Origin of the sequence: Brevundimonas diminuta (assembly GCF_022654015.1) — a bacterium.
In the GTDB taxonomy this organism is placed as follows: domain Bacteria; phylum Pseudomonadota; class Alphaproteobacteria; order Caulobacterales; family Caulobacteraceae; genus Brevundimonas; species Brevundimonas diminuta_C.
In genome coordinates this window covers 2859500-2915398 of the sequence record NZ_CP073063.1, presented here as the reverse complement: position 1 = coordinate 2915398, position 55899 = coordinate 2859500, and the positions used below count along the sequence as shown (strand labels likewise).

The window sequence follows — 55899 nt, the reverse complement described above, 5'->3', positions numbered from 1 at the left end:
AGGGTGTCGTCGGCATCGAGGCCGACAGTGGTGATGCTCATGCCGCGCCCCTATCATGGGATGAACGCGGAAGGGAGACGCGATGAACGGATCGGCGGTGGTGATCGGGGCGACAGGCGGCATCGGCCGGGCGATGGTCGAGCGGATCGTGGCGGACGGCGCGTTCGATACGGTGTGGGCCGTGTCGCGGTCCGGAGCGGACGTGGCGGGCGCGCTAGGGTTGGCGGCCGATCTGGAGGATGAGGCCAGTCTGGCGTCCGCCGCCGACCGGATCGGCCAGGGGCCGGCGCCGACCTTGGTCGTCGTGGCGAGCGGGGTGCTGCACGACGGACTTCAGCCGGAGCGGTCGTTTCGCCAATTGGATGCGGAACACTTATTGCGGGACTACCGTGTCAATGCGGTGGGGCCCGCGCTGGCAGCGAAACATCTGCTGCCGCTGATGCCGGGCGATCGGCGGGCGGTGTTCGCGGCCCTGTCGGCGCGGGTGGGGTCGATCGCCGACAACCGACTGGGCGGCTGGCACGCCTATCGCGCATCCAAGGCGGCGCTGAACATGATCCTGCGCAATCTGTCGGTTGAGATGGCGCGCAGCCGTCCGCAGGCGGTGATCGCCGGTCTGCATCCCGGCACGGTGGCGACGGACCTGAGCGCGCCGTTCCAGAAGGGGGTGGCGGAGGGCAAGCTGTTCACGGCGGACTATTCCGCCGAGCGGCTGCTGGCCGTGCTCTCGAACCTGACCCCGGCCGACAGCGGCGGCGTGTTCGCCTGGGACGGGGCGAGGGTGCCGGAATAGCGCGCAGTCGTGACTTGAGCGAGACGGGCGACTGGCGTCAGATGGTGGTCATGCGTCAGAGCGTTTCCGCCCGGCTTTTCAGCCTCTTGTTGTTCGGCCTGCCGTTGAGCGTTCCGGCCATGGCCCAACCGGTCGCTTCGCCGGTTGTCGGTCCCGTGGTCGCCGCGGCGCCCTCGCGTGACCGCGTGAGGCTGAATCAGCGCGTGTTCGATCGGGTGTGGAGCGAGGTGCGGCGGGGCTATTACGATCCGACCCTGCACGGCGTGGACTGGACCACCGCGCGGGCGACGTTCCGGCCCCAGGCCCTGGCGGCGAGCGACGAGCGGGGGCTGTACCGCGTCATCAATGCGATGCTGGATCTGCTGGACGACGGTCATGCGGCGGCCAGTCCGCCGGCGGCAGTGCGACGTCAGGAGGCGCAGTTCGCCCGGCGCGCCGTGATGGGCCTGACCCTGATGCGGGGCGAGACGCCGGACGACTGGACCGTCGAACGTGTCCGGCCGGGTTCGCCGGCCGAGGCGGCGGGGGTGCAGATGGGCTGGGCCCTGAATTCGGTCGACGGGAAGCCCTGGGGACCGGATGTCGAGACCTATGACGGGATTCCGGTGCAACTGGTCCTGACCGACGATGCGGGGCAGAGGCGTGAGATCGCCCTGACGCCGCGGGTGATGGAGGCCATCGAGCCGTTCACCGCTGACAAGTCGCGGCCGGGGGTGCTGGTGCTGCGCGTAGAGCAGTTCGACAAGGGGCTAGGCGCCTGGATGGGCAGCGAACTGGAAGGGTTGCCGCCCGATGTCGATGTGGTGCTGGACCTGCGCGGCAATCCCGGCGGGCGGCTGATGGAGGCGGAATCGGTCCTGACCTGTTTCCTGCCGCGCGATCAGGTCTGGGCGACCCGAACGGGACGCAGCGGCCGGCCGGTGGTGCTGAGGGCGGCGGGCGACTGCGGCGACCGGCGCGATCCCCTGGCCAATGATGTGGCGGTTCTGGTGGATCAGGGCAGCCGCAGCGCCGCTGAACTGACGCCGGCCGCCTTGCAGGAGGCGCGGCGCGGCATCGTGGTGGGCGAGAAGACCGGCGGATCGGTGCTGATCGCCCAAGAGACCAATCTGCCGGACGGCGGGCGGCTGACGCTCAGCCGGGCGGACTTCGTGACTTCGGGCGGGATTCGGCTCGAGAAGCGGGGCGTGACCCCGGACATCGCCGCGCCGCGCACCGTGGCCCAGCGCCGCGCGGGCGACGACCCGACGCTGGAGGCGGCAATCGCCGCCCTTCGGGCGGAGGAGCGGGCGAGGGCTTCGACCCCCGCCAGCAGTTTCTAGATCAGCAGCACTTGAACCCGCCGGCGCCGCCGAAGCGGCGCTGCTCGTGCAGGCGGAAGAAGGCGGTCTTGTCCAGCGGCGGCTGGTCGGGATGGGTCGCCGTCGCGTGATCGATATAGGCCTGATAATCCGGCTGACCGATCATGGCGCCGGCCGTGCGCCGGACGCCGCGACCCCACCGCAGGGCGGTGTCGCGGCACAGGCACAGCAGGTCATCCTGAACGTCAGGCACAGGCCGCATCCGCCGCCTCGTCGGCCGCCGTCAGTTGGTGGCTTTCCGGATATTCGCGGACCGTCGGGCGGTTGTTCGCATAGGCCTTGCGGCACGCCAGGACGCCATAGACGACCATGGTGACGACCACGAACAGGAAGCCCGCTGTCAGGGTCGAGTTGACGTAGTCGTTGACCACGATGCGGTGCATGTCGCCGATGCTCTTGGCCGGGGCGATCAGTTCGCCGGCGCCCAGCGCCTCCTGATATTTGCGGGCGTGGGAAAGGAAGCCGATGCGGACGTCCGGGTGGAACAGCTTCTGGAAGCCCGCCGTCAGGGTGCAGATCAGCAGCCAGGTCGCGGGAACGACCATGACCCAGGCGAACTTCTCGCGCTTCATCTTGAACAGAACGACGGTGCCCAGGATCAGGGCGACGGCGGCCAGCATCTGGTTGGCGATGCCGAACAGGGGCCACAGGCTGTTGATGCCGCCCAGCGGATCGACCACGCCGGTATAGAGGAAATAGCCCCACAGACCGACCGTCAGGGCCGTGGCGACGACATTGGCGCCCCACGACTTGGTTTCGCGCATCCTGGGCACGGCGACGCCCAGCAGGTCCTGGATCATGAAGCGGCAGACGCGGGTGCCGGCGTCCACGGTGGTCAGGATGAACAGGGCCTCGAACAGGATGGCGAAGTGATACCAGAAGGCCATCATGGCCTTGCCGCCGATCACGCCGGACAGGATGTGCGCCATGCCGACCGCCAAGGTCGGGGCGCCGCCTGCGCGCGACAGGATCGAATGCTCGCCCACGTCGCGCGCCAGCTGTTCCAGCTCTCCGGGCGTGATGTGGAAGCCCCACTGGGCCACGGCGGCCGCGGCGGAGGCTGCATCCTTGCCGATGACGGCGACCGGGCTGTTCATGGCGAAATAGACGGCCGGGTCCAGAACCGTGGCGGCGATCAGGGCCATGACGGCGACGAAGCTTTCGCACAGCATGGCACCGTAGCCGATCATCGGGATCTGGGCTTCGTTCTCCAGCAGTTTGGGCGTGGTGCCCGAGGATATCAGGGCGTGGAAGCCCGACACCGCGCCGCAGGCGATGGTGATGAACAGGAAGGGGAACAGGGCGCCGGCGAAGACCGGGCCGGTGCCGTCGATGAAGGGGGTGATGGCCGGCATCTGCAGGTGCGGACGCACGATGAGGATGCCCACGGCCAGGGCCACGATCGCGCCGATCTTCAGGAAGGTCGACAGATAGTCGCGCGGCGCCAGGAGCAGCCACACGGGGATGACCGAGGCGATGAAGCCATAGACCATCATCAGGATCGCCAGGGTCGGGCCGGTCAGGGTGAAGGCCGGGCCCCAGAACGAATCCGCCGCGATATGGCCGCCGCCGATGATGGCCAGGATCAGCATGACCACGCCGATCACCGAGACCTCGCCCACCCGGCCGGGCCGCAGGAAGCGGGTGTACAGGCCCATGAAAATGGCGATGGGGATGGTGGCGGCGACCGTGAAGGTGCCCCACGGGCTTTCGGCCAGAGCCTTGACCACGACCAGGGCCAGAACCGCCAGGATGATGACCATGATCATCAGGACGCCGACCTGGGCGATGATGCCGGGGATGTTGCCCATTTCGGTGCGGATCATGTCGCCCAGCGACTTGCCGTCGCGGCGCGTGGACATGAACAGGACCATCATGTCCTGAACCGCCCCGGCCAGCACGGCGCCGACCAGGATCCACAGGACGCCCGGCAGATAGCCCATCTGGGCCGCCAGCACCGGCCCGACCAGCGGGCCTGCGCCGGCGATGGCGGCGAAGTGGTGGCCGAACAGCACGTTCCTGGGCGTCGGCACATAGTCCAGCCCGTCGTTTCGGCGCATGGCCGGGGTCAAGCGCGCGGGATCCAGCTGCATGACCTTGTTGGCCAAGTAGCGGCTGTAGAACCGATAGGCGATCGCATAGGTGCAGACGGCGGCGACCACCATCCAGACCGCGCTGATGCTTTCACCCTGATGCAGGGCGATGATGCCGAGGGACACCGCCCCCAGGATGGCGATGGCGCCGAAGATTATGGGTGTGCTGAGTTTGCCCACGACAGATCCCTCCCGGCCGGCTGACTGCGACCCTCGCCCTTGGTTTGCACCACAATCCGGGACAAGGCCAATCGACTAAAGTCGTAGAAATGAACGAGGATCGGGCGTCTCCTCCCCTTTATGGGGAGGTGGCTCGAAGCGCAGCGGAGAGACGGAGGGAGTCTTCACCGCATCGCGGGCGCCTGCGGGGATTCCAGAACCCCTCCACCGCTTCGCGGTCCCCCTCCCCACAGGTGGGGAGGAGACGGTGGTGTCAGCCCCGAACCACCTTCACACAGCCTGCGGCTTCACGCGCGCGGTCGCGGGCCTGGTCGACGTCGGCGCCGCGCGCGACAGCCACGCCCATGCGGCGGCGCTCGAAGGCCTCGGGCTTGCCGAACAGACGCAGGTCGGCGGTCGGGACCGCCAAAGCCTCCGCGACGCCCTCGAAGGCGATGCCTTGCGCGTCCATGCCGCCGTATATGACGGCGCTGGCGGCGGGCTCGCGCTGGGTCACGTCGACGGGCAGACCCAAGATGGCGCGGGCGTGAAGTGCAAACTCGCTCATCGTCTGGCTGGCCAGGGTGACCAGACCGGTGTCGTGCGGGCGTGGCGAGACCTCGGAGAACCAGACCTGGTCGCCCTTGACGAACAGTTCGACGCCGAAGACGCCGTAACCGCCCAAGGCCTCTGTGACCTTCGCGGCGATGTCCTGGGAGGCGGCCAGCGCAGCGGGCGTCATGGCCTGCGGCTGCCAGCTTTCGACATAGTCGCCCTTGACCTGGCGGTGGCCGATGGGTGCACAGAAGTCCGTGCGGGTCGTGCCGTCGGCGTCACGCGAGCGGACGGTCAGCAGCGTGATCTCGAAGTCGAAGTCGATGCGTCCCTCGACGATGACGCGGGCGCCGGCGACCCGGCCGCTGTCCTGCGCATAGGTCCAGGCGTCGGCGATTTCATCGGCGCTTTCGACGAAGGATTGCCCTTTGCCCGATGAGGACATGACCGGCTTGACGAAGTTGGGATGGCCGACGGCCTGCGCGCCCGCCGCCAGTTCCTCGGCCGAGCCGGCGAAGGCGTAGGGGCTGGTGGGCAGGCCCAGTTCTTCGGCGGCCAGTTTACGGATCCCCTCGCGGTTCATCGTCAGCTGCACGGCGCGAGCCGTCGGGATCACCGTCGCCATGCCGGCGGCCTCGATATCGGCCAGGACTTCGGTGGCGATGGCCTCGATCTCGGGCACGATGAAGTGCGGGGCCTCGGCCAGGATGACGCCGTTCAGCACCTGGGCGTCGGTCATGGGGATGACGTGGCTGCGGTGCGCCACCTGCATGGCCGGGGCGTTGGGATAGCGATCGACGGCGATGACCTCGACGCCGAGCCGCTGAAGCTCGATGGCGACCTCCTTGCCTAGTTCGCCCGAGCCCAGCAGCATCACGCGCACGGCGGTGTCGGAAAGCGGGGTGCCGAGTTTCATGGGCGTCAGGCTCCGATAGCGGGTTCGATCAGGTCCCAGGCGTTGCCGTAGAGGTCTTCAAAGACCACCACCTTGCCATAGGTCTCATGTCGCGGGGTTTCGCGGAAGTGGACGCCGGCGGCAAGCCAGGTGGAGTGGTCCCGCATCAGGTCGTCGGTCTCAAGAAACAGCCAAACCCGGCCGCCGGCCTGGTTGCCGACCTGGGCCTTTTGGGCGTCGGTCGTGGCGCGCGCCAGCAGCAGGCTGGTCTCGCCGCCTTTGGGGGTGACGCGCACCCAGCGTTTGCCCCCGCCCATGTCGGTGTCTTCGCTAAGATCGAAACCCAGCTTTCCGACATAGAAGGCGATGGCCGCGTCATAGTCGTGAACAAGCAGGCTGATCGCGCCGATGCGGCTCATGGCTTCTGCTTTCAAAAAATCTCCCCCGTGAAGCGTCGCGCACGGGGGAGTGATCCGGGTTTTACAGCCGCGCCTTGACCGCCGCGACGATGGCGTCCGAGGTGATGCCGAACTTGTCGTAGAGGACTTCGGCCGGGGCCGAGGCGCCGAAGCCGGTCATGCCGATGAAGGCGCCGTCTTCGCCGATGAAGCGTTCCCAACCTTGATTGATCGCGGCTTCCACGGCGACGCGGACCGTGCCGCGACCGATCACAGAGGCCTGGTAGGCGGCGTCCTGCTGTTCGAACAGTTCGAACGATGGGACCGAGACGACGCGGGTCGCCACGCCTTCGGCCTCCAGCGTCTCGGCGGCCTTCAGCGCCAGGGCCAATTCCGTGCCGGTGCCGAACAGGGTGGCCTTGGCCTCGCCATTGGCGGCCTTGATCTCATAGGCGCCTTTCGCCGACAGGTTTTCGGTCGCGGCGACGGTGCGGACGGCCGGGGTTTTCTGGCGTGACAGGGCCAGGGCCGACGGCGCGGTCTTGGTCTGCAGGGCGATCTGCCAGCATTCCATGGCCTCGATGGTGTCGGCGGGACGGAAGACGAGCAGGTTCGGAATGGCGCGCAGCGCCGCCAGATGTTCGACCGGCTGGTGCGTCGGGCCGTCTTCGCCCAGGCCGATCGAGTCGTGCGTCAGGACGTGGATGGCGCGCACCCCCATCAGGGCGCCCAGGCGGATGGCCGGGCGGCTGTAGTCCGAAAACACCATGAAGGTGCCGCCGTAGGGGATGACCCCGCCGTGCAAGGCCAGGCCGTTCATGGCCGCGGCCATGCCGAACTCGCGGATGCCCCAGTTGACGTAGCGACCTTCATAGGTCGGCGCATCCAGGATCGGCGTGCCCTTGACGAAGGTGTTGTTCGAGCCGGTCAGGTCGGCCGAGCCGCCGACCAGTTCGGGAATGGCGGCGAACAGTTCGTCCAGCGCCGCGCCCGACGCCTGGCGCGTCGCCTGGGCGGGCTGGGTCTCGACCAGTTCGGCGATCTTGGCGTTCAGGGCGTCGAAGGCGGCCTCGGGCAGGTCGCCCTTCATGGCGCGGGTGAAGTCGGCGGCCTGGGCCGAGGCGGCGAGGCGGGCCTCCCACTTCTTGCGGTCCTTGGCGCCGCGACGGCCGACCTTCTTCCAGGCGTCGGCGATGGTCTGGGGCATTTCGAAGGGATCGTGATCCCAGGCCAGGCCGAGGCGCGTGGCGGCGATCTCGGCGGCGCCCAGGGCCGCGCCGTGGGTCTTGTGGCTGCCTTCCATTGTGGCGGCGCCCTTGCCGATCTTGGTCTTGCAGGCGATCAGGGTCGGCTTGTCCTGACGCATGGCCCACTTCATCGCGCCCTTGATGGCGTTCATGTCGTGACCGTCGATGGCCTTGACCGCCCAGCCCGCGGCCTTGAAGCGGGCCTTCTGGTCGGTTGCATCCGACAGCGAGACCTTGCCGTCGATGGTGATTTCATTGTCGTCCCAAAGGACGTGCAGCTTGTTCAGCTTGTAGCGGCCGGCGAGCGCGATGGCTTCCTGCGACACGCCTTCCATCAGGCAGCCGTCGCCGGCGATGACCCAGGTGCGGTGATCAACCAGATCATCGCCATACTTCGCCGCCAGATGGCGCTCGGCCATGGCGAAACCGACCGACGTGGCCAGGCCTTGGCCCAACGGGCCGGTGGTGACCTCGACGCCCGGCATATGGCCGTATTCCGGGTGGCCGGCGGTCTTGGAGCCCCACTGGCGGAAGTTGGACAGTTCTTCCTTGGTCGCGGCCTTGTAGCCGGTCAGGTGCAGCAGGGCGTAGATCAGCATCGAGCCGTGGCCGGCCGACAGGATGAAGCGGTCGCGGTCGGCCCAGTCGGGGCGCGAGGCGTCGAACTTCAGGAAGCGTGAAAACAGCACCGTGGCGACGTCGGCCATGCCCATCGGCATGCCGGGGTGGCCGGACTTGGCCTTCTCGACGCCGTCCATGGCGAGGACGCGAATGGCGTTCGCCATCTGCTCGGGCGTGGCCTTTGGTGCGGTTTTGGCGTCGGTCACTGTGGAGACCTCTGTTGGGAAGGCGGAAAAAGGGGGGCGCGCCCCTTTACCCCGGCGCGTCCTCGGCTTCTATACGGAATCTAAAGGAGCGACCGATGGCAGACGCCACCACGGCCGCACGGGCGCGTATCGACCGCGCCCTGGCCGATTTGGAACGCAAGATTCTGGAGCTGAAGGCGCGGCCCGCCTCGGCGCCCGCGATCGCGGACGACGACCTGTTCGCCCCGCGGGCCACAGATCAGCGCGTGGCCGAACTGGAGGCCGCCGGGCGCGAGGCGTCCGAGGCGCTGGGCCGCGCCGTTCAGGCCGTGCGCGAGGCCCTGGCCGAAAGCGAGGCCTGCTGATGGCGACGGTGACGGTCGAGGTCAACGGCCGCCCTTATGCGGTGGGGTGCGCCGACGGACAGGAAGAGCGGGTCCGAATCCTGGCCAAACAGTTCGACAACCAGGTGCGCCAAGTCGCAGGCGACGTGGGCCATGTCGGCGATCTGCGGCTGTTTCTGATGTCCGCGCTGATCCTGGCCGACGAACTGCATGAGGCGCGGCTGAACGCCGGCAAGCCGGGGCCTTCGTCAGCGACAGCCCCGGCTCCGGCCTCGACGGACGGGGTCGCCGAGGCGCTGAACGCCGTCGCCGCTCGAATCGAAAAGATCGCCCAGAACCTCTAGTCGATTATTCCGCTACGGATGCTGGCGTCCGGGCCGGCGAAGGCCTATCTTGATCGACGGCGGGTCATGCTGCGGCTCACGTCGAAGACAACATATCCTTCTGACCTTAATTCACTCTACGGGATCTGTCCCTGTCCGGGCTCGAGGGCTTGGGCATACGGAGCCCACCTGGCTACCCAGGTCGAGAGGATTTAAACGTTCTTCACGGTTCGCGCGGCGCCGCCACCTTCCTCTCCTTTGTGATGTGCTATCGCTCGCCGCGCGGCGGCTCGCTGGATGAGCACGCGTAGGGGCGGTTCGATGATCCAGGACAAGCATGAACTTCGATCGGCCGCCCGCGCCTTGCGCAAGCGTTTGACCGAAGCCGATCCACTGGCCGCGAGCCGGGCGGCGGACCATGCCGATGCGCTTCCCACCGCTCGGATCGTCGCGCTCTATCGCGCCATGGGGTCAGAGCTGGATACCGACGCCCTGGCCGCAGCGCTGGAGGCGGTGGGCCGCCGCCTGTCTCTGCCCGTCGTGGTCCAGCGCGACGCCCCGATGGAGTTCCGCGCCTGGTCGCCCGGCGAGCCGCTGGAGATGGACGCCGCCGGATGTCCTGCCCCCTTGCCGCTGGCGGAGGTCGTCACGCCGGACCTGGTCCTGACGCCGCTGCTGGCCTTTGATGATCGGGGCGGACGCCTGGGGCAGGGCGGCGGCTATTATGACCGCACCTTCGTCGCCCAACCCGACGCCATCCGCATCGGTTTCGCCTATGCCGGCCAAAGGGTCGAACGGCTGGCGTTGAAGCCTCACGACATTCGACTGCATGGCGTTCTGACCGAGACCGGCTATACGGCTTTCGAATGAGACTTTTTGCATGAGACTGGCATTTTTCGGCGACGTCATCGGCAAGTCCGGTCGTGACGGCATCAGCGATCATCTTCCGGGCCTGAAGCGGGACCTTAAACTCGACTTCGTGGTCGTGAATGCAGAGAACGCCGCGGGCGGCTTCGGCATCACCGAGAACACGGCGCGCGAGCTGTTCATGGCGGGCGCCGACTGCCTGACGCTGGGCAACCACAGCTGGGACCAGCGTGAGGCCCTGACCTATATCGTGCGTGAGCCGCGCCTGATCCGGCCGGCCAACTATCCACGCCTGATGGATGCCCCGGGCGCCGGGGCCAATCTGTTCGAAACCCATTCGGGCCGGACGGTCCTGGTCATGAACGTGCTGGGCCGGGTGCACATGGACCCGATGGACGATCCGTTCGGGGCGGTGGAGCGCGAACTGGCGGCGGCGCCGCTGGGCGCGGTGGCCGACGCCGTCATAGTGGACATGCATGCCGAGGTCACGTCCGAGAAGATGGCCATGGGCCATTTCTGCGACGGCCGTGCGTCGCTGGTGGTCGGCACCCACACCCATGTGCCCACCGCCGACTGCCAGATCTTGCCGGGCGGCACGGCCTATCAGACCGACGCCGGCGGCTGCTGCGACTACGACAGTGTGATCGGCAACGAGAAGGAAGAGCCGTTGCGGCGCTTCACCACCCGGATTTCTGGCGGTCGTTACATGCCGGCGTCCGGGCCAGCGACCGTGTGCGGGGTCTTCGTCGAGACGGACGACCGGACGGGTCTGGCCAAGCGGGTAGAGCCGATCCGCGTCGGCGGGCGGTTGTCTCAGGCGATCCCGGTCGTCTGACGCGCCCGGCGTCGGTCGATCACGGTCTGGCGCACGGCCATCAGCTCGGCCGCGCGGCGCTCGGGCGTATGGATCGCCAGCACATAGGCCTGGGCGGATCGCGCCAGCGCCAATCGTCCGTCGGGCACCGTGATCAGCCGTTCCATCGCCGCCGCCAATGTCTTCGGGGTCACCGCATCGACATAGAGGGCGTGCGGCCCGCTGGCTTCGCGCAGACCCCCACGGCCGGACGAGATCAGGGCTGCGCCCGCCGCATGGGCCTCGATCGCCGTCAGGCCGAACGGCTCGTCCCAGACGGAGGGCGTCAAGGCGATGGCGGCCGTCTGCATCCGCCGGCGCACCTCGCCCAAAGGCGCGGATTTCAGCACCTCTACCCGGTCGCCATACTTTCGCAGCGGCGCGACATGCCGGGCCGCCCAGCGCGCATGATCGTCCCAGTCGTTCAGCATCAGCACGGCGCGCCAGTCGGGGTGGGCGTCCAGCACACCGGGCAGGGCGGCGCACAGAACATCGACGCCCTTTTCCGGCATGGCGCGCCCGGCGAAGGCGATCACCGGCTGTCGATCCTCAGGCGAGGCCAGCCAGGCGCCGGCGTCGATGGGGTTGGGCACCGCGAACGCCCGGTCGTGCAGATCAGGGAAGGTGCGCACGAAGGCGTCCCGCTCCGCCAAGCTGACGAAGACCAGGCCGTCCAGCCGCTCATAACGCGCCCGATAACGCCAGCGGTCGATGGGGTGGCGCGGCGGGCGCAGGGCGTTGTGGCGATAGAGTACGTGAGGCGTCTCGGGCAGAGCCTTTTGGACCGCCAGCGCCTGTTTCACCTGCTGATGATGTTCGATGATATCGGGCCTAAAGGCGCGCAGCCGCTCGATAAGTGTCGGCATGCGGATGCGCCCCGCCGGCAGTGCATCGACGGCCGTCGAAACGCCGTCGTCCGCGCCCTGACAACAGAAGATGCGAGTCTCGCCGCCCTGATCGACGCCCGCCATCGTCCGCACCACCGTCTCCATTGAGTTCGGCTGGGCTTCGGAAAACAGGCATCCCGGAGGGAGCAGGATGGCGGTGCGCAAAGGTCGCCTCCAAGGGAAAGGATGGCGCGACCTATAGACGGTTCGTGGCGGAACGGCGACGGGGCCGCTTGGTCAGCCCTTGCGCCGCGCCCTCAGCCTCAACCGCATCGGCTCGCGGCTGCGCAGGGTGATCTGGTGAACTGGGCGAGGTTCCACCGTCGTCAGAGCCTCGACATCGGCGACGCGAAGGATGGCGGCGAGCGCGATCATCGCCTCCTGCAGGGCGAAGGCGGCGCCGATGCAGACGCGGGGTCCGGCGCTGAAGGGGATGTAGGCGTAGCGATCGATGGCCTTTCGGTTCTCCGGAAGAAAACGTTCGGGCCGGAAGGCGTCGGGGTCGTCCCACAGCAGCTGGTGGCGCTGGAGGATCCACGGCGAGATGATGACGGTGGCGCCGGCCTTGATCGTCTGTCCGCCGATCTCGTCGTCGGCCAGGGCCTTGCGGGCCATGGTCGGGGCGGGCGGAAACAGACGCATCGTCTCCTCCAGCACGGCGCGGGTCCAGGGCAAGGCCTCGGCCCATTTGGGATCGGAGACGTCGAAGGCGTCGGCCTCGGCCTGGAGCCGGGCCAGATACTCGGGCTGGCGCGACAGCAGATGCAGGGTCCAGCCCAGGGCGCGGGCCGTGGTCTCGTGTCCCGCCAGGATGAAGGTCAGGATGTTGGCCGCGACCTCTTCGTCGCTCAGGCCCGGACCGCCGTGTTCGTCGCGGGCCAGCAGAAGCGCGCTGAGCAGGTCGTCGGGCGGCGCGTCGCCGCTCTCGATCTTGGCGCGGCGGGCCTCGACCAGCTTCGTCACGCGCTGCTCGAAGAAGCGGGCCGAGCGGAAGCTGGCCAGGCGGCCCAGGCGCGGGGCCCAGTCCGGTGCGCCCAGCACGTCAAGCGGATCGATGCGCGCGCCGTTGGCCAGAAACTGGTTCAGCGCCCGCTCGAACCCGCGGGCCTCGCCGCCCAGCTCGTCCGAGAACATGGTCGCCGACAGAATGTCGAAGGTCAGGCCCGACATCTCGCTGTCGATATCCAGCACCCGCCCGCGCGCCGACAGCGACCAGGCAGCCACACGCGCGTGACAGACCTCGGCCATCCTTGCGTTCAAGGTCGCCATCTTGGCGGGGGTGAACAGGGGCGCGAGGATGCGCCGGGCGCGACGCCAGACCTCGCCCTCGGTCAGCAGCAGGCCCTCCGCCAGCATCGGTCCCAGCACACGCCGTTGCAGATCGCCCTTCACATAGTTGGCGGCGTTCTCGGTCAGGACGTGCCGCACGCCCTCGGGATGACTGACCACGAGGATTTCGCCAAAGGCCGAGGATCCATGCAGTTGCGGTTCGGTGAAATGCCGCTCGGACCACATCTGGATCGGATCGCGCCAGCTGATCCACAGGAAGGGCAGCAGCGACAGCGGCTTGCCCGCGCGCCGGGGCGGTATCGCAGGGCGGAAGACAGTGTCGGCGTTCGTCGCGTCCATCAGACGCTCCCTGTTCAAGTCGCCGGTTCAGCCAGGCGCATTGGTCCTGAAACGCGCGATCCGGCGCCTGCGTTCATGCAGGATCAATGCGACGTCAGCGCGACGGGCGCGCCCTGCCGATCGCGGCGAGCAACCGCGTCATGTCTTCAGCTGCCAGGTCTTTCGCGCGCTGGCTGGAGACGGCGGGTTTCGAAACCGTCGCTGCGGGGGGAGCGGCTTGAGCCGCTCTCTTCTTTTCGCGCCGTTCGAAAAGGAAGCGTTGAAGACCCCAGACGAGGTGAGGCGTCCACGGCTGGCCGCAGGCGGTGCTCTTGCCCGCCTTGTTCAGTAGGCCGGCGACCTCGTTGGGACGGGTGAAGCCGCTCTTGAAACAGGCGCGTAGCAGGGGATTCAACTCATCCAGAAACGCCTCCTTCGAGCGATTACGAAAGGCGAAATGCTTCAGCTCGTCTCTGGTGATCTGCGAAGGCTTGGAAGACGGCCGCCCAGCCGACGCGGCCTTGGTGCGGGTGGGCCCCGCTGGCTTTCCGCCGCCGCGATAGGGTCCCTTGGCCAATCTCAGTTCGCCGGAGAGGCGGTCGGCGCCCAGGCCTTCATCTCGGCGATCTCGCGCGTCTGCGTATCGACGACGCTCTGGGCCATGCGGCGGATTTCCGGGTCGCGGCTGTCACGCAGGGCGACCTTGGCCATGGCGACGGCGCCTTCGTGGTGGGCGATCATCTTGGCGACATAGGCCTGGTCGATCGTCTGACCCGAGGCGGCGGCCATCTTCCGGTGCATCTCGGCCTCGGAGGCGGCGAAGGCCCGATCTCCAAGGGTGACGCCGGGCGTGGGGCCGCCCATGTCGTGACCGGCGTGACCGGCGGCTTCCATCTGTTCGGTCGTGCGCGCCGCCGCGGCCTGGTTGGCGGCGGAGGTATCGCGCAGCGCCTGCTGCACCGGATCGCCGCCGCCGTCGCAGGCGCTGAGCAAGCCCAGCAAGGCGAGCGGCGTCAGGACGCGGATCATGCGGCGTCGCCCAGCCAACCCGGCATCCAGCCTTCGTGCCATTCGCGCAGGTGAGAGACAGGGATGCTGAACAGTTCGCCCTTTTCTCCCTTGGAGGCGAAGGCGGTTCCGCCCGCATGACCGACGACCGAAGCATGCAGACCGGCCTCGCGCGCCTTGGCGATGATGGCGTCGGCGTCGGGCACGGCGACCAGGTAACGGGCCTGGTCCTCGGCGAACAGGAAGATGTGGGCGTGGGCCGCGCTGGAGGCGTCCAGGGTCACGCCGACGTATGAGGCCAGCACCAGATCGGCGGCGGCGCCGATCAGGCCGCCGTCCGAAAGGTCGTGGACCACGGTCAGGTCGCCGGCCTCGATCCGGTCGCGAACGAAGTCGCCGGTCTTCTTTTCCAGCTTCAGATCGACGGGCGGGGGGGCGCCGTCCTCGCGGCCCAGGACCTCGCGCAGATAGATGGAGGCGCCCAGTTCGCCCTGGGTCTGGCCGATCAGGACCAGAGCGTCGCCCTCGGCCATGGTCGAGAATCCGGTCACCACGTCGTAGTTGGGCAGCAGGCCGACGGCGCCCACGGTCGGGGTCGGCGGAATGGCAACCCCGTTGGTCTCGTTATACAGCGACACGTTTCCGCTCACGACCGGGAACACCAGTTCGCGGCAGGCCTCGGCCATGCCGTCGATGGCGCGAACGATCTGGCCCATGATCTCCGGGCGCTGCGGGTTGCCGAAGTTCAGGTTGTCGGTGATGGCGATCGGACGGCTGCCCACAGCAGTCAGGTTGCGCCAGGCCTCGGCCACGGCCTGTTTGCCGCCCTCATAGGGGTCGTTCTGGACGTAGCGGGGGGTGCAGTCCGAGGTGACAGCTAGACCCTTGTCCGTGCCATGCACGCGCACCACGCCGGCGTCGGCGCCGGTCGAGGAATCCTGCAGCGTGTCGGCCATGACGTGGCGGTCGTACTGTTCCCAGATCCAGCGCTTGGAGGCCATGTCGGGGCAGGCGACGACCTTCATCACCGCATCGGCCCAGTTTTCGGGCGCGGGAATGTCCGAGTGGTTCAGTTTCGGTTGAAGCTCCGGCTGGACCCACGGGCGGTCATACAGGGGCGCGTCGTCGAACAGGGGCGCCAGCGGCACGTCGCAGACGGTTTCGCCGTGATGCTTCAGCACCAGATGGCCGGTGTCGGTGGTCATGCCGATGATGGCGAAGTCCAGGCCCCACTTCTGGAAGATGCGATAGCCGACGTCTTCATAGCCGGGCTTCAGCACCGCCAGCATCCGCTCCTGGCTTTCCGACAGCATCATCTCATAGGCCGTCATGCCGGTTTCGCGCTGGGGCACCTTGTCGAGGTTCAGTTCGATGCCGACGCCGCCCTTGCCCGCCATTTCGACGGAGGAGGAGGTCAGGCCCGCCGCGCCCATGTCCTGAATGGCGGCGACGGCGCCGGACGCCATCAGCTCAAGCGTGGCCTCGATCAGCAGCTTTTCGGCGAAGGGGTCGCCGACCTGGACCGTGGGGCGTTTGGCCTCCGACTCGTCGTCGAACTCGGTCGAGGACATGGTGGCGCCGTGGATGCCGTCGCGGCCGGTCTTGGAGCCGAAATAGACCACGTCATGGCCAGCCTCGGGCGCGGCCGAATAATAGATCTCGTCGGCGCGAGCCAGGCCCACGCACATGGCGTTGACCAGGATGTTGCCGTTGTAACCCTTGTGGAAGTTGGTCTCGCCCGCGACCGTTGGCACGCCGACGCAGTTGCCATAGCCGCCGATGCCGGAGACCACGCCCTTGACCAGTCGCTTGGTCTTCTCGTGCGACGGATCGCCGAAGCGCAGGGCGTTCAGCAGGGCCACCGGGCGGGCGCCCATGGTGAAGACGTCGCGCATGATGCCGCCCACGCCCGTCGCCGCACCTTGGTAGGGTTCGATGTAGGACGGGTGGTTGTGGCTTTCCATCTTGAAGATGCAGGCGTCGCCGTCGTCGATGTCGATCACCCCGGCGTTCTCGCCCGGCCCGCAGATGACGCGCTCGCCGGTCGTGGGGAACTTGCCCAGGTGAATCTTGGACGACTTGTAGGAGCAGTGCTCGGACCACATGACCGAGAAGACGCCCAGCTCGACATGGTTGGGCTCGCGCCCCAGCCGGTCGAGGACGACCTGATATTCATTGGGGGCCAGGCCGTATTCGGCGGCCAATTCAGCCATGGTCTTTTGCGGAGCGCTCATGGGCGGCGCTTCTAGCCGCAGATGGGCCGAATGTCAGCCCGCGCGGCGCAACATCGGGGAACATCGTCCATCGCAGGTGGTTGATCCCGGCGACAGCCAAAGGAGCCGCCATGACCGACACGCCTATCGACCCCGCCGCCACCCCCGAAGACGAAGACCTGCCGGAGATCGCCGCCGACGACGCCGGCGCCTCCGCCCTGGCCGAACGGGCTCAGAAACAGGCCGATGACGCCGAGGAGGACGAGGCGTGAGCAAACCGCACACCGACCGCATCGTCCCGGCCTCGGGCCAACAGATGGATCGGTCCAACGATCCTGAAACAACCGCAGAGATGGACGCCGCAGCGCCTGAAGCCGCGCTTGCCAGCCGTCGTCAGCGGCTGACCGGCTCGGCTGTCGGGGTCGGCAGCGTCGGCTTCGACGAGACCGGCGCCTTCGACGTGGGCGCCGATGACCACGCGCTTCAGGACGACGCGGTCACCGACAAACCCTGAGGCTTAGCGAGCGCGTTCGACGCCGGGTCGCAGGCGGAAGGTCAGCAGCAGGCCGCCGATCAGCAGGACGATCGCGCCGGCCAGGGCCGTGAAGGCGACGGTCGGCTTGTCCGCCTGTTCGGCGACGAACGCGCCCAGAAGACCCCAGGCGGTCGGCAGCGGATAGGCGAGGGTGCGCAGCACAGCGGTCACCGCCAGGGCGACGACCGTGACGGCCACGATGGCGACGATGGCCCACAGGTCAGGCGACAGGGCGGCGGGCAGGGCGTTGAACGCGGTCGCCGTCGTGATCAGGTTCAACGGCGCAGCCACCGTCAGCCAGCCCGCCAGGGCCGCCAGGGGCCAGACCAGCAGGATGCGCTCGCGATCAAACATCCGCAGCGCGCGGATATGGCCGGATACGGCCAGCATCGGCAGCAACAGCGCGATCAGCGAGGCGAAGATCACGCCCACGCTGGCGGCCTTCAGGTTCAGGGCCGCGACGATGATCCAGAAGCCGATGCCGAAGAAGGCGACGGCGGACGGCAGGCCCATCCGGCCCAGCAGCGGGCTTTCACCCGTCTGCGGCAGGGCCTGACGGATCGCATAGGCCAGAATGCCGATATAGATCAGGCCCCAGATCGAGAAGGCGTAGCCCGCAACGCGCAGGGTGCTGTTGCCGTCTGCGGCGAACTCGGCCTGGTTCAGGCCCAGGCCCGCCAGGTTCTGAACCAGGGGCACGATGATGGCGAAGAGCGCGGCGGCCAGGACGACCAGACGACGGGTGCGTTGGCGGGGCGTGGGACGGATTATGGAGGACATTCGATTTCCAGTGCGACGCGTGTTCCCGCCTTTACGCCTCGCCACGCCAGAAGGTTCACCGCGAGCGGCAGAAAAGTGAAGCTTGCATTGGCGGCTGGCGGCCTCATCCTGACCGACATGACGCTCAAAGCCTCCCTGCCGGCTCTGTTGATCGCGATAATCGTGGCAGCGGGCCAGGCGTCCGCCCAGACGAGCGGAGCGCCGCTGCCCACCTCGGTCCAGACTGCCTGGTCACGTGTTCGCGCGGGCCTGACGCCCCAGCAGCAGGCCAATGAGGTGCGGGGTTTCCTGTCGGCGCTCGCCAACGAGAACGGGCGGCCGACGATGCCGGCGCTGGATGCGCGCGATATCGCCTCAGGTCGCGCCGTGTCGCTCGATGATCCCGCGCTGCTGCAGCGACCTCAGGCGCATGAGGTCACGGTGACGGTGGACGGTCAGTTCCTGATCTTCCGCCCGCTGTCGCGCGCCAGTCTGGAGCCGTTTTTCGGCCGTTAGGAACAATCGGCCCGACCGCGTGGTTGTGAGGGGCAATCCACACTCAGGAGTCCATCATGGCCGATACCGACAACACCCAGCCCTCGCTCGAAGACGAAGTCGCCGCCAACCGCGCTATCGAACAAGGCCTAGGCGTCGGCGCCCGCGAACTGGCCGCCCAGCGCGAACCGGGAGAAAGGGCTTTCGATGACGAAAGCGGAGAAGACGATCAGACAGTGGACCTGTCCGACGGTCGCTCTCAAGTTAAGGACGCCTGACCGGATCTAGGGCTCAACCTTGAAGTTGACTGAGAAGCGGACCATCCGGTCAGCCAATGTCAAACCCGCTGCCGACGCCTCATCCGATAGCTTGAGCCGTGCCCGCGGCAACGACCGCTCAACCGCCTTCCACAAATCATATCCTGCTGGCTGCTCGCTTTCGGGCTGGCACTCAGTCAACTGGCCCGAGGCAGTTACGACGCAAGACAGCACAACGTAACCCTCAAGAGGAGATCTGTCCCTGACGGGATTTGGGAAGGCCGGTCGTGGCATTGTTTGCCATTGAACCGTATTCGGCAGTCCGTCTTGACCATTGCCGTCAACTTCGGCTGCTCGGGTTTCGCGCGGATCAACCATCGGCCGGCCACAAGCCGTCAAGGTTTGTTCGATAGCAGTGCTCGACGGATCAAGCTCCATCACATAACGCGTGCGCGGCGCGCCGTTGTTTCCAGGCACAATAACCTGCAGTTTGCCGCCTTTCGCCAAATCGCGGGCGACCACGGCAGGGAGGCGACTGAAAGCCATGCTGCGTTGCGTGCCCACAGTCCACACGGACGTGTAGGGCTGTTCTTGATCGCCGGCCTGGATCCCGAGTTCCCGCGACGTTGAACCTCTCGTGGCCTCAGGCAATCCGGTGATCAGCACGTCGTACGCATTATCAACGCAACGTGCTGCGATCGTCAGGCCTGAGGTGAAGTCGATTGTGGCCAGCACCGCCTTGCGTTCAGGGGCAGAAGTGAGAGTCCAGTCTTCACTCTGAGGCGTGATCTCCTGCGCGAAGGCAGCGGTGGTGGTGGTGGCGACCGCCACGAGATAGGCGGAAAGTGATAGAAGGCTGCGCATACGCTCAATGCGCACCAACTTGCGATTGCCGTCAAGCGGCAGCGTAGATGCTCTGGAAAAGGGTCGCGCCGTCGGCGGAGCCGAGTTCGGCTTCGAAGGCACGGTCCGGGTGGGGCATCATGCCCAGGACATTGCCGCGCGCGTTCTGGATGCCGGCGATGTCGTTGACCGAGCCGTTGGGGTTGTCGACGTAGCGGAAGACGACCTGACCCTCGCCCTCGATCCGGGCCAGGGTCTCAGCGTCGGCGAAGAAGTTTCCGTCGCCGTTGCCTTGGGTCATCGTCACTTCGCGCTGGCCCTGATAGCCGGCGGTGAAGCGGGTCTGGCCGTTGGCGACGGTCAGGGCGATGGGCTTGCAGACGTATTTCAGTCCCTTGTTGCGCAGCAGGGCGCCGGGCAGCATTCCGGCTTCACACAGGATCTGGAAGCCGTTGCAGATGCCGACCACGGCGACGCCGTCGTCCGCGGCCTTCTTGACCGCCTGCATCACCGGCGACTGGGCCGCCATGGCGCCGCAGCGCAGATAGTCGCCGTAGGAGAAGCCGCCGGGAATGACGATCAGGTCCAAACCCTGGGGCAGTTCGGTCTCGGCGTGCCACACCATCGAGACCGGCTCGCCGGTGGAGCGTTCGACGGCGACCTTGCAGTCGCGATCACAGTTGGAACCGGGGAAGACGATGACGGCTGCGCTCATGGCGCGGGCCTTTAGCAGGCTTCTTTCACCTTGTCAGGCCGTCGCGCGCGCGCGACCCGTCAGCCAGGCGATCAGGAAGATGACGAAGCCGCCCAGCGACAAGCCCATGCCGACCCAGCCGGTCGAGGCCCAACCGTAGCCGGCCGCGATCGCCATTCCGCCCAAGAGCGGGCCGATGGCGTTGGCCGTGTTGAACGCCGAATGGTTGAGCGCCGCCGCCAGGGTCTGGGCGTCGCCGGCGACGTCCATCAGCCGCGTCTGCAGGATCGACCCCAGGCCGCCTCCGCCGCCGATCAGGAAGACCACGACCATCACGGCCCACAGGTGGGGCGCCGCCAGCGGATAGAGGGCCAGAGCCGCTGCACTCCATAGCAACAGGCCGCCCGCCGCCTTGAACCCCAGATGATCCGCCGCCCAAGCGCCCAGGATATTGCCCAGGAACATGCCGACCCCGAACACGGCGAAGACCCAAGGCAGCACGCCGGAGCTGGCGCCCGTCACCGCCTCAAGCGTCGAGGCCAGATAGGCGTAAACCGCAAACATGCCGCCAAAGCCGATGGCGCCGACACCCAGCGTCAGCCAGACCTGGCTGCGCTTCAGGGCGCCCAGCTCGCGCCAGGGGCTGGCGTCGGGGTGGGCCGGATCGCGCGGCGCGAACAGGGCGACCAGCGCCATCGTGAGAACGGCCAGTACGCCGACGATGGCGAAGGTCCAGCGCCAGCCGTGGGCATGGCTGATGATGTTGACGACGGGAACGCCCAGCACGGTGCCGACCGTCAGTCCCATCAGGATGGTCGACACCGCCCGCGTGCGAAAATGCAGGGGCACGATCGAGGCCGCGACCAGGGCCGCCACGCCGAAATAGGCCCCGTGCGGCAGGCCGCTGAGGAAGCGGAAGACCAGCATCCAGTGATAGGTCGGGGCCAGGGCGCTGGCCACATTGCCGATGGCGAACAGGGCCATGAAGGCGATCAATAGCAGCCAGCGCGGGTAGCGCGCGCCTAAGACCGCCAGGATCGGCGCGCCGACCACGACGCCGGCGGCATAGGCGCTGATGACGTGGCCGGCGGTCGGCGCATCGACGCCGAGCCCGGCGGCGAAGTCTGGCAGGATGCTCATGGCCGCGAACTCGGTCACACCGATCGCGAACCCGCCCATGGCTAGGGCGATCAGCACGAGGGCCACCGCCCCGCGCGAGCGGGCGGGAAGGGGAGTGTCGAGGGCGGCGTCGGTCATGTTGCGCTGCAAACTAATCAGCGTTCATGACGCCACAAGGGCGACGCCGCCCGGCGCCGATCACGCTTTGTTTTCGTAGGTCGCCGTGATCGACGCCTTGGCCAGGGTGTGGAAATGCAGGTTGAAGCCGAACACGGCGCCGGAGTTGTCGGCCGTCACGTCCAAGCTCTCAACATCCACGGCGAAGACGGTGAAGATGTAGCGGTGCGGGCCGTGGCCAGGCGGCGGGGCGGCGCCGCCGAAACCGGGCTGACCATAGTCGGTGCGGCCCTGGATGGCGCTGTGGGGCAGATGCCCGCCCGGCGAGCCGGCGCCGGCCGGCAGCTCTGTCACATCCGCGGGAATATTGGCCACCGTCCAATGCCAGAAGCCCGAACCAGTCGGCGCATCGGGATCATAGCAGGTGATCGTATAGCTCTTGGTGCCCTCCGGCGCACCGGACCATGACAGTTGGGGCGATTGATTGCCCTTGGCGTGAACCTGGGCGTCCGGCAGCACGCCGCCGTCCTGGATATCGGTGGAGGTAAGCGTGAAGGTCATGGGCGCTCCGTCAATTAAGCCGTCTGCTAAACTGGCGTCGATGCCGAAGGATGCAACCGTCTCCTTCCCGCGACATGGGAGAGGAGCAGCAGGCTTTACGCCGCCTCGATGCGGTAGCTTTCGATCACCGTGTTGGCGAGAAGCTGCTCGCACATCTTCTTGGCTTCGCCTTGCGGGTCTTCTGCGCCGGCGAGGTCGAATTCGATCAGCTTGCCGACGCGGGCGTTGGAGACGCCCGACCAACCCAGACCCTGCAGGGCGCCTTCGACGGCCTTGCCCTGAACGTCCAAGACGCCGGGCTTGAGGAAGACGTGAACTTTCACCTTGCTTGAAGCGGTTGGGGCCATCAGTGCAGTCCTCCCTGGATCACCGTCGGCATGCCCTTCATGATGCCCAGGCGACGCGCGACTTCGGTATAGCTTTCAATGACGTTGCCCAGGTCTCGGCGGAAACGGTCCTTGTCCAGCTTCTCGCCGGTCGAGGCGTCCCACAGGCGGCAGCTGTCGGGGCTGATCTCGTCGGCCAGCAGGACGCGGCTGAAGTCGTTTTCCCACACCCGGCCGAACTCGATCTTGAAGTCCACTAGGGTGATGCCGACGGCGCTGAACAGGCCTGACAGATAGTCGTTCACCCGCACCGTCATCGCCAGCATGTCGTCCAGCTCCTGGGTCGAGGCCCAGTTGAAGGCGGTGATGTGCTCTTCGGTGACCATCGGGTCGTTGAGCTCGTCCTTCTTGTAGTAGAATTCGATGATCGAGCGGGGCAGGGGCGTGCCTTCCTCGATGCCCAGGCGCTGGCTCATCGAGCCGGCGACGATGTTGCGGCACACGACTTCCAGCGGAATGATCTCGACTTCGCGGATCAGCTGCTCGCGCAGGTTCAGACGCTTGATGAAGTGGTTGGTCACGCCGATGCCGTTCAGGCGTGACATGATGAACTCGCTGATCTGGTTGTTCACCACGCCCTTGCCTTCGAGAACGGCCTTTTTCTGCGCGTTGAAGGCGGTGGCGTCGTCCTTGAAATACTGGATCAGGGTGCCGGGCTCGGGTCCTTCGTAAAGGATCTTGGCCTTGCCTTCGTAGATCTTCTTGCGCTTGCTGTTCATGGTCCGGTCCCGGCTTACGGGCGCCCTCCAGAAACAAAAATCGCGCGGCCATATGTGGAGGGGGAAGCCCCGGTCCTGGCGGCGCGTTTCGGAATCGTTCGGGCAGTCAATCTCGTTCGGGGTCTCCTTAGCCGAAGGCGGCCCTCGATACAAATGAGGATGGCCGGCGGCGCATTCATTGGGGACAGGATGTCCATGCGACGCAAGTCAGGTTGCGTTCGCGGGCGGGCGGTCTATAGACGGCGCTTGCCCCGACGTTAGCGGGGTGGACGGAGCTTTGCTGAGCGAAATGACGACCTTCGACGATCGGGAAAAGGCCTTCGAAGCCAAATACGCCCTCGATCAGGAGCAGGAGTTCAAGGCCATCGCCCGGCGCAACCGGATGCTGGGCCTTTGGGCTGCGGAAAAGATGGGCCTGTCAAGCGAAAGCGCGGACCAGTACGCCGCCGCCGTGGTGCGCGCCGATTTCGAGCAGCCGGGAGACGAGGACGTGTTCCGCAAGGTCGCCGGCGACTTCAAGGCCTCGGGCCTGTCGGTCTCGGAGGGCGAGATTCGCTCCAAGATCGACGAGCTGGCCTCGATCGCCCGCGAGCAGATCCGCGCCGGCGAGTAATCGCCTCGGTCTTCGAACTGATCTGAGAATTCGAAAGGGCCGCACCCGGGGGAAAGTGCGGCCCTTTCTTCTTGCCGGGGACGTTGGGGGATGTTTCACCCGGCGTACTGTGCGTCTCGCGCCCCTGAAGAACACCAGGGCCGAGATTTGGTTTCAGGCGTCGCCGCCCGAAACCAAATATTTTTTACGGCATCAGAACCGTGTCGACGACGTGGACGACGCCGTTCGATTGGCCCACGTCGGCCTGTGTGATCGTGGACTTGCCGCCCTTGGCGTCGGTGATGACCCAGGTGTTATTCGGGCCGGCCGAAACCTTCAGTTCTTCACCCTGAACCGTCTTCAGCGTGGCGGTGCCGCCGTTGGCCTCGGCCTGGGCGGCGATATCGGCGGCCGTCAAACGACCGGCGACCACGTGGTAGGTCAGGATCTTGGTCAGATCAGCCTTCATCGCCGGCTGCATCAGGCTGGTGCGCGTCGCCTCGGGGATCTTTTCGAAGGCGGCGTTGTCAGGGGCGAAGACCGTGAACGGACCCGCGCCTTGCAGGGTGTCGACCAGGCCGGCGGCCTTCACGGCGGCGACCAGGGTGGTCAGATTGGAGGCTTTGGAGGCGTTGGCGACGATCGTCTCGTTCGGGCTCATGGCAGCGCCGCCCACCATCGGGTCAGTCGCGGGGGCCATGGCGGCGCCGTCGGCCGGGGCCATGGCGGTCGATTCCGCCGGCGTCGTGGCGGCCGGCTCGTTGTTGCCGCAGGCGCCGAGCGCCATCAGCGCGCCGCCGGAGACAGCGACGAGCATAAGATTGCGAAGTTTGGTCATGTGTTTCGTTCCCTTTGGGCCGCTCTCAAGGCGGTAACGGGAACGTTACGCGTGACACCTCACAATGGATGCATTCCGCGCGACAAGATATCGCAGCTTCGCCATTGAGTTTTCACTCGCAATTCTATGCTGCGTTGCAGCAAGAGACCTATCGTTCAATAAGATCAGTCAATGAATTCCAGCTGTTCGCTTTGCCTGCCAGTGGAATCGCATGAGCTGGGCTGGATGAAGGCAGGTCGATAAGGCGAACCCCTGCGACGTCGCCGATAATGCGCCGTCCCAGCTTGGCCGCCAGCTTTCCGTTGAAGGCGACCGCCCTCAGCCGGGGCAAGCCCCCGATCAGTCCGCGCAGATCGGCTGCCTCCGGCGAGCGGATCGCCGCATCGAGACTGCCCGACCGTTCTGCCGAAGCAATCACATCCCACAGTCCCACGCCGCGCGCTTTCAAGCGTTCGATGCGCTTCTCATACGGTTGTCCCGCCAAGTCCTCGCCCAACACACCGCCGATCAGGGGCCAAAAGGCGTTGCGCGGATGGGCGTAGTACTGCGCCGCCTTCAACGAGGCGTCGCCGGGCAAACTGCCCAGGATCAGCAACCGGGTTTCCGTATCGACGACGGGTGCAAACCCCAGCCGGCGATCGCCCGTGTCGTCCGTCACTTGACCGGCGGGTCGTCGCGCAGCCAGCCGGTGATCGAGCGGCGCTTGCCGCCGGCGTAGGCGGCGACTGGTGCGACAGAATGCTGGCGGGGCGTCTTGAACACCGTCCAGACATTGAAACCCGGCTTGAAGCCGCGCTCGACATCGCCGTTGGCGTCGTGAAACAGCAACTGGCCGCCCCAATCCGGCCGCCAATCGCGCGACAGCCCCAACGTATAGGCCGCCCGCCGCTCGCCGACGCCTGTGTCGTCGTGCTGGGTCAGGAAGTCGCCGGGCCGGAACCAGGTGGCTTGCGCGTCGATCTTGGTCACGCTCGCTTCGCCGGTCACGGCTTTGGCGAATGTGGTGAAAGGCGTGTCGTTGAAAAACTGCACCAGGGCGTGCGTCGCATGGCCTTCGTCCTTGCCGGTCAGCAAGGTCGTGATGATCGGATAAGCCAGATAGATGAAAGAGAAGCCGTCGCGACCCTCCGCCAGCGCGCGCTGTATCTGGGCGCCGATCGCATCGCGGCCCATGGCCTGCATGTCTTGCGGCGACAGCAGCTTGCCGCCCTCCGCCGTCTTCAATGACAAATGCCAAGCCGTGTCGTGTTCGAGAGCGAGCTCAAGCCAATCAGCGCTGGCCGCGTCCAGCAGGTCGGGAACCTGCACCATGCCGTCGCGTGCATAGGCCGCCGCATAGTCGCGGGGATCGAGCCGGGGATTGAGCCGGATCGTGCGCTCGCTCATGACGTCAGTCTCCGAACACCCGCTTAAACACCACGTCCACGTTCTTGGTGTGGTAGCCGAGGTCGAACAGGGCTTCGAGCTGGTCGGCGGGCAGGGTGACGCGGTCGTCGGCCTTCAGGAAATCCAGGAAGGCGCCCTCGCCGCGCCAGACCTTCATGGCGTTCTCCTGCACGGCGGCATAGGCGTCTTCGCGCGACACGCCGGCCTGGGTCAGGGCCAGCATCACCCGCTGAGAGTGCACCAGACCGCCCAGGCGGTCGATGTTCTTCTGCATGTTCTCAGGGTACACGTTCAGCCGCTCGACCACATTGGCCAGACGGTGCAGGGCGAAGTCCAGGTGGATGGTGGCGTCGGGGCCGATGCCGCGCTCGACCGAGGAGTGGCTGATGTCCCGCTCATGCCACAGGGCGACGTTCTCCATGGCGGGCGTCACGGCCGAACGGACCAGACGCGCCAGGCCGGTCAGGTTCTCGGTCAGGATCGGGTTGCGCTTGTGCGGCATGGCCGACGAGCCCTTCTGACCCTTGTCGAAGAACTCCTCGGCTTCGAGGACTTCGGTGCGTTGCAGGTGGCGGATTTCGACGGCGAGACGTTCGACCGAGCTGGCGACCACGCCAAGCGCGGCGAAAAATGCGGCGTGACGGTCGCGCGGGATGACCTGGGTCGAGACCGGCTCGACGGTCAGGCCCATCTGGTCGGCGACATATTGTTCGACCGCCGGATCGACATTGGCGAAGGTGCCGACGGCGCCCGAGATGGCGCAGGTGGCGATCTCTTCCTTGGCGGTGATCAGGCGGCGTTTGGCGCGTTGGAACTCGGCGTGATAGCCGGCCAGCTTCAGGCCAAAGGTCACCGGCTCGGCGTGGATGCCGTGCGAACGGCCCACGGTCGGAGTGTATTTATGCTCCTTAGCGCGGGTTTCCAGCGCGGCCAGAACCCGGTCGACCCCCTCGATCAGCAGGTCCGACGAGCGCGCCAGCTGAACCGCGAAACAGGTGTCCAGCACATCCGAAGACGTCATGCCCTGGTGCAGGAAGCGCGCTTCCTCGCCGACGATCTCGGCGACGTGCGTCAGGAAGGCGATGACGTCGTGTTTTGTGGTGCGTTCGATCTCGTCGATGCGGTCGGCGTCGAAGGTCGCATCCTTGCCCTTGGCCCAGATGGCGTCGGCCGATTCCTTGGGGATCACGCCCAGTTCGGCCATCTTCGTGGCGGCGTGGGCCTCGATCTCGAACCAGATCTTGTACTTGGTTTCCTGGGACCAGATAGCGGCGGCGACGGGGCGGGAGTAGCGCGTGATCATGGGCGGGTCGTGTCGGTCGTGGGGGGCGCGGAGTCAAGGTTTGCGGGGCGGCGAGGTTGACTTTGCCGGCTGTTGTCCCAGATTCAGCGCGCTTTCAGGAGGACGACCTCCCCCACATGGGACCAACGCCGGGACGACCCGACGCCATGCAGGGAGAATGTCATGGCCTGGGTATTCCTTCTTTTCGCCGGTCTGCTCGAAGTCGTCTGGGCGTTCCTGATGAAGGCGTCGGCCGGTTTCACCAAGCCTTGGCCGACTGTGGGCATGATCGTCTTCATGATCGGCTCTTTCGGTCTGCTGTCGCTGGCGATGAAGACCCTGCCTCTGGGCACGGCCTACGTCATCTGGACCGGCATCGGCGCAGTCGGCGCCTTTGTGGTGGGCGCGGTCTTTCTGGGCGAGCCGCTGACGCCGCTCAGGATCGCGGGCGTCGCCCTGGTCGCATCGGGCCTGGTTGTGCTGAAGCTGGCGGAGAGCCATTGATGGCGGCGACAGGAGACGCGTGATGGAACTGGTGATCGGCGACAAGGCCTATTCGACGTGGTCGCTGCGGCCGTGGCTGGTGCTGAAACATTGCGGCGCGACCTTTGACGAGATCCTCGTGCCACTGAACCAGCCCGACACCGATCAGCGCATCCGCGAGCATTCGCCGTCCGGTCTCGTCCCGGTGCTGAAGGTCGAGGGCGAGGTGATCTGGGATTCGATGGCCATCGCCGTCTGGGCGGCCGAACGCTATCCGGAAGCCCGCCTGTGGCCGTCGGACGCCCATGCGCGCTGGCTGGCGCGTTCGGCGGCGTGCGAGATGCATGGCGGCTTCACCGCCTTGCGCACGGCCTGTTCCACCGGCCCGGATCACTGGATGGTCGGCCCCAGCCGGGCGCTCGCGCCGGACCATCCGGGACTGGCCAAGGATTTGCGCCGGATCGTCGAACTGTGGCGGAGCCTGCGTGAGCGGTTCGGCGCGGGCGGCCCCTATCTGTTCGGCGACTGGTCCGTGCCGGACGCCTTCTTCACGCCGGTCGCCGCCCGCATCCGCCATTTCCAGCTGGACCTCGCCGCCCACGGAGACGACGGCGCGGCCCAGGCCTATGCCGAGACCTTGCTGACTCATCCGCATTTTCTTGAATGGGAAGCCGACGCGCTGGGCTTAACGCACGACAACCATCCCGGCTGACGCCGCGTTAAGCGGACGCTGTTATTTCGATGGGGATGACGCGCCCGGTCCTGCCCAGCCCTTCGACCCAAGCCGCTGCGCGTGGCCTCAATCCCGTCATGGCCTATGGGCTTGCGGCCCTGGTCGGGGCGGCGTTCTGGGCCAGCCTGCTGTTCGCGGTCTTCTAAGAGTCAGCGCGCGCCGGCGATGGGCGTCGTCTCGGCGATCAGGACTGGCTCGGCCTGCGGCGGCGGGGCCACGTAATCCAGCGCCATCGGCACGGCGCGCGCGCCCGACGCCACGGCGTCCAGCGTCTTCAGCGGTCCGCCGAACAGCCGCTGATAGATCCAGTAGCTGGCCATGACCTTTTCGACGTAGTCGCGCGCCTGGGGCACGTCGATCGTCTCGATCAGCAGCAGGGGATCGGCGTCCGCGCCCAGCTTCCTGACCGCCGCCAGCATCGGCCCAGGGCCGGCGTTGTAGGAGGCCACGGCCCGCAGCAGATCGCCCTGGAAAGCCGGCAGGGCCAGCATCTTGTTGATGTAGGCCTGGCCCAGACGCATGTTGACCGCCGGAACCAGCAGCTTGGTCGGGTCCGAGACGAAGGTGCGATCGCCGGTCATCTCGGCTGCCGTCGTCGGCATGACCTGCATCAGCCCATAGGCGCCGACGCTGGAGCGGGCGTTGGGATTGAAGTCGGTTTCCTTGCGCGCCAGGGCGTAGACCAGCGCCCGCTCAATGACGAATCCGCCTTCGGGCGTTAGGTCTGGGATGGGATAGCGCGTCGCGTCGATGCGCGTGGCGTCGCCGTTGTTGACCGGCAGGATGGCGCGCGCCAGGGCCGTCCACATCTTGGCCGCATCGCCGACGGCGGTGCGCAGCCCGGACCGCAGTTCCGTCTCGGCATCGGCGTTGCGCCCGACCTCATAGAAGGCGACGGTGCGTTTGGCGCGGGCGTCGGCCTGAACGAAGGCTTCCAGGGCGGTCGGTTCGACGGCGGCGCTCTGGGGCACATAGGCGGCGCGACGCAGGCGGGGCTCGGCCTCATAGGGGCGAGGGCCCATGTTCTCGATCGTCGGCTCTTCTCCGAGCTGACGCAGGGCGATCTGGCCATAGAAGGTGGCCGGCCACTGGGCCGACAGACGTAGATAGTCGGTGACGCGGTCCTGACGCCCCGACTGGGCGGCGGCGCGCGCGGTCCAGAAGGCGGCGCCGGCGCGCACCCAGGCATCCTCGGTCGGATCGTTGGCGACGCGTTCGAAGGCGGCGAAGGATTCGTGGAACTGGCCCAGACGCCATTCCGCCAAGCCGACCGTCCACCAATCGCCGATCTGGCGCCCCAGGGCCGACGCCCCGGTCAGGTCGTCGTTGTTGTAGGCGACGCGCGCCGCCTTGGCCGGATCGATGACGCCGCCGTCGCCGGACACGGCGCTGACCAGGCTGTTCCAGGTGCGGCCCAGCACGCCGCCAGGGCGTACCGGCTCGGGCGCGCCGTCGGGGCGACGACGCAGCGCCAGCGTATAAACGCGGTCCGCGCACGGCAGATCCGAATAGGTCTCAAGCCAAGCCGTCAGCTCTTCGTAGGTGGCGACATGATCGGGATGGAACAGGCTTTCGAACTCGACCTGACCCAGCAGCACGCGGTCCTGCGCCTGACGGGCCGCCGTGCGGGCCGTCTCGATGTCGCCGCGTCGCAGGGCGTCGAAGGCGGTGGTGTAGGAGATTCTGTCGGCCGAACTCAGCGCGGTGGGGCGCCCGGAACCGGCTCCGGCCTCGGCGGTTGATCCGTAGGGCGTCTCGGCGGTCGCGGCCGTCGTGGCGGCGCAGAACGCAAGGACAAGCGTCGACGCGAGGATCGCGCGGCGGAACAGAAACATAAGCGGCGGCCCCCTCGTTGGCGACGCGCGTAAGATACAGGCGCGTGTATGGCGATCGGTCGTCAGCATGCGAACATGCCGCGATTAGCCTTGTTCTTCAACCGAGTCCGTTTCAAGGCGAACGGCCAGCGAAAGCAGATCAGCCCACACCTGCCGCTTGGCTTGCGGCTGACGCAGCAAAAAGGCGGGATGCAGGGTCGGCATGACGGGCGCCGACACCGCCCCCTCCAGCAGGCGCCATTCCTTCCAGACGCCGCGCAGTTTCATGATGCCTTCCTCGGCGCCGAGCACCGACTTGGCCGAGGCTGCGCCCAGCAGCAGCACGGCCCTGGGCTTCAGCAGGGCGAAGGCGCGCTCGACGAAGGGCGCGCACACCGCCTGTTCCTGCGGGCTGGGGGTGCGGTTGCCGGGCGGGCGCCAGAAGACCGTGTTGGTGATGAAGACCTTGTCGGTCAGGCCCGCCGCCGCCAGCATCCGGTCCAGCAGCTGCCCGGCCTTGCCGACGAAGGGCTGGCCTGCCCGATCCTCATCCCCGCCGGGCCCTTCGCCGATAATCAGGACCGAGGCGTTGGGGTTGCCGCGTCCGAACACCGACTGCGTCGCACCCATGCCGCGCAGCGGACAGCCCTCGAACGCCGCGACCGCCGCCGCCAGATCTTGAAGCGTCGCGGCGCCGGCGGCCAGCCGCCGCGCCTCGGCGAGGGCGTCATCGGCGTTGACGCCGGCCAGGGGCATGACAACCGAGGCCGTCGCCCTCTGCACCGCCTTGACGGCTGGCGGCGGGGCGATGTGGGTGTGATCGACGGGCGCATCGCCATAGCAGGCGTCGACCCCCGCATCCCGCCAGAAGGCGAGCAGGCTTTCGACTGCAGCGATGTCATGGGGTTGCGCGTTCATGTCTCGAACCACCGATAAGCCTTGACCGCCCTCGCGTCACCTTCCGATAAGCGGCATAACCACACAGATAACCGGGATTCAGGGGAAACCATGGCCGAAGACGCCATCGAAGGCGGCGCGGAAAACGCCCGTCAGGACGCCATCATCGACAATCTGCCGCCGCTGGAGGCGCTGAACGGCGTCGAGCGCGAGATCATGGAATATGACGTCGTGATCGTCGGCGGCGGCCCGGCCGGCCTGTCGGCGGCCATCCGCCTGAAGCAGCGCGCGGAAAAGGACGGCAAGGAAATCACCGTCGCCGTTCTGGAAAAGGCGGCCGAGGTCGGCGGTCATATCCTGTCGGGCGCGGTCATCGATCCCAAGGCGCTGAACGAGCTGTTCCCCGACTGGAAGGAACGCGGCGCGCCGCTGGAGACGCCGGTCACGAAGGACAAGTTCCTACTGCTGGGCCCGCAGGGGTCGGCGTCGCTGCCGATGCCGCTGATGCCGCCCTTCATGCACAATCACGGCTGCTATATCGCCTCGCTGGGCAACGTCACGCGCTGGCTGGGCGAGCAGGCCGAGGCGCTGGGCGTCGAGGTCTATCCCGGCATGGCCGCCAGCCACGTCGTCTGGGAAGAAGAGACGGGTCAGGTGAGGGGCGTCGTCGCCGGCGTCTTCGGCATCGACCGCGAGGGCAAGCCGACCGGCGATTTCCAGCCCGGCATCGAACTGCACGGCAAGTACGTCTTCATCGCCGAGGGCGTGCGCGGCTCCCTGGCCAAGACCATCATCGCCAGGCACAAGCTTCAGGACGGCAAGTCGCCCCAGAAATACGGCATCGGCCTGAAAGAGCTGTGGCAGGTCCCGGCCGACAAGCACCAGCCCGGCCTGGCCCAGCACACGACCGGCTGGCCGCTGGACGAAAACACCGGCGGCGGCAGCTTCCTGTATCACTTCGGCGATCGCTACGTGGCTGTCGGCTATGTGGTTCACCTGAACTACAAGAACCCGTTCCTGTCGCCCTTCGACGAGTTCCAGCGCTTCAAGCACCACCCCGAGATCGCCCAGCACCTGGAGGGCGGAACACGCATCTCCTACGGCGCGCGCGCCATCACCGAAGGCGGCCTGCAGTCGATCCCGAAGCTGAGCTTCCCCGGCGGTGTGCTGATCGGCTGTTCGGCCGGCTTCGTGAACGTGCCCCGCATCAAGGGCAGCCACAACGCCATGAAGACCGGCATGCTGGCCGCCGACGCCGCTTACGACGCTGTTCAGGCCGGGCGCGCGGGTGACGAACTGGTGGAATACCAGACCGCCTTCGAGAAGAGCTGGGTCTATAAGGAGCTGTCGGTCGTCCGGAACGCCAAGCCGCTACTGTCCAAGTTCGGCACGACGCTGGGCGGGGCGCTGGGCATGTTCGATATGTGGTGCCGCACCCTGTTGGGCGGCCTGTCGCCGATCCCGACGCTGAAGCACGAAAAGACCGACGCCGCCTCGACCGGCCTGGCCGCCGACCACAAGGCGATCGCCTATCCCAAGCCGGACGGCAAGCTGTCGTTCGACAAGCTGTCGTCGGTGTTCATCTCCAACACCAATCACGCCGAGGACCAGCCGGCCCACCTGAAGCTGCTGGATCCGTCGATCCCGATCCGGGTCAACCTGCCCAAATACGGCGAGCCGGCGCGGCTGTACTGCCCGGCTGGCGTGTACGAGGTCGTCTATGGCGACGAGGCGGCCAAGGCCGATCCGCGCTTCGTCATCAACGCTCAGAACTGCGTCCACTGCAAAACCTGCGACATCAAGGATCCGTCGCAGAACATCGTCTGGACCACGCCCGAGGGCGGCGGCGGTCCCAACTATCCGAACATGTGACGGAACGGGGCAGGGGCGGTGTTCCGCCCTTGCCCGCCGCTGCAAAAGCGTGGAGGGTCCGGGCATGATCGCCTCCCGTTCTCGCCTGTTCGCCGCCTCCCTGACCGTCCTCGCCGTGGCGCTTGCCGGCCATGCCTCGGCTCAGGAAACGACCTCGCCCGCCCCGACGCCGGACACCCATCCTCCGGCCGTGATCCTGGAGCCGGGCCAGACGGCGCCGGGCCAGGCCACACCAGGTCAGGCGCCGACCGAGGCCGCGCCCGATCCTCACATCATCATCACCGACACGCCCGCGACGCCGGCGATCCCGGCCGTCTGGGCGCCGATCCCGACGAACGCCGAGGGCCGCAGCGCCTATGGCCTGTATCTGGCGGGCAAGCTGGCCCTGATGCAGGGCGAGGGGGCGACCGGCTCGGACTATCTGGCCCAGGCGGAACGACTGACGCCGGAACAGCCACGCGTGCGCGAACAGGCCTTCACCTCCGCCCTGCTGACCGGCGATCTGGACGTAGCGGCCGCCCTGGCCCCGACCGATGCGACGGCGTCTCCGGCGTTCGTCGAGGGCGGGCGGCTGGTGCGGCTGGTGCAGGACTTCGTGCGCGGCGACGCCAGGACGCCGAACGCCGAACTGGCGCGTCAGCCCATCGGCGCCCCGCATGCGCGCGCCGGTCTTCTGGTCGCGCCGTGGATCGCGGCTGCGGCGGGCGACTGGACCCGGGCGCTTCAGCCGGTCCCAACCGCCGGCGATCCCCTGACTTTGGCCTTCGCCCGCATCAATCGCGCCGCCCTGCTGGAAAAGCGTCGCGACTATGCCGAGGCCGAGGTCGAGCTGAAGGCCGCTTCCGAAGTCGCCGGCGTCGGCGCCCTGTTCAAGCGCCCCTATGGCGAGTTTCTGGAACGGCGCGGACGCCGCGACGACGCCGTCGCCCTGTATGAAGCCGCCATGGCGGTGCAACCCGTCGATCCGGGCGTCGCCCGCGCGTTGCAGCGGCTGAAGGACGGCGGCCGCCCGCCGGCCTTGCCCGATTTCCGCGAAGGCGCCGCCCAGGGCCTGATCACCGCCGCCGCCCAGGCCTCGGCCGAGCGCGGCAACGAGTTCGCCGCCGTCTATCTGCGCCTCGCCCAGAACCTGCACGACGATGACGAGACGGAATATCAGCTGGCCCAGGTCCTCTCGCGCGCCGGTCTGAAATCCGCCGCCCGCAACGCCCTGTCGCGGGTCGGGACCGCCGATCCAAAACTCTATGCCGCCGCCCGCGCCCAGTTGGCCGTGGCGCTGGAAGAAGACGGCCAGTCGCAGGAGGCGCTCACCGAGCTACGCCGCGCTGCGGCCGCCAGCCCCGACGATCGGCAGATCGCCTTGGTCCTGGCGGGTCAGTTGATGCAGCTGAAACAGCATGACGAGGCGCTTGCGTTGCTGGACGGGCCGCTTTTGAACACCGCCGATCAGGGCGCTAGCGTCCACTTCCTGCGCGGCGCCGCCTATGAGGCGCTGGGTCGTGTTCCGGAGGCCGAGGCCGAACTGTGGGCCGCGCTTCAGACCGCACCGAACGACGCCGATATGCTGAACTACCTCGGCTATCTCTGGGTCGATAAGGGGCTGCGAGTTCAGGAAGGCGCCGAGATGATCGCCCGCGCCCATGCGCTGGAGCCCGACAACGGCAACATCCAGGATTCGCTGGGCTGGGCGCAGTTCAAACAGGGCCAGTACGAAACCGCCGTCAACACGCTGGAAGAGGCTGTCGACAAGGAGCCGTCCAACGCCGAGATCAATGATCATCTCGGCGACGCCTATTGGAAGGTCGGCCGTCAACGCGAAGCCGTCTGGCTGTGGAACCGCGTCCTGGTGCTGGAGCCCGAACCCGAACGCCGGGCCGAGGTCGAACGCAAGATCGCCAATGGGCTGGACAGCGCGCCGAGCGCCCAAGGCGTCGCGCAATAGGTCATGCCCGCCCTGACCGCCTTGGCGCCGGCCAAAATCAATCTGTTCCTGCATGTCGGCGCGGTGGACGCCGACGGCTATCATCCGCTGTCCAGCCTAGTCGCGTTCGCCGATGTCGGGGATCGCGTGTCGGTCGAGCCGGCGGATTGCCTGTCGCTGAAGGTCAACGGGCCTTTCGGCGCCGGGCTGGGCGTGACGGACGACAATCTGATCCTGCGCGCGCTGCGCCGACTGGGCGAGGCCTGCGGCATCGGAGAGCCGCAGCTGAAGGTCTCGCTGGACAAGCGCCTGCCCATCGCGGCGGGGCTGGGCGGCGGATCCTCCGATGCGGGCGCGGCGCTGAAGCTGGCGCGCGACGTCCTGGCGATCGATCTCGACGACCACGCGCTTGAGGCGGTCGCGGGCGTCGTCGGCGCGGACGGGCCGATGTGTCTGCGAATGCGCACGGCCTGGGCCGAGGGGAGGGGAGACGTGCTGACGGACGAGCCCCGCCTGCCGCCGCTGCCGGCCGTGCTGTTCAACCCCGGCGTCCCCTCGCCGACCGGCGCCGTCTATCGCGCCTATGATGCAGGGCCGGTGCGGGCCGCCGATACACCCGCGCCGCCCCAGGACTGGTCCATCGCCGCCGTCATCGACTGGCTGTCGGCCCAGCGCAACGATCTTGAAGCGCCCGCGCTTGCGCTGACGCCGGCGATCGGCGCAGCCCTGTCGGCGATGGCGGCGACCGATCAGGTCGCCCTGACCCGCATGTCCGGCTCAGGAGCGACGGTGTTTGGTTTGTATCCCAGCGACGACGCGGCCCAATCCGCTGCGCGCGCCCTGTCCGCCGCACATCCCACGGCCTGGGCCAAAGCAACACAGCTGTCCGTACAGCAACGCTGAAGCTTTGTGGCCGAATACCGGCGATCAGACTGCGAAACCGGCGATTTCGCCCAGGTCTCGCCCAGATCATCACAAACGTTACGCATTGTTTCGAAATCTCGGAACCAGATCACGGCGTTCTGATTTGAGTCGGCAGTTCCGATGTCTGGAACGGGTCGCCGTCTCCCCCCGTGGCGATCCTCAAACAGGAAAAAGGAAATCGCCATGCTTCGTGCAAAACTGCTTGCCGCCACCGCCGTCGTCAGCCTGATGGCCGCCCCCGCATTCGCCCAGGACATGACCGCCCCGGCGACCACGACGACGCCCGCCCCGGCGACCATGCCGCAAACCGATCCGGCCATGCCGGCCATGCCGCAGACGCCGGCGCCGACGGCTGAAGCCGCCGCCACCACGACCACGACTGCAGAGGCGACCACGCCCGTCGCCGGTGAAACCGTCGTCGACAAGCTGAAGGCCAGCGGTCAGTTCACCACCCTGCTGGCCGCGCTGGACGCCGCCCAGTTGACCGACACCCTGGCCAGCCGCCCGGCCATCTCGATCTTCGCCCCGACCGACGCCGCCTTCGCCGCCGTGCCCGAGGCCGAGCGTACGCGTCTGATGGACCCGGCCAACGCCGCCGAACTGCGCCAGCTGCTGCTGTATCACGTCATCGTCGCCGACGTGACGCCCGACCAGATCATGGGCAAGAAGGGCGGCGTGGAGACGGCCGCCGAGAGTCAGGTTCTGCTGGACGGCACGGGTTCGGCCATCAAGGCTGACGGCGCGACCGTCGTCAGCGCTGAGTTGGACGCCTCGAACGGCGCTATCTTCCCGATCGACAAGGTCCTGAACCCGGCGAACTCCATGGCCGCCATGGGCGATGAAGAAGCCACCGAGGCCGCCGCTCCGGCCGCCGAGGCGACCCCGGCTGCTGAAGCGACCCCGGCCCCGACCGCGCCGAACGGCCAGCCCGCCGCGATGACGACGACCACGTCCTCCTCGCCGGTCGTCAACCCGACCGATGGCCAGGTCGACACCCCCGCCACCCCGCCGGTCGATGCGGCTGACCCCGCCGCCGACGGCGGGGCCGAAGCCAAGCCGACCCCGAACTGATCAGGGTCATCCACGCGCTCGCTCGGTAGCGTGTTGAAGCGGAAGGCGGCGGGCCCTATGGTCCGCCGTCTTTTTTGCAGCCCCTCCCCACGAGCCCGATTTGACCACCTCGACCGAGCCACTCGCGTTTCAGGACCTGATCCTGACGCTCCACCGCTATTGGGGCGAGCAGGGCTGCGCCATTCTGCAACCCTATGACATCGAGGTCGGGGCCGGCACGCTGCATCCCGCCACCGTCTTGCGCGCGCTCGGCTCCAAGCCTTGGAAGGCCGCCTATGTCCAGCCCAGCCGCCGCCCCGGCGACGGCCGCTATGGCGAAAACCCGAACCGCCTCCAACACTATTACCAATACCAGGTTCTCCTGAAGCCGAACCCCGACAATCTTCAGGAGCTGTATCTCGGCTCGCTGGCGGCGATCGGCATCGATCCGAAACTGCACGACATACGCTTCGTCGAGGACGACTGGGAAAACCCCACCGTCGGCGCCTGGGGTCTGGGCTGGGAGGTCTGGTGTGACGGGATGGAGGTGACGCAGTTCACCTACTTCCAGGGCGTCGGCGGCATCGAGGTCGATGTGGTGTCGGGCGAGCTGACCTACGGGCTGGAGCGTCTGGCCATGTACGTCCAGGGCGTGGACAACGTCTATGATCTGAAGTTCACCAAGGAGGGGCTGACCTACGGCGAGGTCTTCCTGGAGAACGAGCGCCAGCAGTCGGAAGCCAACTTCCACGGCTATGACGTGGAGGGCCTGAAGCGGCGGTTCGAGGACATGGTGGGCGAAGTGCAACGCCTGCTCGACATGCGCGGGCCGCAGGATCAGCCGCTGGTCCTGCCCGCCTACGACCAGGTGCTGAAGGCCAGCCACCTGTTCAACCTGATGGATGCGCGCGGCGCCATCGCCGTCGCCGAACGCCAGAGCTACATCGGCCGCATCCGCGAACTCTGCAAAGCCTGCGCCCTCGCCTACGTCGAACAAGAGCGGAAAACCGCCTGATGCCCCAACTTCTCCTCGAAATCTTCTCCGAAGAAATCCCCGCGCGGATGCAGCAGGGCGCCGCGCGCGACCTGGAGCGGATGGTCTCCGACCGGCTGAAGGCCGCCGGCCTGACGTGGGACGCGCTGACGACCTATGCCGGTCCGCGCCGCCTGACGCTGGTCATCGACGGCTTGCCCGTGGCCACGCCGGACCGCGAGGAAGAGGTCAAGGGGCCGCGCGCCTCGGCCCCGGAACAGGCGCTGGAAGGCTTCCTGCGCAAGACCGGCCTGACGCGCGATCAACTGACCGAGCGTGATGGGGTCCTGTTCGCCGTCCTGTCGTCCCGGGGGCGGGCCACGACCGATCTGGTCGCCGAGACGGTCGATCAGGTCATCCGCACCTTCCCCTGGCCCAAGTCGATGCGCTGGGGGTCCGGCACCCTGCGCTGGGTGCGTCCAATCAAGCGCATCCTGTGCCTGTTCGACGGCCAGGTGGTCCCGTTCGAGATCGACGGCATCTCGTCGGATGCGATCACCGAGGGCCACCGCTTCCTGGGTTCCGGCGAGCTGCTGCGCGTCAGCGACTTCATCGACTATCGCACCAAACTGGAAAAGAACTTCGTCCTGCTGGACGCCGCCGACCGCAAGCTGAGGATTCTGGAACAGGCCAAGGCCGCCTGCGCCGCGCGCGGCCTGGCTTTGGTCGATGACGACGGCCTGCTGGACGAGGTTGCGGGCCTGGCGGAATGGCCGACGCCGATCCTGGGCGACATGGACCCGCAGTTCCTGGCCCTTCCGCCGGAAGTCGTGCGCCTGTCGATGAAGGTCCACCAGAAGTATTTCGCCGTGCGTGATCCGGCCAAAGAGGGGCTCGCTCCCAACTTCCTGGTCGTCGCCAATGTCGAGGCGACCGACGGCGGCAAGGCCCTGGCCGCCGGCAACAGCCGCGTTCTGTCCGCGCGCCTGAACGATGCCCGCTTCTTCTGGGACGAGGACCAGAAGGTCGGCTTCGACGCCTGGAACGCCAAACTGTCCGGCGTCACCTTCCACGCCAAACTGGGCACCCTGGCCGAGCGCGTCGAGCGCATCGCCGCCCTGGCCCGCGAGATCGCCCCGCTGGTCGGCGCCGACGCCGATGAGGCCGAAACCGCCGCCCGCCTGTCCAAAGCTGACCTGCTGTCGGGCATGGTCAGCGAATTCCCGGAACTGCAGGGGATTATGGGCGGCTATTACGCCCGCCTCGCCGGCCATTCCGACGCGATCGCGGACGCCGTGCGCGACCACTACAAGCCCCAAGGTCCCGCCGACACGGTTCCATCCGCCCCGGTCACGGTGGCGGTGGCCTTGGCCGACAAGCTGGACACCCTGGTCGGCTTCTTCGCCATCGACGAAAAGCCCACGGGTTCGAAGGATCCGTTCGCGCTGCGGAGAGCGGCGCTGGGCATCCTTCGCCTGATCTTGAACAATGAAATCCGTCTTGGCTTGACGAACGACGCCTTCGCGCCCGCGACCGCATTGATCACCAAGCAGGGCAAGGTCGAACGTCAAGTCGATAAGCTGTCTTTGTCGTCAGAGCTGGCGTCCTTCTTTGCCGACCGCTTGACCGTCCTGCTGCGGGACCAAGGCCAACGCCACGACCTCGTCGCCGCCGTTTTCGCTTTGGGCGACGACGACCTCGTTCGCATCGTGCGCCGGGTCGAAGCCCTGGCCGCCTTCCTCGCTACGGACGACGGGGCCAATCTGCTGGCTGGCTACAAGCGCGCCTCCAACATCCTGCGCGCCGAGGAGAAGAAGGGGCCGCTGCCCACCGGCATGGTCCAGACCGGCCTGCCGAACCAGCCCGAGGCCGAGACCACCCTGGCCTTCGCCGTCGGCGCCGCGCGCACCTCCGTCGAGGCCGCGCTGGAGACCGAGGATTTCGCCGCCGCCATGACGGCCCTGGCGCGCCTGCGCGCGCCCGTGGATCGCTTCTTCGACGACGTTCTGGTCAACTCCGACATCCCCGCCGAACGCGAAAACCGTCTGAAGCTGCTGGGCCAGATCCGCGACGTCATGGGCCAGGTCGCCGACTTCGGCCAGATCGCGGGGTAATGAGACGGCTTCCCTCTCCCAGTGGGAGAGGGCTTGAGCGCACGGCGGCGACAGCCGTCGTCCTAGCGCGAAAGGGTGAGGGTCGGGCGCGCGAGCTGGCCCACCAGCCGCCCCTCATCCGGCCCTCTGCACCACCTCCTCCGAATGGGAGAAGGCGCACTGCATTTGGCCTCAAGGAAACCGCACACCCGCTCACGCATTGTTACATCCGCAATGGTCAAGGCCGCTCTCACGCGCTAGATCATGCTGCATGTGCGAGCGGGGCCAACCCGCCGGACGATCCGAAAAGCTCAGGGACTGCATGATGACTCAGTGGGTGTACGGCTTCGGCGGAGGCTCCGCCGACGGCGACGCGTCGATGAAGAACCTTCTCGGCGGCAAGGGCGCCAATCTGGCGGAAATGTCGTCGCTGGGTCTGCCGGTTCCTCCGGGCTTCACCGTTACCACCGAGGTCTGCACCCACTATTACGCCAACAACGAGACCTATCCGGCCGATCTGGACGCCCAGGTGCAGGCCGCCCTGGCCAAGGTCGAGGGCGTGGTCGGCAAGACGTTCGGCGATGTTGAAAACCCGCTGCTGGTCTCAGTGAGGTCGGGTGCGCGCGCGTCCATGCCGGGCATGATGGACACGGTGCTGAACCTGGGTCTGAACGACCAGACGGTCGAGGGTCTGGCGAAACTGTCGGGCGACCGCCGCTTCGCCTTCGACAGCTACCGCCGCTTCATCACCATGTATTCCAATGTGGTGCTGGGTCTCAGCCACGACGATTTCGAAGAGGTGCTGGACCAGCACAAGGATCGCCTGGGCGTCACGGTCGACACCGACCTGACCGCCGCCGACTGGGAGAAGGTGGTCGCCGACTACAAGGCCGTGGTCGAGCGCGAACTGGGTCACGCCTTCCCGCAGGATCCCAATGACCAGCTGTGGGGCGCCGTGGGCGCCGTGTTCGAAAGCTGGATGAACGACCGGGCGAAATTCTATCGCCGCATGCACGACATCCCCGAAAGCTGGGGCACGGCCGTCAACGTCCAGTCGATGGTGTTCGGCAACATGGGCGAGACGTCGGCGACCGGCGTGGCCTTCACCCGCAACCCCTCGACCGGCGAGGCGCGCCTGTACGGCGAGTTCCTGATCAACGCCCAGGGCGAGGACGTGGTCGCGGGCATCCGCACGCCGCAGTCCCTTACCAGGATCGGCCGCGAGGAGATGGGCGAGACCGCCCCCTCGATGGAAGAGGCCATGCCCGAGGTGTTCGCCCAGTTCGTCGACGTCGTCGGCAAGCTGGAAAGCCACTACCGCGACATGCAGGACATCGAGTTCACGGTCGAACAGGGCCGTCTGTGGATGCTGCAGACCCGCAACGGCAAGCGCACCGCCAAGTCGGCGCTGAAGGTCGCCGTGGACCTCGCCGCCGAGGGCGTGATCTCCCAGGAAGAGGCCATCAGCCGGGTCGAGCCGTCGGCGCTGGACCAGCTGCTGCACCCGACGCTGGACCCCGATGCGGCGCGCACCGTGGTCGCCGCCGGCCTGCCGGCCTCGCCCGGCGCCGCGACCGGCAAGATCGTCTTCGACGCCGACGAGGCCGAGCGCATGTCGGGTCTGGGGGAAGCGGTCATCCTGGTGCGCGAAGAGACCAGCCCCGAGGACATCCACGGCATGCATGCGGCGCGCGGCATCGTCACCGCCCGCGGCGGCATGACCAGCCACGCCGCCGTCGTGGCGCGCGGCATGGGCCGGGCCTGCGTCTCCGGCGCCGGCGAGATCCACATCGACGAGGCCAAGGGCGTCTTCACCGCGCGCGGCCGCACCTTCAAGGCCGGCGAGGTCATCACCATCGACGGCTCCAAGGGCGAGGTGCTGGACGGCGCCGTGCCGATGATCGAGCCCGAACTGACCGGCGACTTCCAGACCCTGATGGGCTGGGCCGACAAGGTGCGCCGCCTGAAGGTCCGCGCCAACGCCGAGACCCCGCTGGACGCAAAGACCGCGCGCGGGTTCGGCGCCGAGGGCATCGGTCTGTGCCGCACCGAGCACATGTTCTTCGACGACACCCGGATCGCCGCCGTGCGCGAGATGATCCTGGCCGACGACGAAAAGGGCCGTCGCGCGGCGCTGGCCAAGATTGCGCCGTTCCAGAAGTCGGACTTCGTCGAACTGTTCGAAATCATGGCCGGCCTGCCGGTGACGGTGCGCCTGCTGGACCCGCCCCTGCACGAGTTCATCCCGCACACCGAGGAAGACATCGACGCCCTGGCCGCCTCGTCGGGCATCGACGCGGAGAAGCTGAAGCGTCGCGCCAAGGAGCTGCACGAGACCAACCCGATGCTGGGCCACCGCGGCTGCCGGCTGGGCGTCGCCTATCCCGAGATCTACGAGATGCAGGTCCGCGCCATCATCGAGGCGGCGCTGGAGGTCAAGCAGAAGTCGGGTGCCGCGCCCCTGCCGGAGATCATGCACCCGCTGGTCGCCCTGGGCCTGGAGATGAAATATCTGCGCGAGCTGACCGACCGCACGGCCAAGGCGGTGTTCGAGGAGACGGGCCAGAGCCTCGACTATCTGGTCGGCACGATGATCGAACTGCCGCGCGCCGCCATCCGTGCAGGCGACTTGGCCGAATACGCCCAGTTCTTCAGCTTCGGCACCAACGACCTGACCCAGACGACGTTCGGCATCAGCCGCGACGACTCGGGCCGGTTCCTGCAGGCCTATCTGGACAAGGGCATCTTCGAAACCGATCCCTTTGTGCGTCTGGACCAGGACGGCGTGGGCGGCCTGATCGAGATCGCCGCTGAGCGCGGGCGCAAGGTCCGACCCGAGGTCAAGCTGGGCATCTGCGGCGAACATGGCGGCGACCCGTCGTCGATCGCCTTCTGCGAACAGGCGGGTCTGGATTACGTCTCCTGCTCGCCCTACCGCGTGCCGATCGCCCGTCTGGCGGCGGCCCAGGCCGCGCTGAACGTGGAGCGCGAGAAGGACCGCTAGGCCTTCTCAGCAGGACGAACCAAGGAAGGGCGGTCTCGGTCGAGGCCGCCCTTTTTGCTGCGGCGCCACAAAGTCGCCGATCTTGAAGGAACGCTGTATGTGTCCCGGCGTCCACAGGCATTCGTCGTGTTTTCGCGCCTCTGGAACAGATGACGCCGTAACCTATTTAAGCACTCGCTGGATGGGGCTGATGATCGGCTCGGTCATCACATCTAGGAGTTAATAAGAAACAATGCGTAACATTCTTCTCGCTGCTGTCGCCGTTTCCGCAATCGCCGCTCCGGCCTTTGCTCAAACCAATCCTGAGCCGCGTGGTTACGGCTCGTTGGGCTACACTCATCTTGAAGGCGACAATGCAACGACGGGCGCCGTCACCGGTCGTCTTGGCGTCAACCTCAACCGTTACATCGCTGTGGAAACCGAAGCCTCGGTCGGCGTGAAGCATGACGACTTCACCGTCGCGGGCGTCGACGGCGAGATCAAGCACGAGTGGGACGCCGCCGGTTATGTGGTCGGCAAGGTGCCGGTCTCTGACAAGCTGGAACTGTTCGCACGCGGCGGCTACGGCCACACCGAGCTGAAGCAGAAGTTCCCGGGCGCCAACACCGATGTGGGCGGCGACAGCTGGAACTACGGCGCCGGCGCCAACTACTATCTGGACGGCGTCAACGGCGTGCGCGCCGACTGGACCCGTCGCGACTACCGCGACAACGGTGGTGAAGCCGACGCCTATTCGGTCAGCTACATCCGTCGCTTCTGATCTGATCGATCAGTCCTAATGACGAAGGCGCGCTCCGCAGGGAGCGCGCCTTTTTCGTTCAGAACCGTGAAATCAGCCGAAGTCGCCGGCCAGGGCCCAGCGCTGCGAGCCTTCGCCGAATGGGCGAACGAACCAGTCGCGATAGTATTCGAACGTCTCGATGATCTTTTGGCGAAGATCGGGCGGGTTGACCGCCTCGCCGCGCTGGCGCTTCATCGCCGCCACGCAATCGACCACCATGTTCTGATGCGCCGAGCCACCCATGCTCTTCAACACGGTGGCGATATCATGAGCCAAGCTTTCCAAAACCTGCTTGGGCGTCTTGTGAGCCATCTGGGACATCCCCTGTTCTCGACAGGAGAATGGGTGACAAAAAGTCGTGAAAGATTCAAGCGTGGCCGGGCGAGAATCATCATGGATGCGAATTAACCTGACATAACGCGGGTCGCGCGGTTTGGTTCTCGCAAGGGAGAAAACCATGACGAATTTCGATCCGGCGGCCGCGACGGCCCAGTGGCTGGCGACCCTGTCGCCCCAGGAAACGGCCCGCGCCATCGCCTATACCCACGGTTCGCACTGGCTGATCCTGTGGAGCTTCCTGGTCTCGGCCATGGTCGCCTGGATCATCGTGCGCACTGGTCTGCTGGTCGCGATCCGCAGCCGGATCGAACGTCGCCGTCGTCGGCCGGTCCTGGCCAGTTTCGTCGTCGCCGCGGTCTATTCGGCCATGAGCTGGGCGCTGACCCTGCCGTGGTCGATCTATCAGGGCTGGTGGCGAGAGAAACAGTATGGGCTGACCAGCCAGGCCCTGGGCGGCTGGCTGGGCGAGGCCGTGATCGGCGCGGCCATCTCGGTGGTGGCGACCTCGCTGCTGCTGGTGGCGATCTATGCCCTGATCCGACGTGCGCGTCGGTTCTGGTGGGCCTGGGCGGCCGGCGTGACGGCGGCCTTCATCGTCATCGGTCTGGTGCTCGCACCCTTGCTGATCGAGCCGATTTTCAACACCTATACGCCCGCACCGAACGGGCCGGTGCGCGACGCCGTCGTGACCTTGGCCAAACAGACCGGCACGCCGTCGGACAAGATCTTCATCTACGACGGCTCCAAACAGTCCGACCGCTATACCGCCAATGTCTCGGGCCTGTTCGGCACGGCGCGGGTGGCGATGAGCGACACCATGTTCAAACAGGGCGCGGATCTGGCCGAGGTGCGCGGCGTGGTCGGCCATGAGATGGGCCACTATGTCCGGGCGCACATTCTCTGGACCGTCGGCATTCTGGTCCTGTTGTCGGTGCTGGCCTTCTGGCTGACCGACCGGCTGTATCCAGTGGCGCATCGTCTGCTGAGGGCGGATCGCGTGGGCGACATCTCCGACCCTGCGGGCCTGCCGGTCCTGGCCCTGGTGCTGGCCTTCCTGGGCGTGCTGGGCACCCCGGTCTTCGCCACCATGACCCGCACGATGGAGGAGGACGCCGACCACTTCTCGCTGGTTCACGCCAATGAACCGGACGGTCTGTCCAAGGCCCTGATCAAGACCGCCGAATACCGCGCCCCGTCACCGTCGGCGATCGAGGAGTTCCTGTTCTACGATCACCCCAGCGTCGAGAACCGCATCCGCCGCGCCATGGAATGGAAGGCGACGCATCCGCCACGCGACGGGGCCGAGCAACCGACACGCCCGTAAAGCATTGAAGGCTCCGCCATTCCAAGCGGAGCCTTCGCCCCATGATCGACCTCTATCGCGGCCTCGGCCTGGGCGTTCCGGCCCTGATGGACATCGCGCCCCTGATCGCGCGGGTCGTGGTCGGCGGAATGTTTTTCCTGTCCGGCTTCTACAAGCTGTTTACCCCCGCCCAAGCCGAGAAGATGAGCAAGACGATGGTCGAGGCCGGCATCGCCGCGCCGCGCCAGACCGCCAAGTTCGTCTCGGTGTGCGAATTCGCCTTCGGCGCCCTGCTGATCATGGGCCTGTTCACCAGCTTGGCGGCCCTTGTGCTGCTGATCATCAGCCTGGTCGCCCTGGTGACGGTGGCGTCAAAATCGGTGGAGGGGACCAGCCTCGGCTATCGCCTCTCCAGCTATTTCGACCTGCCCGAGACCCTGCTGATGGTCATCCTGATCTGGCTGATCGCCAATGGACCGGGGCTGTGGAGCCTGGACTTCGTCCTGTTCCTGCCCCGGCTTTAAGACTTCAGGCGGCGCGCTTCCTGACGAAAACCGTCCCGGCCGAATAGCCGGCGCCGAAGCTGCAGATCAGCCCCGTATCGCCCGCCTCGAACCCGTCGTTGTGCAGGTGGAAGGCGATGATCGACCCGGCCGAGGAGGTGTTGGCGTATTCGTCCAGGATGATGACGTTCTCATCCGCCGAGGGCTCGCGACCCAGCACCTTCTTGCCGATCATCGTGTTCATGTTGATGTTGGCCTGGTGCAGCCAAAGGCGCTTTAGCTCGTGCGGATCCAGGCCTAGTTCGCCGGCGTGATCCACGATCATGTCCGACACCATTGGTACCACGTCGCGGAAGACCTTGCGGCCCTGCTGGATGAACAGCTTGTCGTTCTGAATGCTGTCGTCGGCCTCGGGGCTGTCCAGATGCGCGGTGTCGCGCGCATTGCGGTTCAAGAAGCCGAAGTTGTTGCGGATGTTGTTCGAGAAGGTCGTCTTCAGCCGCGTGCCCAGCACGTCCCAGCCGCCCGGCCCCGCCGTATCCGACGACTCCACGATCACCGCGGTGGCCACGTCGCCGAAGATGAAGTGGCTGTCGCGGTCGGTGAAGTTCAGGTGGGCCGAACAGACCTCCGGATTGACCATCAGCACCGCCTTGACCGAGCCGCCGGCGATGAAGTCCGCCGCCGTCTTGATGCCGAAGGTCGCCGAGCTGCACGCTACATTCATGTCGAAGGCGAAGCCCTCGATGCCCAGGGCCTGCTGAACCTCGATGGCCATGGCCGGATAGGCGCGCTGCATGTTCGATGCGGCGCACAGGACGGCGCCGATTTCGGAAACCGGTTTGCCCCAGGCCTCAATCGCCTGACGCGCGGCCTTGACCGCCATCTCGGCCAGGATCGAGATTTCGTCGTTGGAGCGTTCGGCCAGGTTCGGCGCCATCCGCTCGGGATCGATGATCCCGGCCTTGTCCAGCACGAACCGGCTCTTGATGCCCGAGGCCTTTTCGATGAACTCGGGCGAGGAGTGCGACTTGGCCTCCAGCTCGCCAGCCTCGATCTGAGCGGCATGGCGGGCGTTCCAGCCGTCGGCCCAGGTATTGTAGCTGTCGACCAGTTCGGCGTTCGAGACGGACTGTTCGGGGGTGAAGAGGCCGGTGGCGGCGATGACGGCGTGGGTCACTTTGGTTTTTGTTCCTATCGCTCGGCCCGCGGGACCTTGCTGCTTGAGGACAGTCCGTTTCCTATCAGAACGCGTCAATAGGACGGCGGCGGCTTGCGGTCGAGACTGGCGATGACGCCGGCGGCCCAGCGCTGCAGCTGACCGCGCGGCGCCTTGGGCGTCGGCTGGTCGCGCGCGGCGATCAGCCGGTCCACCAGATCCTCGGCCTCGCAGGGCCAGCCCTCGGGCGTGACATACAGGGGGTAGGCGATCAGGGCGGCGTGGACCAGGTGATCGACGCCGGCGCGGCGGCTGCGGCGCTCGAACGTCAGCCGGTCGTCAGTCAGCCCCCATCCGGCATAGAAGGGCCGGCCATAGACCGACACCGCCTTGCCTCGCATCAGGGCCTCGAACCCGGTCAGGGAGGTCAGGGTCGCCACCCGGCGACAGGCGTTCAGACAGTCCACGATATCCAGCCCGTCGCCCACGGCATCGACCGAGGCCATGGCTCCCGCGTCCAGCCGCCCCGGCCGGTTACCCGCCAGCACGTCGGGGTGATTGCGATAGACCAGAAAGGCGTCCGGATGATCGCGCCGCGCCGCCTCCACCAGGGCCGAGTTGGTGTTCAGATCCGGCGCACAGCCCAGCAGAATCGACTTGTCGTTCTCGACCTGGCCGACCACCAGCAGGATGTCGCGATCAACGGGCCAGTCCGTCGGCGCCTGGCCCCTAAGATTGTATTTCGACAGGCCCGCATCGACCACGCGCGTCCGCAGCTCGGCGGCCCGCGCCAGCTGAGCCGGCGACAGGTCCGAGGTCTCGATCAGGGTCTCCAGCCGCGAGGGCTGCGACGGATCGTAATAGACCCCCTGATCGTCCAGCGCGACCGACAGGGCGCCGACGAAATCGGACCCCAGGCCCCGCGAACGGATGAAGCCGTCCTCCATCCGTACAGTCGGGCCGCTAAAAGCCGCCGCCGCCTGACGCGTCGCCTCGCTCTCCTTGCCCGCCCACCAAATCAGCCGCCCATCGGTCGCCTTGGCGTGGGCGGCGGCGCGCGACGGCGACATGAAATAGCGCATCGACGCCTTGGGCGAGTTCAGCAAGCGGCGCACCGGCGGGCGTTTGGCCGGCGCGAACCCCACCGCCGACCACGAACCCGCCAGCCGGTCGGCCCGGTCGCGCAGGGCGATCAGCCGCTCCAGCGCCTGTTCGGCCTCGCACCTTTCGCCCGTCACCGGATCGACATAGCGGCTGTAGGCGATCAGGGCGGCCGCCGCGACCTGTTCGATCGACCGCGAGACGCCGCGCCGTCCCGTCTGAATCGCATCGGTCGTCAGACCCCAGCCGGAATAGAAGGACGCCCCGAAACACCGCACCGGCAGGCCGCGCAACAGCGCCTCGAACCCCAGCGCCGAGGTGACGCAATAGACCGCATCCACCGCCGCCAGCAGCTCGGCGGGCCGTACATCCGTATCGACCAGGGTGACGCCCCTCAGGTCCGTCACGCAGCCGCGTTTTTTCCCCGCCGCCACGGCCGGATGGCGTTTGACGATCAACTGGGCGTCCGGTTCGTCGCGCCGGGCGGCGGCGATCATCTCGTCAAAGCTCTGAGCCGTCGCGAGGCCACAGGCGATGGAGGCGTCGCCGAACGTCTGGTCCACGATCAGCACGCGCCGACCGGGCTTCAGCAGGTCCACATCCAGCGGCCCGCCCATGTTTGTCTTGGACACGCCGGACGCCACGATCCGGTCGATCAGCACGCGCGCCCGCGCTGTCATGGCCGCGTCGCACCAGTCGTCGGCGTTCTGGATCAGATGCTCCAGCCGGCTGGGCCGCGTCGCATCGTAATAGACGCCCAGATCATCGACGATCAGGCTGAGGCTGGTCGCGCCCGCCTCGCCTATGCCGACCGAACGCAAAAACCCGTCCTCCAGCGCCACATAGGGTCGCCCGGTCTTCTCGGCCCACTGTCGCCCCGCCGCCGCCGTCGGCTTCATCCCCCAGCCCAGCACCGCCTGCACGTCCTCCCCCGGCAGGCGACGCAGGTCATAGTCAGCCAGAAACACGTCGAGGAACGGGACCTTCAGCACGCCGGGCGCACAGACCCAGGCCGGGATTCTCGAAGGCGTGTCGTAGGGTAGGGGCAAGGCGGGTCCGCTGAGGTTTGACGCGAGCTTTACGGCGGTTGCGTCGACGCGACTAGGCCCGACGCTTCCGTCTCCTCCCCACTTCATGGGGAGGTGGCGCGGCGCTCTTGCGCCGTGACGGAAGGGTTCTTCAAATCATCCCAGGCGTTAGTGGGACATCAAAAGCCCCTCCACCGCTTCGCGGTCCCCCTCCCCAGGAGTGGGGAGGAGACAGGCGGTCAACTCGCTCGCGCCAGCAGCGCCTTCGCCTGTTCCAGATGCAGCCGTTCGACCATCGCCCCGTTCACGCGGATCGCGCCCTGACCGTCGGCGGCTGGCGCGGCGAAGGCGGCGACGATCGCTCGCGCATCGGCGATCTCGGCTTCGGACGGCGAGAAGGCGGCGTTGGCGGCCGCGATCTGCGACGGGTGGATCAGGCTCTTGCCGTCGAACCCATACAGTCGCCCCTGCAATGCTTCGGCCGCCAGGCCTTCAGCATCGTCGATCCGGTTGAACACGCCGTCGATGGCCAACAAGCCGTTGGCGCGCGCGGCGGCGACCAGCATGGCCAGCCACGGCTTGAACGGTTCGCGATCCGGCGAAGCCCCGGTCCCCAGCGCCTTGGCCAGGTCGTTGACCCCCAGCATCAGCCCGTCCAGCGCCCCATCTGCGGATGCGATGTCGGCCAGGGCCATCAGCGCGCGCGGCGTTTCGATCATGGCCCACAGGGCGCAGCGCTTGGCCAGGCCGGCGGACAGGGCGTGCACGGCCTCGGGCGTCTCCACCTTGGGTGCGACGATCAGCGTGGCCCCCGCCGCCTTCATCGCCGTCAGGTCGTCCAGCCCCCAGTCGGTGTCCAGACCATTGATCCGCACGCCCAGGCGCGGCCCGAACCCGCCAGCCCGAACCGCCGCGACGGCGGCGTCGCGAGCGTCAGCCTTGGCCTCGGGCGCCACGGCGTCTTCCAGGTCCAGCACGGCGACATCGCAATCCAGCGTCCGGGCCTTCTCGATCGCCCGCGCATTGGAGGCGGGCAGATAAAGGACGCTGCGGACCCGGTCGCTGCGCATCAGACGCGGCCCGTGACGGGCACCAGGGCGCCGGTCATGGCCCGGCTCTCGGGCGAGGCCAGGAACAGGATCACCGCGGCCAGATCGGCCGGCGCGACCCAGGTCGCCGGGTCGGCGTCGGGCATCTCCTTGCGGTTCGCCGGCGTGTCGATGATCGACGGCAGGACGGCGTTGACCGTCACCTTTGTCGTCTTCAACTCCTCCGCCAGCGCCTGGGTCAGGGCGTGGACCCCGGCCTTGGCCGCGCCATAGGCCCCCATGCCGGCCCCGGCCTTCAACGCGGCGGCCGAGCCGACGTTGACGATCCGACCCTCGGGCGAGGCCTTCAGCGCATCCAGCGCCGCGCGGCTGGCGTTGACGGCGGTGGTGACGTTCAGCGCATGCATCCGGTCCCACGCCGGTTCCGCATCGTCGGTTGTCTGCCAGACGAAGCCGCCGGCGATGTTCAGCAGGGCGTCCAGCCGCCCGAACCGGGCGATCACCGCGTCGACGGCCTTTTGCGCCTGGCCGGCGTCCGTCAGATCGACCCCGCCGATCTCCAGCACGCCGTCGGGCACGGCATGGCCCGAGGCATGGTCGATCACCGCGACCTGCCAGCCGCCTTTCAGCGCCGCCTCCAGCACCGCCCGGCCCAGGACGCCGTGTCCGCCGGTGATTGCGACTGTTCGCTGCGTCATCCGATCCTCCATGTCGCCGGGGACCATAGAGCCGGCTGCGGCCGGATCAACCGGCCCCGATCAAGCGTCGGCGAACACCTTCGCCATCAACCGCTCCAGCGCCTCCTGATCGTCCGTATCGAAGGCGGCCGGCGTCGTCGCATCCACGTCGAACACCGCGATCAGCGCGCCCGCGGCGTCGCGCACGGGCACCACGATCTCGCTGGCCGAACGGCTGTCGCAGGCGATGTGGCCGGGGAAGGCGTGCACATCCTCGACCAACTGGGTCTGGCCCGTCGCCGCCGCCGCGCCGCATACTCCGCGTCCGAACGCGATGCGCAGGCACCCCAGCGTGCCCTGATAAGGCCCGACCACCAGTTCGTCGGTCTTGTCCGGCGCGACGACATAGAAGCCGGTCCAGAAATAGTGCTCGAACGCATCGGCCAGCATCGACGCCACCGTCGCCATTCGCGCCGTTACATTCGGCTCGCCGTCGAGCACGGCCAGGACTTCCGTCTCGACCTCCAGATAGCGCGCCGCCTTGTCGGCGGGACGATCGTTGCGGGCGACATAGGCCATGGAAAACCTCCGGAGCGGGACAGGCTGGCGATATAGGCGAGCGGCCGGCCGAAGGGGAGGGGCGCCATCATTCGCCGCCGCTTCGCCGGGAACGCCTCCATGCGCCCCGGTGTTGGCGCTGGGAGACAACGACGGAGGCTCGCGTGACATCCACCCCTTCACGACCGCTCAGCCTGATCGCCGCCCTGATGCTGTCGGCCGCCGCGGCCGCCTGCGGTCAGGACGCCGGCGCGCCTGGACCAGCTAACGCGACGCAGCCGCCCGCGTCATCCGCGCCCGAGCCGATGGCGCCGCCTCCGGAACCGGCGAAGACCGGCGCAAGCCCCGCCGCTTCGTCATCAGAACCCACGACCCCCACGGCCTCGCGCAAGTCGTGTTATCTTTCGGTCGATGGTAAGGTTCTGCTCGACGAGCCGTGCCTCGTCTATCCGTTCGGCGACGGCGGCTACACGATGAACGCCTGGTCCGAGGGCAAGCCCAAGAACTCCCATTTCGCCGTCGTCGTCCTGATGGCCGACGGCTCGGCCGACGCCACCTGGAACGCCGACCCCGACGACGACAAGGCCGGCGATCGCTTGGGGACCGTGCGCCTGGACGGCGACTGCTGGATCAACGACCGCGCGCGCATCTGCGTGCGGTAATCACGCGCCACGCCACCTGCCAAAGGCGCGCCCGGCGCCTCAAGCTTGAGCGCAAGAGATTGGTTTATCCCAAACAATCCGGCTGGGACGAAACGTCCCAAGGCTAAAATGTGGTTGACGACAACGCGAAACACCTTCGATTTGTGCGTCGGAGTTGCGTCGCGGGGGCGCAGTAGAGTCGTCGGCCGCAGGCCGCAGGGGGTAGGTTTTGAGTTTCAGTTTCAAGGGCGGTCTGCTGGCCGCAGCGGCAGGCGTCGCGATCATGGTGGGCACGACGGCGGCGGCGCAGACCGCTCCGGCTCCCACGGCCCCGGCCGGCGGCTTCTACATGGCCAACGGCACGCGCACGACGAACTATCAAACGGCCATCGCGTCCTGGCGCGCGGACAGCCAGTTCGCGGTCGATTATTCCAAGGGCTTCCTGGGGCTGGAGCACGCCTACGCCATGGGCCTGAGCGGGCGCGGACAGACCGTGGGGGTCAATGACGCCGGCGTTTACATGGCCCACCCCCTGTTCGGATCGGCCGGCAAGGTGACAGGCCTGCGTAGCCAGGCGGTCGCCGGCTATGGCAACGACGGCATGATCAATCCGCGTCGCCAGTGGGAAGGTCACGGCACCCACGTGTCCGGCACCATCGCCGGCGATCGCGTGGCGGGCCAGCCGATGTTCGGCAACGCCTTCAACGCCAAGCTTTACGCCGCCACCGCCAACTTCTCGGCCGGCGACTTCCTCTGGTACAAGGACGCGATCATCGACGGAAAGATCGTCGCCACCCAGAACCAGAACATCGTCGACCTGGCCAATACCGGCCAGGTGCGCATCATCAACAACAGCTGGGGCAGCGGCAACTCCCTGCCGTTCAACGCCTCGCTGCCGACCGTGCTGGCGTCGTTCAATCGCAACTACGGCGACTTCTACAAACCGGTTTTGGACAAGGACGTTCTGGTCGTCTTCTCGGCCGGCAACGGCTATGGCGTCCACGCCGGGATCGATGCGGCCGCACCGCTGAACGATCCGCGTCTGCGCTCCAACTGGCTGTCGGTCGCCAACTATTCCAGCTTCACCGCCGCCGACCCCTCGACCAGCTTCTGCGGTCAGACGGCGACCTGGTGCGTCGCTGGACCGGGTTCGGCCGTCGTCTCGTCGGTGCCCGCTTATACGATGGACCGGGCGGGCATCCTGGCCCTCTATCCGCGCGCCAACTACGCCAGCCTGTATTCCGCGACTACGGTTACCGCCCTTCAAACCGCGTCGGTGAACCAGTTCATCGGCGTTCTAAACGCCTATTTGGCCGCTCGCGCCTCTGGTGGCCCGACCTACAATGAAGACGCATGGCGCCGCGAAGTCGGACGTCAGGCGGCCGCCATCACCTTGGTTTCGGGGGCGCGGCTGGGTGATCCGGACGGCTTCACCTCCGTTCTGGCAGGGCTACTGACCTCGACCAACAACATGGCGCTGCTGACCCCGGCCTTCTCGGGCGCGGTTTTGCAGTACGCCAATGACGAGCTTCAGCGCGTGCTGAACCAGTACATCAAATATACGGGCGGCGGTTATGCGGCCTACACCGGCACGTCGATGGCGGCGCCGAACATCTCGGGCTTCGCGGCCCTGCTGATGGAGAACTTCCCCGAATATTCGACGGCGCTGATCTCGGACATTCTGGTGTCCAGCTCCAAGGATCTGGACACGCCGGGTGTCGATCTGCGCTCGGGCTGGGGTGCCCCGCAAATGGACGTGGCCCTGCGCGGACCGACGGCGCTGCGCGACACCCGCGACGTCACCGTCGCCGTGGGCACGGTCGATATCTGGAGCAACAACATCGGCGATGCGCGCGACCGCTATTCGGCCGAGGTCAAGGCCAACTTCGGCAATGACATCGGCGGTCTGGTCAAAAAGGGCGGCGGTCAGCTGATCCTGACGGGCGCCAACGACTACAGCGGCCCGACCCGGGTCGAGGGCGGCCTTCTGACGATCAACGGCAGCCTGCTGCGCTCCAGCGCCACCGTCGGCGGCGTCGGCATGATCGGCGGCACCGGTCGACTGGCGAACCTGACGGCGGAAAGCGGCGGCGTGGTGTCGCCCGGCGACGGCGTCAATCCGTTCGGAACCCTGACGGTCGCCGGCAACCTGAACTTCAAGCCGGGCTCATTCCTGTGGATTCGCTCCAGCGTGAACGGCGCGGCCTATTCTCGCCTGAACGTGGGCGGCACGACCAAGATCGACGGCGGCCAAGTGATCCTGAAGGCCGACAACGGCGAATGGAATCTGCGCACGCGGATGAACATCATTAACTCGACCGGTGCGGTGACGGGCACGTTCAGCGGCGCCCAGAGCGATCTGGCCTTCCTGGCCCCGGTGCTGACCTATTCGACCAACGGCGTGGTCCTGACGGTGCGGCGCAACGACGTGACCGTGGCTTCGCTGGGCCGCACGGACAACCAGCAGTCGGTCGGCGGCGCGCTGGACGTCATGATCAACAACACCGCGACCGGGACCAACCGCGATCTGTCGCTGGAAAACGCCCTGCTGGACGCCAGCGTGCCTGCGGTTCAGGGCGCGCTCAGCGGCCTGACGGGCGAGGTCCACGCCACCCTGGGCGGCCTGGCTGTTTCGGATGCCCGCGTCATCCGCGACGCCATGTCCGAGCGCGGACGCAGCCAGGGCGGCGCGGCCACCTACGTCGGCAACGGCGTGTCGGTCTGGGGCAGCGGGGTCTTCGGCAACGGCCGGGGCTCGGCGCATGACGGCCTCGCGGGCTTCCGCAACGAAGCCTCCGGCTATCTGGTCGGGGCCGAGAAGGCGTTGGCGAACGACGTCCACGTCGGCGTTTCGCTGGGCGAAACCCGCTCGGAACTGCGCTCGCCGCGTCTCAGCTCGACCGGCCGGGTCACCAGCGAGCAGATCGGCGTCTATGGCGGCGCCGGCGTCGGCGACTTCCAGATCCGCGTCGGCGGATCGTGGGCCAGCGCCGATGTCCGCACGGATCGTACGGCCCAGCTGAACGCCTTCACCAACGCCCTGGTCGGCGACTACGACGGCGACGTCTGGCAGGCCTATGGCGAGGTGGCGTGGAGCCGCGCTGTCGGCGGCACGATGTTCGAGCCCTACGCCGGCTACAGCCACGTCGAATACGACGCCGACGTCGTTGAGACGGGCGGCGACGCCGCTCTGTCGGGCAATGTGAAGCAAAAGGCCGATCTGCTGACCGCCGGCTTCCGCACCCGCACCGTGCTGGCGGGCGGCGAGGGGCGTGCGCGTCTGTCGGCCGTGACCCACCTGGCCTACACCCACGACCTGAACGGGGACGGGCCGGTCTTCGACGCCGCCTTCGCCGACGGTCCGCGCTTCCTGATCGACGGAGCCAATCCTGGCGACGACGTGATCTCGGGCGGCTTGGGCTTCAACATCCAGGCGACCGAACGCACCGCGATCGAGCTGGGCTACACCGGCCTCTACAAGGACGAGTATCGCGATAACCGCATCTATGGCCGGTTCAGCGTCAGGTTCTGATCTGACGACAGGATAAGACGGCGGCGGCCCCGATCGACGATCGGGGCCGTTGTTTTTTGCGCCTAGTTCGTCTGGGCGGACAGGGCGTCGTTGTCCTTGGTGAACGGTCGATCCCGCTCGGCCGTGCGGTTTTCGATCCAGACGCCCCTGCGCCCCGTCACCCGCTCCACCGCCTCCATCGCGCTGCGAATGAAGACGGCCGGGCTTTCCACTTCATCGGAGCGTCGAACGGGTATCGCCGGATCGCCCTCCAGCAGGGTCGAGGCATAGACGTTCAACTGATGTCCCCGGCGCCGTCCATCGCGATACGGAAACAGGCACAGTGTGTAGTGCTGCTCGATCCGCGCCTGCACACGCTGGGCGGCCTCGGCGCGCCAGCTCGCGCCCGTGCACACCACCGTTCGCGGCGCGCTCAGCCATCCGGCCGGCGCGCGTGTCGCCGGGCCTTGCAGACCAAAGGCGCTCTGCGCA

General features: G+C 67.2%; 57 protein-coding genes and 1 other RNA gene (2 of these 58 only partly in view). 27 read left to right on the top strand and 31 right to left on the bottom strand.

Features of this window, described 5'->3' with window-relative positions:
- Nucleotides 1-41, bottom strand: the 5' portion of a protein-coding gene (locus KAK88_RS14450; protein WP_242077161.1) for an HAD family hydrolase. The gene continues 676 nt to the left of window position 1, outside the view; only the first 41 of its 717 coding nucleotides appear in the window; its start codon is at nucleotides 39-41; the stop codon falls past the left edge of the window.
- 41 nt (nucleotides 42-82) lie between these two features.
- Between KAK88_RS14450 and KAK88_RS14445 the strand changes: the two genes are divergently transcribed.
- Together KAK88_RS14445 and KAK88_RS14440 are read left to right on the top strand one after the other, a co-directional pair.
- Nucleotides 83-793 (top strand): SDR family NAD(P)-dependent oxidoreductase, encoded by a 711-nt coding sequence (locus KAK88_RS14445; protein ID WP_242077160.1) that lies wholly within the window; start codon nucleotides 83-85, stop codon nucleotides 791-793.
- Between the two features lie 14 nt (nucleotides 794-807).
- Nucleotides 808-2115: a S41 family peptidase gene (locus KAK88_RS14440; protein WP_242077159.1), complete on the top strand. Its 1308-nt coding sequence runs from the start codon at nucleotides 808-810 to the stop codon at nucleotides 2113-2115.
- Between the two features lies 1 nt (nucleotide 2116).
- Here the strand turns inward: KAK88_RS14440 and KAK88_RS14435 are convergent, their stop codons facing one another.
- The 5 genes from KAK88_RS14435 to tkt all read right to left on the bottom strand — a co-directional run bounded on the left by KAK88_RS14435 (nucleotide 2117) and on the right by tkt (nucleotide 8286).
- Nucleotides 2117-2347 (bottom strand): YbdD/YjiX family protein, encoded by a 231-nt coding sequence (locus tag KAK88_RS14435; RefSeq protein ID WP_242077158.1) that lies wholly within the window; start codon nucleotides 2345-2347, stop codon nucleotides 2117-2119.
- Complete coding sequence (locus tag KAK88_RS14430) at nucleotides 2340-4427, bottom strand: carbon starvation CstA family protein (RefSeq protein WP_242077157.1); 2088 nt, start codon at nucleotides 4425-4427, stop codon at nucleotides 2340-2342. The genes KAK88_RS14435 and KAK88_RS14430 overlap by 8 nt, the downstream gene beginning before the upstream one ends.
- A 253-nt stretch (nucleotides 4428-4680) precedes the next feature.
- A complete protein-coding gene (purT, locus tag KAK88_RS14425; protein WP_242077156.1) occupies nucleotides 4681-5877 on the bottom strand; it encodes a formate-dependent phosphoribosylglycinamide formyltransferase in 1197 nt (398 codons plus the stop codon).
- Between the two features lie 5 nt (nucleotides 5878-5882).
- Entirely contained in the window at nucleotides 5883-6275 is a 393-nt protein-coding gene (locus KAK88_RS14420) for a VOC family protein (RefSeq protein ID WP_242077155.1), read from the bottom strand.
- A 61-nt stretch (nucleotides 6276-6336) separates the two neighbouring features.
- On the bottom strand, nucleotides 6337-8286 hold the full coding sequence (tkt, locus tag KAK88_RS14415) for a transketolase (protein ID WP_242078610.1): 1950 nt from the start codon (nucleotides 8284-8286) through the stop codon (nucleotides 6337-6339).
- Between the two features lie 137 nt (nucleotides 8287-8423).
- Here tkt and KAK88_RS14410 point away from each other — a divergent pair, with 137 nt between their 5' ends.
- The 5 genes from KAK88_RS14410 (at nucleotide 8424) to KAK88_RS14390 (ending at nucleotide 10676) form a co-directional block, all read left to right on the top strand.
- Entirely contained in the window at nucleotides 8424-8672 is a 249-nt protein-coding gene (locus KAK88_RS14410) for a hypothetical protein (protein ID WP_242077154.1), read from the top strand.
- The gene (locus tag KAK88_RS14405) at nucleotides 8672-8995 is read left to right on the top strand and encodes a cell division protein ZapA (RefSeq protein WP_242077153.1); all 324 of its coding nucleotides are present in this window, start codon (nucleotides 8672-8674) and stop codon (nucleotides 8993-8995) included. Before KAK88_RS14410 ends, KAK88_RS14405 begins: the two co-directional genes overlap by 1 nt.
- Before the next feature lie 63 nt (nucleotides 8996-9058).
- Nucleotides 9059-9219: non-coding RNA, 6S RNA (ssrS, locus tag KAK88_RS14400), on the top strand.
- A gap of 76 nt (nucleotides 9220-9295) precedes the next feature.
- Nucleotides 9296-9844 carry a 5-formyltetrahydrofolate cyclo-ligase gene (locus KAK88_RS14395; protein WP_242077152.1) on the top strand — a complete coding sequence of 183 codons (549 nt, stop codon included), beginning with the start codon at nucleotides 9296-9298 and terminating at the stop codon, nucleotides 9842-9844.
- Nucleotides 9845-9854: 10 nt separating this feature from the next.
- A complete protein-coding gene (locus KAK88_RS14390) occupies nucleotides 9855-10676 on the top strand; it encodes a TIGR00282 family metallophosphoesterase (protein WP_055752952.1) in 822 nt (273 codons plus the stop codon).
- Here the strand turns inward: KAK88_RS14390 and KAK88_RS14385 are convergent.
- The 5 genes from KAK88_RS14385 to purL form a co-directional block, all read right to left on the bottom strand.
- Nucleotides 10655-11746 (bottom strand): glycosyltransferase family 4 protein, encoded by a 1092-nt coding sequence (locus KAK88_RS14385; RefSeq protein WP_242077151.1) that lies wholly within the window; start codon nucleotides 11744-11746, stop codon nucleotides 10655-10657. The two genes, KAK88_RS14390 and KAK88_RS14385, sit on opposite strands and share 22 nt — an antisense overlap.
- A 72-nt stretch (nucleotides 11747-11818) precedes the next feature.
- Complete coding sequence (locus tag KAK88_RS14380) at nucleotides 11819-13210, bottom strand: cytochrome P450 (RefSeq protein WP_242077150.1); 1392 nt, start codon at nucleotides 13208-13210, stop codon at nucleotides 11819-11821.
- A 94-nt stretch (nucleotides 13211-13304) separates the two neighbouring features.
- Nucleotides 13305-13766, bottom strand: coding sequence for a hypothetical protein (locus KAK88_RS14375; protein ID WP_242077149.1), 462 nt, complete (start codon nucleotides 13764-13766; stop codon nucleotides 13305-13307).
- Between the two features lie 2 nt (nucleotides 13767-13768).
- Nucleotides 13769-14218: a DUF305 domain-containing protein gene (locus tag KAK88_RS14370; protein ID WP_242077148.1), complete on the bottom strand. Its 450-nt coding sequence runs from the start codon at nucleotides 14216-14218 to the stop codon at nucleotides 13769-13771.
- On the bottom strand, nucleotides 14215-16431 hold the full coding sequence (purL, locus tag KAK88_RS14365; protein WP_242077147.1) for a phosphoribosylformylglycinamidine synthase subunit PurL: 2217 nt from the start codon (nucleotides 16429-16431) through the stop codon (nucleotides 14215-14217). The genes KAK88_RS14370 and purL overlap by 4 nt, the downstream gene beginning before the upstream one ends.
- Before the next feature lie 110 nt (nucleotides 16432-16541).
- On the opposite strand from purL, the gene KAK88_RS14360 reads away from it, so the two are divergent.
- Nucleotides 16542-16682, top strand: coding sequence for a hypothetical protein (locus tag KAK88_RS14360; protein ID WP_156146729.1), 141 nt, complete (start codon nucleotides 16542-16544; stop codon nucleotides 16680-16682).
- Nucleotides 16679-16924 carry a Tat pathway signal protein gene (locus tag KAK88_RS14355; protein ID WP_242077146.1) on the top strand — a complete coding sequence of 82 codons (246 nt, stop codon included), beginning with the start codon at nucleotides 16679-16681 and terminating at the stop codon, nucleotides 16922-16924. The genes KAK88_RS14360 and KAK88_RS14355 overlap by 4 nt, the downstream gene beginning before the upstream one ends.
- Before the next feature lie 3 nt (nucleotides 16925-16927).
- On the opposite strand, the gene KAK88_RS14350 is transcribed toward KAK88_RS14355, so the two are convergent.
- The gene (locus KAK88_RS14350) at nucleotides 16928-17725 is read right to left on the bottom strand and encodes a hypothetical protein (RefSeq protein WP_045809855.1); all 798 of its coding nucleotides are present in this window, start codon (nucleotides 17723-17725) and stop codon (nucleotides 16928-16930) included.
- A gap of 75 nt (nucleotides 17726-17800) precedes the next feature.
- Here KAK88_RS14350 and KAK88_RS14345 point away from each other — a divergent pair, with 75 nt between their 5' ends.
- Complete coding sequence (locus tag KAK88_RS14345; RefSeq protein ID WP_242077145.1) at nucleotides 17801-18220, top strand: hypothetical protein; 420 nt, start codon at nucleotides 17801-17803, stop codon at nucleotides 18218-18220.
- Between the two features lie 56 nt (nucleotides 18221-18276).
- Entirely contained in the window at nucleotides 18277-18477 is a 201-nt protein-coding gene (locus tag KAK88_RS14340) for a hypothetical protein (protein WP_242077144.1), read from the top strand.
- A gap of 6 nt (nucleotides 18478-18483) precedes the next feature.
- Here the strand turns inward: KAK88_RS14340 and KAK88_RS14335 are convergent, their stop codons facing one another.
- The 6 genes from KAK88_RS14335 to purC form a co-directional block, all read right to left on the bottom strand.
- Nucleotides 18484-19338, bottom strand: coding sequence for a hypothetical protein (locus KAK88_RS14335; protein WP_242077143.1), 855 nt, complete (start codon nucleotides 19336-19338; stop codon nucleotides 18484-18486).
- Between the two features lie 13 nt (nucleotides 19339-19351).
- Nucleotides 19352-20014 (bottom strand): phosphoribosylformylglycinamidine synthase subunit PurQ, encoded by a 663-nt coding sequence (purQ, locus tag KAK88_RS14330; RefSeq protein WP_017504766.1) that lies wholly within the window; start codon nucleotides 20012-20014, stop codon nucleotides 19352-19354.
- Nucleotides 20015-20047: 33 nt separating this feature from the next.
- Entirely contained in the window at nucleotides 20048-21250 is a 1203-nt protein-coding gene (locus tag KAK88_RS14325; protein ID WP_242077142.1) for an MFS transporter, read from the bottom strand.
- A gap of 60 nt (nucleotides 21251-21310) precedes the next feature.
- A complete protein-coding gene (locus KAK88_RS14320) occupies nucleotides 21311-21790 on the bottom strand; it encodes a YbhB/YbcL family Raf kinase inhibitor-like protein (RefSeq protein ID WP_242077141.1) in 480 nt (159 codons plus the stop codon).
- 95 nt (nucleotides 21791-21885) lie between these two features.
- Nucleotides 21886-22137: a phosphoribosylformylglycinamidine synthase subunit PurS gene (purS, locus tag KAK88_RS14315; RefSeq protein WP_055805975.1), complete on the bottom strand. Its 252-nt coding sequence runs from the start codon at nucleotides 22135-22137 to the stop codon at nucleotides 21886-21888.
- The gene (purC, locus tag KAK88_RS14310) at nucleotides 22137-22895 is read right to left on the bottom strand and encodes a phosphoribosylaminoimidazolesuccinocarboxamide synthase (protein ID WP_039244425.1); all 759 of its coding nucleotides are present in this window, start codon (nucleotides 22893-22895) and stop codon (nucleotides 22137-22139) included. Before purC ends, purS begins: the two co-directional genes overlap by 1 nt.
- A gap of 289 nt (nucleotides 22896-23184) precedes the next feature.
- On the opposite strand from purC, the gene KAK88_RS14305 reads away from it, so the two are divergent.
- On the top strand, nucleotides 23185-23508 hold the full coding sequence (locus KAK88_RS14305; RefSeq protein ID WP_039244540.1) for a DUF1476 domain-containing protein: 324 nt from the start codon (nucleotides 23185-23187) through the stop codon (nucleotides 23506-23508).
- Nucleotides 23509-23692: 184 nt separating this feature from the next.
- Here KAK88_RS14305 and KAK88_RS14300 read toward each other — a convergent pair whose 3' ends face one another.
- The 4 genes from KAK88_RS14300 to purB all read right to left on the bottom strand — a co-directional run bounded on the left by KAK88_RS14300 (nucleotide 23693) and on the right by purB (nucleotide 27014).
- The gene (locus tag KAK88_RS14300; RefSeq protein ID WP_055752966.1) at nucleotides 23693-24325 is read right to left on the bottom strand and encodes a fasciclin domain-containing protein; all 633 of its coding nucleotides are present in this window, start codon (nucleotides 24323-24325) and stop codon (nucleotides 23693-23695) included.
- A 148-nt stretch (nucleotides 24326-24473) separates the two neighbouring features.
- Nucleotides 24474-24983: a DNA-deoxyinosine glycosylase gene (locus tag KAK88_RS14295; protein WP_242077140.1), complete on the bottom strand. Its 510-nt coding sequence runs from the start codon at nucleotides 24981-24983 to the stop codon at nucleotides 24474-24476.
- Complete coding sequence (locus KAK88_RS14290) at nucleotides 24980-25711, bottom strand: 2OG-Fe(II) oxygenase (RefSeq protein ID WP_242077139.1); 732 nt, start codon at nucleotides 25709-25711, stop codon at nucleotides 24980-24982. Before KAK88_RS14290 ends, KAK88_RS14295 begins: the two co-directional genes overlap by 4 nt.
- Before the next feature lie 4 nt (nucleotides 25712-25715).
- The gene (gene purB, locus KAK88_RS14285; RefSeq protein ID WP_137722239.1) at nucleotides 25716-27014 is read right to left on the bottom strand and encodes an adenylosuccinate lyase; all 1299 of its coding nucleotides are present in this window, start codon (nucleotides 27012-27014) and stop codon (nucleotides 25716-25718) included.
- Nucleotides 27015-27176: 162 nt separating this feature from the next.
- On the opposite strand from purB, the gene KAK88_RS14280 reads away from it, so the two are divergent.
- The 3 genes from KAK88_RS14280 to KAK88_RS16075 are packed head-to-tail and all read left to right on the top strand — an operon-like array spanning nucleotide 27177 to nucleotide 28355.
- Nucleotides 27177-27497, top strand: coding sequence for a DMT family transporter (locus tag KAK88_RS14280; RefSeq protein ID WP_242077138.1), 321 nt, complete (start codon nucleotides 27177-27179; stop codon nucleotides 27495-27497).
- 22 nt (nucleotides 27498-27519) lie between these two features.
- Nucleotides 27520-28188 (top strand): glutathione S-transferase family protein, encoded by a 669-nt coding sequence (locus KAK88_RS14275; protein WP_242077137.1) that lies wholly within the window; start codon nucleotides 27520-27522, stop codon nucleotides 28186-28188.
- Nucleotides 28189-28223: 35 nt separating this feature from the next.
- On the top strand, nucleotides 28224-28355 hold the full coding sequence (locus KAK88_RS16075) for a hypothetical protein (protein ID WP_276309710.1): 132 nt from the start codon (nucleotides 28224-28226) through the stop codon (nucleotides 28353-28355).
- A gap of 3 nt (nucleotides 28356-28358) precedes the next feature.
- Here KAK88_RS16075 and KAK88_RS14270 read toward each other — a convergent pair whose 3' ends face one another.
- Both KAK88_RS14270 and KAK88_RS14265 read right to left on the bottom strand, forming a co-directional pair.
- Nucleotides 28359-30044 carry a lytic transglycosylase domain-containing protein gene (locus KAK88_RS14270; RefSeq protein WP_242077136.1) on the bottom strand — a complete coding sequence of 562 codons (1686 nt, stop codon included), beginning with the start codon at nucleotides 30042-30044 and terminating at the stop codon, nucleotides 28359-28361.
- An 84-nt stretch (nucleotides 30045-30128) separates the two neighbouring features.
- Complete coding sequence (locus KAK88_RS14265; RefSeq protein ID WP_242077135.1) at nucleotides 30129-30941, bottom strand: uracil-DNA glycosylase; 813 nt, start codon at nucleotides 30939-30941, stop codon at nucleotides 30129-30131.
- Nucleotides 30942-31136: 195 nt separating this feature from the next.
- Between KAK88_RS14265 and KAK88_RS14260 the strand changes: the two genes are divergently transcribed.
- The 8 genes from KAK88_RS14260 to KAK88_RS14225 all read left to right on the top strand — a co-directional run bounded on the left by KAK88_RS14260 (nucleotide 31137) and on the right by KAK88_RS14225 (nucleotide 43517).
- The gene (locus KAK88_RS14260; protein ID WP_242078609.1) at nucleotides 31137-32792 is read left to right on the top strand and encodes an electron transfer flavoprotein-ubiquinone oxidoreductase; all 1656 of its coding nucleotides are present in this window, start codon (nucleotides 31137-31139) and stop codon (nucleotides 32790-32792) included.
- 64 nt (nucleotides 32793-32856) lie between these two features.
- Entirely contained in the window at nucleotides 32857-34734 is a 1878-nt protein-coding gene (locus KAK88_RS14255) for a tetratricopeptide repeat protein (RefSeq protein ID WP_242077134.1), read from the top strand.
- A 3-nt stretch (nucleotides 34735-34737) separates the two neighbouring features.
- Nucleotides 34738-35616 (top strand): 4-(cytidine 5'-diphospho)-2-C-methyl-D-erythritol kinase, encoded by an 879-nt coding sequence (locus KAK88_RS14250; protein ID WP_242077133.1) that lies wholly within the window; start codon nucleotides 34738-34740, stop codon nucleotides 35614-35616.
- A gap of 204 nt (nucleotides 35617-35820) precedes the next feature.
- Nucleotides 35821-36708: a fasciclin domain-containing protein gene (locus KAK88_RS14245; protein ID WP_242077132.1), complete on the top strand. Its 888-nt coding sequence runs from the start codon at nucleotides 35821-35823 to the stop codon at nucleotides 36706-36708.
- A gap of 100 nt (nucleotides 36709-36808) precedes the next feature.
- A complete protein-coding gene (locus KAK88_RS14240) occupies nucleotides 36809-37702 on the top strand; it encodes a glycine--tRNA ligase subunit alpha (protein WP_242077131.1) in 894 nt (297 codons plus the stop codon).
- Nucleotides 37702-39774: a glycine--tRNA ligase subunit beta gene (glyS, locus tag KAK88_RS14235; RefSeq protein ID WP_242077130.1), complete on the top strand. Its 2073-nt coding sequence runs from the start codon at nucleotides 37702-37704 to the stop codon at nucleotides 39772-39774. Before KAK88_RS14240 ends, glyS begins: the two co-directional genes overlap by 1 nt.
- Nucleotides 39775-40075: 301 nt before the next feature.
- A complete protein-coding gene (ppdK, locus tag KAK88_RS14230; RefSeq protein ID WP_347265482.1) occupies nucleotides 40076-42757 on the top strand; it encodes a pyruvate, phosphate dikinase in 2682 nt (893 codons plus the stop codon).
- A 232-nt stretch (nucleotides 42758-42989) separates the two neighbouring features.
- The gene (locus tag KAK88_RS14225; protein ID WP_039244441.1) at nucleotides 42990-43517 is read left to right on the top strand and encodes a porin family protein; all 528 of its coding nucleotides are present in this window, start codon (nucleotides 42990-42992) and stop codon (nucleotides 43515-43517) included.
- 72 nt (nucleotides 43518-43589) lie between these two features.
- Here the strand turns inward: KAK88_RS14225 and KAK88_RS14220 are convergent, their stop codons facing one another.
- Entirely contained in the window at nucleotides 43590-43859 is a 270-nt protein-coding gene (locus tag KAK88_RS14220) for a hypothetical protein (RefSeq protein WP_017504786.1), read from the bottom strand.
- Between the two features lie 136 nt (nucleotides 43860-43995).
- On the opposite strand from KAK88_RS14220, the gene KAK88_RS14215 reads away from it, so the two are divergent.
- Both KAK88_RS14215 and KAK88_RS14210 read left to right on the top strand, forming a co-directional pair.
- The gene (locus KAK88_RS14215) at nucleotides 43996-45201 is read left to right on the top strand and encodes a M48 family metallopeptidase (RefSeq protein ID WP_242077128.1); all 1206 of its coding nucleotides are present in this window, start codon (nucleotides 43996-43998) and stop codon (nucleotides 45199-45201) included.
- Nucleotides 45202-45242: 41 nt separating this feature from the next.
- The gene (locus tag KAK88_RS14210) at nucleotides 45243-45704 is read left to right on the top strand and encodes a DoxX family protein (protein ID WP_055805915.1); all 462 of its coding nucleotides are present in this window, start codon (nucleotides 45243-45245) and stop codon (nucleotides 45702-45704) included.
- Nucleotides 45705-45708: 4 nt separating this feature from the next.
- On the opposite strand, the gene KAK88_RS14205 is transcribed toward KAK88_RS14210, so the two are convergent.
- From KAK88_RS14205 to KAK88_RS14185, 5 genes are all read right to left on the bottom strand, one after another.
- Complete coding sequence (locus KAK88_RS14205; protein ID WP_242077127.1) at nucleotides 45709-46863, bottom strand: beta-ketoacyl-ACP synthase III; 1155 nt, start codon at nucleotides 46861-46863, stop codon at nucleotides 45709-45711.
- Nucleotides 46864-46937: 74 nt separating this feature from the next.
- A complete protein-coding gene (locus KAK88_RS14200) occupies nucleotides 46938-48992 on the bottom strand; it encodes a capsular polysaccharide biosynthesis protein (RefSeq protein ID WP_242077126.1) in 2055 nt (684 codons plus the stop codon).
- A gap of 218 nt (nucleotides 48993-49210) precedes the next feature.
- Nucleotides 49211-50041, bottom strand: a complete 831-nt coding sequence (locus KAK88_RS14195; protein WP_242077125.1) for an HpcH/HpaI aldolase/citrate lyase family protein — start codon at nucleotides 50039-50041, stop codon at nucleotides 49211-49213.
- Nucleotides 50041-50718: an SDR family NAD(P)-dependent oxidoreductase gene (locus KAK88_RS14190; RefSeq protein ID WP_242077124.1), complete on the bottom strand. Its 678-nt coding sequence runs from the start codon at nucleotides 50716-50718 to the stop codon at nucleotides 50041-50043. Before KAK88_RS14190 ends, KAK88_RS14195 begins: the two co-directional genes overlap by 1 nt.
- 60 nt (nucleotides 50719-50778) lie before the next feature.
- Nucleotides 50779-51276 carry a GAF domain-containing protein gene (locus KAK88_RS14185; protein ID WP_242077123.1) on the bottom strand — a complete coding sequence of 166 codons (498 nt, stop codon included), beginning with the start codon at nucleotides 51274-51276 and terminating at the stop codon, nucleotides 50779-50781.
- Between the two features lie 143 nt (nucleotides 51277-51419).
- On the opposite strand from KAK88_RS14185, the gene KAK88_RS14180 reads away from it, so the two are divergent.
- On the top strand, nucleotides 51420-51917 hold the full coding sequence (locus KAK88_RS14180; RefSeq protein WP_242077122.1) for a hypothetical protein: 498 nt from the start codon (nucleotides 51420-51422) through the stop codon (nucleotides 51915-51917).
- Between the two features lie 208 nt (nucleotides 51918-52125).
- A complete protein-coding gene (locus KAK88_RS14175) occupies nucleotides 52126-55428 on the top strand; it encodes a S8 family serine peptidase (protein ID WP_242077121.1) in 3303 nt (1100 codons plus the stop codon).
- A gap of 62 nt (nucleotides 55429-55490) precedes the next feature.
- Here KAK88_RS14175 and KAK88_RS14170 read toward each other — a convergent pair whose 3' ends face one another.
- A protein-coding gene (locus KAK88_RS14170) for a hypothetical protein (RefSeq protein ID WP_242077120.1) crosses the window boundary here: on the bottom strand, nucleotides 55491-55899 show its 3' portion. 239 nt of this gene lie beyond the right edge of the window; only the last 409 of its 648 coding nucleotides appear in the window; its start codon lies off the right edge, out of view; the stop codon is at nucleotides 55491-55493.

Coding starts and splice junctions, on each gene's coding strand:
- KAK88_RS14445 (WP_242077160.1), top strand. CDS start 83: ATGAACGGATCGGCGGTGGTGATCGGGGCGACAGGCGGCATCGGCCGG.
- purT (WP_242077156.1), bottom strand. CDS start 5,877: ATGAAACTCGGCACCCCGCTTTCCGACACCGCCGTGCGCGTGATGCTG.
- KAK88_RS14420 (WP_242077155.1), bottom strand. CDS start 6,275: ATGAGCCGCATCGGCGCGATCAGCCTGCTTGTTCACGACTATGACGCG.
- tkt (WP_242078610.1), bottom strand. CDS start 8,286: ATGGCGAACGCCATTCGCGTCCTCGCCATGGACGGCGTCGAGAAGGCC.
- KAK88_RS14410 (WP_242077154.1), top strand. CDS start 8,424: ATGGCAGACGCCACCACGGCCGCACGGGCGCGTATCGACCGCGCCCTG.
- KAK88_RS14405 (WP_242077153.1), top strand. CDS start 8,672: ATGGCGACGGTGACGGTCGAGGTCAACGGCCGCCCTTATGCGGTGGGG.
- KAK88_RS14395 (WP_242077152.1), top strand. CDS start 9,296: ATGATCCAGGACAAGCATGAACTTCGATCGGCCGCCCGCGCCTTGCGC.
- KAK88_RS14390 (WP_055752952.1), top strand. CDS start 9,855: ATGAGACTGGCATTTTTCGGCGACGTCATCGGCAAGTCCGGTCGTGAC.
- KAK88_RS14380 (WP_242077150.1), bottom strand. CDS start 13,210: ATGGACGCGACGAACGCCGACACTGTCTTCCGCCCTGCGATACCGCCC.
- KAK88_RS14370 (WP_242077148.1), bottom strand. CDS start 14,218: ATGATCCGCGTCCTGACGCCGCTCGCCTTGCTGGGCTTGCTCAGCGCC.
- purL (WP_242077147.1), bottom strand. CDS start 16,431: ATGAGCGCTCCGCAAAAGACCATGGCTGAATTGGCCGCCGAATACGGC.
- KAK88_RS14360 (WP_156146729.1), top strand. CDS start 16,542: ATGACCGACACGCCTATCGACCCCGCCGCCACCCCCGAAGACGAAGAC.
- KAK88_RS14350 (WP_045809855.1), bottom strand. CDS start 17,725: ATGTCCTCCATAATCCGTCCCACGCCCCGCCAACGCACCCGTCGTCTG.
- KAK88_RS14340 (WP_242077144.1), top strand. CDS start 18,277: ATGGCCGATACCGACAACACCCAGCCCTCGCTCGAAGACGAAGTCGCC.
- purQ (WP_017504766.1), bottom strand. CDS start 20,014: ATGAGCGCAGCCGTCATCGTCTTCCCCGGTTCCAACTGTGATCGCGAC.
- KAK88_RS14325 (WP_242077142.1), bottom strand. CDS start 21,250: ATGACCGACGCCGCCCTCGACACTCCCCTTCCCGCCCGCTCGCGCGGG.
- KAK88_RS14320 (WP_242077141.1), bottom strand. CDS start 21,790: ATGACCTTCACGCTTACCTCCACCGATATCCAGGACGGCGGCGTGCTG.
- purS (WP_055805975.1), bottom strand. CDS start 22,137: ATGGCCCCAACCGCTTCAAGCAAGGTGAAAGTTCACGTCTTCCTCAAG.
- purC (WP_039244425.1), bottom strand. CDS start 22,895: ATGAACAGCAAGCGCAAGAAGATCTACGAAGGCAAGGCCAAGATCCTT.
- KAK88_RS14305 (WP_039244540.1), top strand. CDS start 23,185: ATGACGACCTTCGACGATCGGGAAAAGGCCTTCGAAGCCAAATACGCC.
- KAK88_RS14300 (WP_055752966.1), bottom strand. CDS start 24,325: ATGACCAAACTTCGCAATCTTATGCTCGTCGCTGTCTCCGGCGGCGCG.
- KAK88_RS14290 (WP_242077139.1), bottom strand. CDS start 25,711: ATGAGCGAGCGCACGATCCGGCTCAATCCCCGGCTCGATCCCCGCGAC.
- purB (WP_137722239.1), bottom strand. CDS start 27,014: ATGATCACGCGCTACTCCCGCCCCGTCGCCGCCGCTATCTGGTCCCAG.
- KAK88_RS14280 (WP_242077138.1), top strand. CDS start 27,177: ATGGCCTGGGTATTCCTTCTTTTCGCCGGTCTGCTCGAAGTCGTCTGG.
- KAK88_RS14275 (WP_242077137.1), top strand. CDS start 27,520: ATGGAACTGGTGATCGGCGACAAGGCCTATTCGACGTGGTCGCTGCGG.
- KAK88_RS16075 (WP_276309710.1), top strand. CDS start 28,224: ATGACGCGCCCGGTCCTGCCCAGCCCTTCGACCCAAGCCGCTGCGCGT.
- KAK88_RS14270 (WP_242077136.1), bottom strand. CDS start 30,044: ATGTTTCTGTTCCGCCGCGCGATCCTCGCGTCGACGCTTGTCCTTGCG.
- KAK88_RS14265 (WP_242077135.1), bottom strand. CDS start 30,941: ATGAACGCGCAACCCCATGACATCGCTGCAGTCGAAAGCCTGCTCGCC.
- KAK88_RS14260 (WP_242078609.1), top strand. CDS start 31,137: ATGGAATATGACGTCGTGATCGTCGGCGGCGGCCCGGCCGGCCTGTCG.
- KAK88_RS14255 (WP_242077134.1), top strand. CDS start 32,857: ATGATCGCCTCCCGTTCTCGCCTGTTCGCCGCCTCCCTGACCGTCCTC.
- KAK88_RS14250 (WP_242077133.1), top strand. CDS start 34,738: ATGCCCGCCCTGACCGCCTTGGCGCCGGCCAAAATCAATCTGTTCCTG.
- KAK88_RS14245 (WP_242077132.1), top strand. CDS start 35,821: ATGCTTCGTGCAAAACTGCTTGCCGCCACCGCCGTCGTCAGCCTGATG.
- glyS (WP_242077130.1), top strand. CDS start 37,702: ATGCCCCAACTTCTCCTCGAAATCTTCTCCGAAGAAATCCCCGCGCGG.
- ppdK (WP_347265482.1), top strand. CDS start 40,076: ATGATGACTCAGTGGGTGTACGGCTTCGGCGGAGGCTCCGCCGACGGC.
- KAK88_RS14225 (WP_039244441.1), top strand. CDS start 42,990: ATGCGTAACATTCTTCTCGCTGCTGTCGCCGTTTCCGCAATCGCCGCT.
- KAK88_RS14220 (WP_017504786.1), bottom strand. CDS start 43,859: ATGTCCCAGATGGCTCACAAGACGCCCAAGCAGGTTTTGGAAAGCTTG.
- KAK88_RS14215 (WP_242077128.1), top strand. CDS start 43,996: ATGACGAATTTCGATCCGGCGGCCGCGACGGCCCAGTGGCTGGCGACC.
- KAK88_RS14210 (WP_055805915.1), top strand. CDS start 45,243: ATGATCGACCTCTATCGCGGCCTCGGCCTGGGCGTTCCGGCCCTGATG.
- KAK88_RS14195 (WP_242077125.1), bottom strand. CDS start 50,041: ATGCGCAGCGACCGGGTCCGCAGCGTCCTTTATCTGCCCGCCTCCAAT.
- KAK88_RS14190 (WP_242077124.1), bottom strand. CDS start 50,718: ATGACGCAGCGAACAGTCGCAATCACCGGCGGACACGGCGTCCTGGGC.
- KAK88_RS14185 (WP_242077123.1), bottom strand. CDS start 51,276: ATGGCCTATGTCGCCCGCAACGATCGTCCCGCCGACAAGGCGGCGCGC.